The 56189-nt window shown below is 68.8% G+C and carries 58 protein-coding genes (1 of these 58 running past the window's edge); 37 read left to right on the top strand and 21 right to left on the bottom strand.

The window, feature by feature from the left end:
- From ACFV4K_RS06895 to ACFV4K_RS06885, 3 genes are all read right to left on the bottom strand, one after another.
- A protein-coding gene (locus tag ACFV4K_RS06895; protein ID WP_357098644.1) for an ATP-dependent DNA helicase crosses the window boundary here: on the bottom strand, positions 1-1059 show its 5' portion. It extends 987 nt beyond the left edge of the window; the window shows 1059 of its 2046 coding nt (coding positions 1-1059); it begins with the start codon at positions 1057-1059; the stop codon falls past the left edge of the window.
- A 90-nt stretch (positions 1060-1149) separates the two neighbouring features.
- Positions 1150-1716: an isochorismatase family protein gene (locus ACFV4K_RS06890; protein ID WP_379272703.1), complete on the bottom strand. Its 567-nt coding sequence runs from the start codon at positions 1714-1716 to the stop codon at positions 1150-1152.
- 69 nt (positions 1717-1785) lie between these two features.
- Positions 1786-3096, bottom strand: coding sequence for a nicotinate phosphoribosyltransferase (locus tag ACFV4K_RS06885; protein ID WP_379272710.1), 1311 nt, complete (start codon positions 3094-3096; stop codon positions 1786-1788).
- Positions 3097-3233: 137 nt separating this feature from the next.
- Between ACFV4K_RS06885 and clpS the strand changes: the two genes are divergently transcribed.
- The 10 genes from clpS to ACFV4K_RS06835 all read left to right on the top strand — a co-directional run bounded on the left by clpS (position 3234) and on the right by ACFV4K_RS06835 (position 10110).
- A complete protein-coding gene (gene clpS / locus ACFV4K_RS06880) occupies positions 3234-3590 on the top strand; it encodes an ATP-dependent Clp protease adapter ClpS (RefSeq protein WP_379272701.1) in 357 nt (118 codons plus the stop codon).
- A 22-nt stretch (positions 3591-3612) separates the two neighbouring features.
- On the top strand, positions 3613-4182 hold the full coding sequence (locus ACFV4K_RS06875; RefSeq protein ID WP_379272699.1) for a DUF2017 domain-containing protein: 570 nt from the start codon (positions 3613-3615) through the stop codon (positions 4180-4182).
- Positions 4183-4241: 59 nt separating this feature from the next.
- Positions 4242-5303 (top strand): P1 family peptidase, encoded by a 1062-nt coding sequence (locus ACFV4K_RS06870; RefSeq protein WP_379272697.1) that lies wholly within the window; start codon positions 4242-4244, stop codon positions 5301-5303.
- A 110-nt stretch (positions 5304-5413) separates the two neighbouring features.
- Complete coding sequence (locus ACFV4K_RS06865; RefSeq protein WP_379272695.1) at positions 5414-5833, top strand: Mov34/MPN/PAD-1 family protein; 420 nt, start codon at positions 5414-5416, stop codon at positions 5831-5833.
- Positions 5834-5863: 30 nt separating this feature from the next.
- Positions 5864-6142, top strand: coding sequence for a MoaD/ThiS family protein (locus ACFV4K_RS06860; RefSeq protein ID WP_379272693.1), 279 nt, complete (start codon positions 5864-5866; stop codon positions 6140-6142).
- A 2-nt stretch (positions 6143-6144) separates the two neighbouring features.
- Positions 6145-7107, top strand: coding sequence for a PLP-dependent cysteine synthase family protein (locus tag ACFV4K_RS06855; protein ID WP_379272691.1), 963 nt, complete (start codon positions 6145-6147; stop codon positions 7105-7107).
- Positions 7108-7146: 39 nt separating this feature from the next.
- Positions 7147-7875: a rhomboid family intramembrane serine protease gene (locus ACFV4K_RS06850; protein WP_379272689.1), complete on the top strand. Its 729-nt coding sequence runs from the start codon at positions 7147-7149 to the stop codon at positions 7873-7875.
- Positions 7876-7950: 75 nt separating this feature from the next.
- Positions 7951-8715 carry a cyclic nucleotide-degrading phosphodiesterase gene (locus tag ACFV4K_RS06845; RefSeq protein WP_379272688.1) on the top strand — a complete coding sequence of 255 codons (765 nt, stop codon included), beginning with the start codon at positions 7951-7953 and terminating at the stop codon, positions 8713-8715.
- A gap of 22 nt (positions 8716-8737) precedes the next feature.
- Positions 8738-9508 (top strand): ribonuclease PH, encoded by a 771-nt coding sequence (rph, locus tag ACFV4K_RS06840; protein WP_379272686.1) that lies wholly within the window; start codon positions 8738-8740, stop codon positions 9506-9508.
- The gene (locus ACFV4K_RS06835) at positions 9505-10110 is read left to right on the top strand and encodes a non-canonical purine NTP pyrophosphatase (RefSeq protein WP_379272685.1); all 606 of its coding nucleotides are present in this window, start codon (positions 9505-9507) and stop codon (positions 10108-10110) included. The genes rph and ACFV4K_RS06835 overlap by 4 nt, the downstream gene beginning before the upstream one ends.
- A gap of 191 nt (positions 10111-10301) precedes the next feature.
- Here ACFV4K_RS06835 and ACFV4K_RS06830 read toward each other — a convergent pair whose 3' ends face one another.
- From ACFV4K_RS06830 to ACFV4K_RS06820, 3 genes are read right to left on the bottom strand one after another with little or no spacing between them, the layout of a single operon-like run.
- Positions 10302-10718, bottom strand: coding sequence for a DUF3817 domain-containing protein (locus tag ACFV4K_RS06830; protein WP_379272684.1), 417 nt, complete (start codon positions 10716-10718; stop codon positions 10302-10304).
- Complete coding sequence (locus ACFV4K_RS06825; protein ID WP_379272682.1) at positions 10715-11173, bottom strand: transcriptional regulator; 459 nt, start codon at positions 11171-11173, stop codon at positions 10715-10717. Before ACFV4K_RS06825 ends, ACFV4K_RS06830 begins: the two co-directional genes overlap by 4 nt.
- 42 nt (positions 11174-11215) lie before the next feature.
- The gene (locus ACFV4K_RS06820; protein ID WP_379272680.1) at positions 11216-12091 is read right to left on the bottom strand and encodes an oxidoreductase; all 876 of its coding nucleotides are present in this window, start codon (positions 12089-12091) and stop codon (positions 11216-11218) included.
- Between the two features lie 172 nt (positions 12092-12263).
- Here ACFV4K_RS06820 and ACFV4K_RS06815 point away from each other — a divergent pair, with 172 nt between their 5' ends.
- Complete coding sequence (locus tag ACFV4K_RS06815) at positions 12264-14300, top strand: MDR family MFS transporter (RefSeq protein ID WP_379272678.1); 2037 nt, start codon at positions 12264-12266, stop codon at positions 14298-14300.
- 5 nt (positions 14301-14305) lie between these two features.
- On the opposite strand, the gene ACFV4K_RS06810 is transcribed toward ACFV4K_RS06815, so the two are convergent.
- The 3 genes from ACFV4K_RS06810 to ACFV4K_RS06800 all read right to left on the bottom strand — a co-directional run bounded on the left by ACFV4K_RS06810 (position 14306) and on the right by ACFV4K_RS06800 (position 17221).
- Complete coding sequence (locus ACFV4K_RS06810; protein WP_379272676.1) at positions 14306-15511, bottom strand: FAD-dependent oxidoreductase; 1206 nt, start codon at positions 15509-15511, stop codon at positions 14306-14308.
- A gap of 185 nt (positions 15512-15696) precedes the next feature.
- The gene (locus tag ACFV4K_RS06805; RefSeq protein ID WP_379272675.1) at positions 15697-16365 is read right to left on the bottom strand and encodes a PadR family transcriptional regulator; all 669 of its coding nucleotides are present in this window, start codon (positions 16363-16365) and stop codon (positions 15697-15699) included.
- Positions 16366-16423: 58 nt separating this feature from the next.
- Positions 16424-17221 (bottom strand): helix-turn-helix domain-containing protein, encoded by a 798-nt coding sequence (locus tag ACFV4K_RS06800; protein ID WP_379272673.1) that lies wholly within the window; start codon positions 17219-17221, stop codon positions 16424-16426.
- Positions 17222-17375: 154 nt separating this feature from the next.
- Between ACFV4K_RS06800 and ACFV4K_RS06795 the strand changes: the two genes are divergently transcribed.
- The 3 genes from ACFV4K_RS06795 (at position 17376) to ACFV4K_RS06785 (ending at position 19558) form a co-directional block, all read left to right on the top strand.
- Positions 17376-18398: an NAD(P)-dependent alcohol dehydrogenase gene (locus tag ACFV4K_RS06795; protein WP_379272671.1), complete on the top strand. Its 1023-nt coding sequence runs from the start codon at positions 17376-17378 to the stop codon at positions 18396-18398.
- A gap of 153 nt (positions 18399-18551) precedes the next feature.
- Positions 18552-19091 carry a hypothetical protein gene (locus ACFV4K_RS06790; protein ID WP_379272669.1) on the top strand — a complete coding sequence of 180 codons (540 nt, stop codon included), beginning with the start codon at positions 18552-18554 and terminating at the stop codon, positions 19089-19091.
- 32 nt (positions 19092-19123) lie between these two features.
- The gene (locus tag ACFV4K_RS06785; protein ID WP_379272667.1) at positions 19124-19558 is read left to right on the top strand and encodes a hypothetical protein; all 435 of its coding nucleotides are present in this window, start codon (positions 19124-19126) and stop codon (positions 19556-19558) included.
- A gap of 21 nt (positions 19559-19579) precedes the next feature.
- Here the strand turns inward: ACFV4K_RS06785 and ACFV4K_RS06780 are convergent, their stop codons facing one another.
- Entirely contained in the window at positions 19580-20311 is a 732-nt protein-coding gene (locus ACFV4K_RS06780) for a VIT family protein (protein WP_379272708.1), read from the bottom strand.
- Between the two features lie 115 nt (positions 20312-20426).
- Here ACFV4K_RS06780 and ACFV4K_RS06775 point away from each other — a divergent pair, with 115 nt between their 5' ends.
- Complete coding sequence (locus tag ACFV4K_RS06775; protein WP_379272665.1) at positions 20427-21515, top strand: calcium:proton antiporter; 1089 nt, start codon at positions 20427-20429, stop codon at positions 21513-21515.
- A 26-nt stretch (positions 21516-21541) separates the two neighbouring features.
- On the opposite strand, the gene ACFV4K_RS06770 is transcribed toward ACFV4K_RS06775, so the two are convergent.
- Entirely contained in the window at positions 21542-21757 is a 216-nt protein-coding gene (locus ACFV4K_RS06770; RefSeq protein WP_357095817.1) for a nuclear transport factor 2 family protein, read from the bottom strand.
- Between the two features lie 400 nt (positions 21758-22157).
- Here ACFV4K_RS06770 and ACFV4K_RS06765 point away from each other — a divergent pair, with 400 nt between their 5' ends.
- The 9 genes from ACFV4K_RS06765 to ACFV4K_RS06725 are packed head-to-tail and all read left to right on the top strand — an operon-like array spanning position 22158 to position 30687.
- Positions 22158-22994: an ABC transporter permease gene (locus tag ACFV4K_RS06765; protein WP_379272663.1), complete on the top strand. Its 837-nt coding sequence runs from the start codon at positions 22158-22160 to the stop codon at positions 22992-22994.
- A complete protein-coding gene (locus ACFV4K_RS06760) occupies positions 22994-23857 on the top strand; it encodes an ABC transporter permease (protein WP_379272661.1) in 864 nt (287 codons plus the stop codon). The genes ACFV4K_RS06765 and ACFV4K_RS06760 overlap by 1 nt, the downstream gene beginning before the upstream one ends.
- 3 nt (positions 23858-23860) lie before the next feature.
- A complete protein-coding gene (locus tag ACFV4K_RS06755; protein WP_379272659.1) occupies positions 23861-24883 on the top strand; it encodes an MlaD family protein in 1023 nt (340 codons plus the stop codon).
- The gene (locus tag ACFV4K_RS06750) at positions 24880-25878 is read left to right on the top strand and encodes an MlaD family protein (RefSeq protein ID WP_379272657.1); all 999 of its coding nucleotides are present in this window, start codon (positions 24880-24882) and stop codon (positions 25876-25878) included. Before ACFV4K_RS06755 ends, ACFV4K_RS06750 begins: the two co-directional genes overlap by 4 nt.
- On the top strand, positions 25866-26909 hold the full coding sequence (locus tag ACFV4K_RS06745) for an MlaD family protein (protein ID WP_379272656.1): 1044 nt from the start codon (positions 25866-25868) through the stop codon (positions 26907-26909). The genes ACFV4K_RS06750 and ACFV4K_RS06745 overlap by 13 nt, the downstream gene beginning before the upstream one ends.
- A complete protein-coding gene (locus ACFV4K_RS06740) occupies positions 26909-27991 on the top strand; it encodes an MlaD family protein (RefSeq protein ID WP_379272654.1) in 1083 nt (360 codons plus the stop codon). The genes ACFV4K_RS06745 and ACFV4K_RS06740 overlap by 1 nt, the downstream gene beginning before the upstream one ends.
- Positions 27988-29121 (top strand): MlaD family protein, encoded by a 1134-nt coding sequence (locus tag ACFV4K_RS06735; protein ID WP_379272652.1) that lies wholly within the window; start codon positions 27988-27990, stop codon positions 29119-29121. Before ACFV4K_RS06740 ends, ACFV4K_RS06735 begins: the two co-directional genes overlap by 4 nt.
- Positions 29118-30074 (top strand): MlaD family protein, encoded by a 957-nt coding sequence (locus ACFV4K_RS06730; RefSeq protein WP_379272650.1) that lies wholly within the window; start codon positions 29118-29120, stop codon positions 30072-30074. The genes ACFV4K_RS06735 and ACFV4K_RS06730 overlap by 4 nt, the downstream gene beginning before the upstream one ends.
- A 25-nt stretch (positions 30075-30099) precedes the next feature.
- Positions 30100-30687 carry a hypothetical protein gene (locus ACFV4K_RS06725; protein ID WP_379272648.1) on the top strand — a complete coding sequence of 196 codons (588 nt, stop codon included), beginning with the start codon at positions 30100-30102 and terminating at the stop codon, positions 30685-30687.
- Positions 30688-30706: 19 nt separating this feature from the next.
- Here ACFV4K_RS06725 and ACFV4K_RS06720 read toward each other — a convergent pair whose 3' ends face one another.
- Positions 30707-32299 carry a GMC oxidoreductase gene (locus ACFV4K_RS06720; RefSeq protein ID WP_379272647.1) on the bottom strand — a complete coding sequence of 531 codons (1593 nt, stop codon included), beginning with the start codon at positions 32297-32299 and terminating at the stop codon, positions 30707-30709.
- A 105-nt stretch (positions 32300-32404) separates the two neighbouring features.
- Positions 32405-32950: a YdcF family protein gene (locus tag ACFV4K_RS06715; protein WP_379272645.1), complete on the bottom strand. Its 546-nt coding sequence runs from the start codon at positions 32948-32950 to the stop codon at positions 32405-32407.
- A gap of 127 nt (positions 32951-33077) precedes the next feature.
- On the opposite strand from ACFV4K_RS06715, the gene ACFV4K_RS06710 reads away from it, so the two are divergent.
- Both ACFV4K_RS06710 and ACFV4K_RS06705 read left to right on the top strand, forming a co-directional pair.
- Positions 33078-33947: an LLM class F420-dependent oxidoreductase gene (locus ACFV4K_RS06710; RefSeq protein ID WP_379272644.1), complete on the top strand. Its 870-nt coding sequence runs from the start codon at positions 33078-33080 to the stop codon at positions 33945-33947.
- Positions 33948-34013: 66 nt separating this feature from the next.
- On the top strand, positions 34014-34820 hold the full coding sequence (locus tag ACFV4K_RS06705; RefSeq protein WP_379272643.1) for a nuclear transport factor 2 family protein: 807 nt from the start codon (positions 34014-34016) through the stop codon (positions 34818-34820).
- Positions 34821-34841: 21 nt separating this feature from the next.
- Here the strand turns inward: ACFV4K_RS06705 and ACFV4K_RS06700 are convergent, their stop codons facing one another.
- Both ACFV4K_RS06700 and ACFV4K_RS06695 read right to left on the bottom strand, forming a co-directional pair.
- Positions 34842-35069 carry a hypothetical protein gene (locus ACFV4K_RS06700; RefSeq protein ID WP_379272707.1) on the bottom strand — a complete coding sequence of 76 codons (228 nt, stop codon included), beginning with the start codon at positions 35067-35069 and terminating at the stop codon, positions 34842-34844.
- 113 nt (positions 35070-35182) lie between these two features.
- Entirely contained in the window at positions 35183-36193 is a 1011-nt protein-coding gene (locus ACFV4K_RS06695; protein ID WP_379272641.1) for an AraC family transcriptional regulator, read from the bottom strand.
- A gap of 70 nt (positions 36194-36263) precedes the next feature.
- Here ACFV4K_RS06695 and ACFV4K_RS06690 point away from each other — a divergent pair, with 70 nt between their 5' ends.
- The 4 genes from ACFV4K_RS06690 to ACFV4K_RS06675 all read left to right on the top strand — a co-directional run bounded on the left by ACFV4K_RS06690 (position 36264) and on the right by ACFV4K_RS06675 (position 39308).
- Positions 36264-37754 carry a flavin-containing monooxygenase gene (locus tag ACFV4K_RS06690; RefSeq protein WP_379272640.1) on the top strand — a complete coding sequence of 497 codons (1491 nt, stop codon included), beginning with the start codon at positions 36264-36266 and terminating at the stop codon, positions 37752-37754.
- A gap of 120 nt (positions 37755-37874) precedes the next feature.
- Positions 37875-38396 (top strand): Rv3235 family protein, encoded by a 522-nt coding sequence (locus ACFV4K_RS06685; protein ID WP_379272639.1) that lies wholly within the window; start codon positions 37875-37877, stop codon positions 38394-38396.
- Between the two features lie 134 nt (positions 38397-38530).
- Positions 38531-38872, top strand: coding sequence for an Lsr2 family protein (locus ACFV4K_RS06680; protein WP_213561466.1), 342 nt, complete (start codon positions 38531-38533; stop codon positions 38870-38872).
- 238 nt (positions 38873-39110) lie between these two features.
- Entirely contained in the window at positions 39111-39308 is a 198-nt protein-coding gene (locus tag ACFV4K_RS06675; RefSeq protein ID WP_357095852.1) for a hypothetical protein, read from the top strand.
- Positions 39309-39324: 16 nt separating this feature from the next.
- Here ACFV4K_RS06675 and ACFV4K_RS06670 read toward each other — a convergent pair whose 3' ends face one another.
- Positions 39325-39711, bottom strand: coding sequence for a hypothetical protein (locus tag ACFV4K_RS06670; protein ID WP_379272637.1), 387 nt, complete (start codon positions 39709-39711; stop codon positions 39325-39327).
- A gap of 126 nt (positions 39712-39837) precedes the next feature.
- Here ACFV4K_RS06670 and ACFV4K_RS06665 point away from each other — a divergent pair, with 126 nt between their 5' ends.
- Positions 39838-42417, top strand: a complete 2580-nt coding sequence (locus ACFV4K_RS06665) for an ATP-dependent Clp protease ATP-binding subunit (protein ID WP_379272636.1) — start codon at positions 39838-39840, stop codon at positions 42415-42417.
- A 47-nt stretch (positions 42418-42464) separates the two neighbouring features.
- A complete protein-coding gene (locus ACFV4K_RS06660) occupies positions 42465-42968 on the top strand; it encodes a PaaI family thioesterase (protein WP_379272634.1) in 504 nt (167 codons plus the stop codon).
- A gap of 14 nt (positions 42969-42982) precedes the next feature.
- Here ACFV4K_RS06660 and ACFV4K_RS06655 read toward each other — a convergent pair whose 3' ends face one another.
- From ACFV4K_RS06655 to glpK (ACFV4K_RS06640), 4 genes are all read right to left on the bottom strand, one after another.
- Positions 42983-44407 carry a WGR domain-containing protein gene (locus tag ACFV4K_RS06655; RefSeq protein WP_379272633.1) on the bottom strand — a complete coding sequence of 475 codons (1425 nt, stop codon included), beginning with the start codon at positions 44405-44407 and terminating at the stop codon, positions 42983-42985.
- 105 nt (positions 44408-44512) lie between these two features.
- Complete coding sequence (locus ACFV4K_RS06650; RefSeq protein WP_379272632.1) at positions 44513-44647, bottom strand: hypothetical protein; 135 nt, start codon at positions 44645-44647, stop codon at positions 44513-44515.
- 355 nt (positions 44648-45002) lie between these two features.
- Positions 45003-46679, bottom strand: a complete 1677-nt coding sequence (gene glpD, locus ACFV4K_RS06645) for a glycerol-3-phosphate dehydrogenase (RefSeq protein ID WP_379272630.1) — start codon at positions 46677-46679, stop codon at positions 45003-45005.
- Between the two features lie 54 nt (positions 46680-46733).
- Positions 46734-48260, bottom strand: a complete 1527-nt coding sequence (gene glpK / locus ACFV4K_RS06640; RefSeq protein WP_379272629.1) for a glycerol kinase GlpK — start codon at positions 48258-48260, stop codon at positions 46734-46736.
- Positions 48261-48433: 173 nt separating this feature from the next.
- Between glpK (ACFV4K_RS06640) and ACFV4K_RS06635 the strand changes: the two genes are divergently transcribed.
- From ACFV4K_RS06635 to ACFV4K_RS06625, 3 genes are read left to right on the top strand one after another with little or no spacing between them, the layout of a single operon-like run.
- Positions 48434-49198 (top strand): IclR family transcriptional regulator, encoded by a 765-nt coding sequence (locus tag ACFV4K_RS06635; protein ID WP_379272627.1) that lies wholly within the window; start codon positions 48434-48436, stop codon positions 49196-49198.
- 25 nt (positions 49199-49223) lie between these two features.
- Positions 49224-50738 carry a glycerol kinase GlpK gene (gene glpK, locus ACFV4K_RS06630; RefSeq protein ID WP_379272626.1) on the top strand — a complete coding sequence of 505 codons (1515 nt, stop codon included), beginning with the start codon at positions 49224-49226 and terminating at the stop codon, positions 50736-50738.
- A 10-nt stretch (positions 50739-50748) separates the two neighbouring features.
- A complete protein-coding gene (locus tag ACFV4K_RS06625) occupies positions 50749-51582 on the top strand; it encodes a DUF72 domain-containing protein (RefSeq protein ID WP_379272625.1) in 834 nt (277 codons plus the stop codon).
- A 44-nt stretch (positions 51583-51626) separates the two neighbouring features.
- On the opposite strand, the gene ACFV4K_RS06620 is transcribed toward ACFV4K_RS06625, so the two are convergent.
- On the bottom strand, positions 51627-52625 hold the full coding sequence (locus ACFV4K_RS06620) for an acyl-ACP desaturase (protein ID WP_379272623.1): 999 nt from the start codon (positions 52623-52625) through the stop codon (positions 51627-51629).
- A 292-nt stretch (positions 52626-52917) separates the two neighbouring features.
- Here ACFV4K_RS06620 and ACFV4K_RS06615 point away from each other — a divergent pair, with 292 nt between their 5' ends.
- Positions 52918-54162, top strand: a complete 1245-nt coding sequence (locus tag ACFV4K_RS06615) for a KasA/KasB family beta-ketoacyl-ACP synthase (protein WP_379272621.1) — start codon at positions 52918-52920, stop codon at positions 54160-54162.
- Positions 54163-54271: 109 nt separating this feature from the next.
- Entirely contained in the window at positions 54272-56152 is a 1881-nt protein-coding gene (gene fadD32 / locus ACFV4K_RS06610) for a long-chain-fatty-acid--AMP ligase FadD32 (protein ID WP_379272619.1), read from the top strand.
- The last annotated feature ends 37 nt before the right edge of the window (positions 56153-56189 follow it).

The raw sequence follows: 56189 nt of genomic DNA, 5'->3' as shown, positions 1-56189 counted from the left end.
CGCGGCGTCGTGCACCTCCTCCACCGCCGCCAGCGCCTGATTGCGGGCCGCCGCCGACTCGGGATCGGCGGCCTGGCCGCCCTGCGGGGCCAGCGCGGTGCGGGCGTTCCAGGCCGCGTCGCGGATCAGCGCCAGCACCGGGGCCGCGCCGTCGGGCATCCGGTCCCAGCGGCCGGGCTGCAGGTCGTCGAGCAGGCCGTGCCAGGCCTCGGCCGCGCCCTCGAGCCGGTCCACTTCCTGTTCGTCGATGAGCTTGGAGCAGCGTTTGGCGGCGGCGCTGATGCCGCCGGTGGACAGTTCGGCGGTGGCCACGCCGGTCACCCGGTCCACCAGTTCGTGCGCCTCGTCCACGACCACCACGTCGTGTTCGGGCAGCACCTGGATGCCGCTGATGGCGTCGATGGCCAGCAGCGCGTGATTGGTCACCACCACATCGGCCTGGGCGGATTCGGCGCGCGCCTTCTCCGCGAAGCAGTCCTGGCCGAACGCGCAGCGGGACTTGCCCACGCATTCGCGGGAGCTGACGCTCACCTGCCGCCACGCGCGATCGGTGACGCCGGGGGTGAGCTCGTCGCGGTCGCCGTTCTCGGTGTCGGAGACCCATTCGTTGAGGCGCTGGACCTCGCGCCCCAGCTTCGAGATGGCGAACGCGTCGAACAGTTCCTGTTCCGGCTCGTCCGGAATCGCACTGTTGATCTTGTTCAGGCACAGATAGTTGTTGCGCCCCTTGAGAATCGCGAACTGCGGCACGCGACCCAGATCCGACGCGAGTGCGTCGGCCAGGCGCGGGAGGTCGCGATCCACCAGCTGACGCTGCAGGGCGATGGTCGCCGTCGACACCACGACGGTCCGTCCCGTCCGCACCGCGTGGCGCAGACTCGGAACGAGATAGGCGAGGGACTTTCCGGTACCCGTCCCGGCCTGGACAGCCAGGTGTTCACCGGTGTCGATGGCATGCGCGACCGCCGCGGCCATGGTCTGCTGCCCCTTGCGTTCCTTACCCCCCAACGCCTGTACAGCGGTGGCCAGGAGCTTGGGAACGGCAGGCAGTTCGGGCACGCGACGAGATTACTGCGCCGCGCCGACAACCCTCGCGCAAACCTCGGCGGGCCGTCCGGCAGGACCGATTTCCGCCGACGACCAGGCGGGTTACTCCAACGTCCCGGCCAGTTCCACACCCGACTCGCGCAGGGTCTTCAACGCGGTGGACAGGGTGTCGGGGGAGACGGCGGCGGTGAGGCCGAGCAGGACCCGGGTGTCGAAGCCCGCCGCGCGGGCGTCCAAGGCCGTCGCACGGACACAGTGGTCGGTGGCGATGCCGCAGACGTCCACGGCGTCGATGCCGCGGTCGCGCAGCCAGGCGTCCAGGGCGGTGTCGCCGTCGGTGGCCGTGCCCTCGAATCCGGAGTAGGCGGCGGTGTAGGCGCCCTTGGAGAAGATCTCCTGGATCGCGGTGGTGTCGAAGGCGGGGTGGAAGTCCGCGCCGGGGGTGCCGACACGGCAGTGCGGCGGCCAGGTGTCGACGTAGTCGGGCTGCGCGGAGAAGTGCGCGCCCGGGTCGATGTGGAAGTCGCGGGTGGCGACGATCGCGGTGTAATCGGAGACGCCCAGATATTCGGTGATGCGTTCGGCCACGGCCGCGCCGCCCGCCACGGCCAGCGAGCCGCCCTCACAGAAGTCGTTCTGGACGTCGACGACGATCAGGGCTCGGCTCATGGACTGCCTCCCGGGGCCTGGGCGAACCACAGCGGTTCGGGTCTCGTACTGCATTGTGCCGCTCGGTGGTCAGCCCTGGAAGGTCGTCGGGATCGCCGGTTCGCCCGCCGAGAGCTTCAGGCCCTCCCACGGAAGACTGATCAGGCCCTTCGCGACCAGTTCGCGGCTCTGGGCCAGGGTCGGCAGGCCGGGGAGCGCCTCGCCGTCGCGGACCAGGGGGACCTGGAGGTCGCGGACCTCGAAGCGGTCGGACTCGGGGCGGTCCGAGACGGCCGGGTAGACGATCTCCTCGACCACGGTGCCGGTGTCGCGGGACAGGCGCACGGCGCGCTTGGTGCCGCCGCGAGACTCCTTGTGGGAGCTGCGTTTCGCGACCGGGACGCCCTCCACCTCGACCAGCTTGTAGACCATGCCCGCGGTGGGCGCGCCCGAGCCGGTGACCAGCGAGGTGCCGACGCCGTAGACGTCGACCGGTTCGGCGCGCAGCGCGGCGATGGCGTACTCGTCCAGGTCACCGGACACCACGATGCGGGTGCGGATGGCGCCCAGGGCGTCCAGCTGTTCGCGCACCTGCCGGGCGAGCACGCCCAGATCGCCGGAATCGATACGCACCCCGCCCAATTCGGGTCCCGCCACCTCGATGGCGGTGGCCACGCCGCGGGTGATGTCGAAGGTGTCCACCAGCAGCGTGGTGCCTACGCCCAGGGCCTCGACCTGACTGCGGAAGGCCGCCGCCTCGTGCGCGCCGTCGCGGCCGCTGTGCAGCAGGGTGAAGGCGTGCGCGCTGGTCCCGGCGCTGGGCACCCCGAAGCTGCGGGCCGCCTCCAGGTTGGAGGTGGCGTCGAAGCCGGCCAGGTAGGCGGCGCGGGCGCTGGCGGGGGCGGCGAGTTCGTGGGTTCGGCGCGAACCCATTTCGATCATGCGGCGGCCCCCGGCGGCGCTGACCATGCGGGCGGCCGCGGCGGCGATGGCGCTGTCGTGGTTGTAGATGGACAGGATCAGGGTTTCCAGCAGTACGCATTCGGCGAAGGTGCCGCGTACGGTGACGATGGGGGAGCCGGGGAAGAACAGCTCGCCCTCGCGATAACCGTCGATCCGGCCGCGGAAGCGGTAGTCGCGCAACCACTCCAGGGTTCGATCGTCGAGGAACTTGGCGGCGACCGCGAGTTCGGGCTCCCCGAAACGGAATTCGCCCAGGGCGGCCAGCAAACGCCCGGTCCCCGCGACCACGCCGTAACGACGACCGTTCGGCAATCTCCGAGCGAACACCTCGAAGGTGCACTGCCGCTGCGCCGAATCGTCGGCCAGCGCCGCCGCCAGCATGGTGAGCTCGTACTGGTCGGTCAGCAAGGCAGTACTGGTCAGTCCGTCAGCGATCATCACGATCCCCACTGTAGGCACACCCCGGCGCGCCTCCCGGACTCCGCGCCGCGCCGGGCTTTGATGCCACGCCCCGGCCGGGGCGGCGTGTCGGCTGGGCTGTTGTTTCGTTGCGGTCGAGTCGTACCCTGGTTGTTATGGGTCTGTGTGAAGAAGACGTTGTCGAGATGACCGCCGGTTCGGTGGGCGTCGGCGCGACACTGTCGTCGGCACAGGCGACACCGGAGGCCATTGAACATTCCGAGATTCTGGAAGCAGAGGATCGGCCCTGGGTCACCGTCGTATGGGACGATCCGGTCAATCTCATGCACTACGTGACCTACATTTTCCAGAAGCTCTTCGGCTACAGCAAAGGTAAGGCAACCGAGCTGATGCTGAAGGTCCACAACGATGGCAAGGCCGTGGTGTCCGCCGGTTCGCGCGACAAGATGGAGCACGACGTCCAACGGCTGCACGCCGCCGGGCTGTGGGCGACCATGCAACGTGACGAGTGAACAAGGCGACTACGGTGAACCCGTGCGGAAGTGGAGCAGAAAGAACTCCCTGGGCGGGCTGAAGCTGCGTTCGGAAATGGACGCCCACGAGGCGGACGTCCTGCGTTCCCTGGTCGGCGCGGTCACCGGACTGCTGGTCGACCGGGCCGAATCGGCCCCCGAGGACGATCTCGCGGCGCTGACCGGGCTACAGCTGGGCAACTCGACTCCGCCCGCCGACCCGCGGCTGGCGCGGCTGCTGCCGGACTTCCACCGCCCCGAGCCCGGTTCCCCCGACGCCGAGCGCGCCGACCTGAACAGCGCCCTGCGCAGCCTCCACGAGCCGGAGATCATCGAATCCAAAGTGGCCGCGGGCCGGGTCGTCCTGGACACGCTGCCCCCGCAGGGCGGCCGCATAGTCATCAACCCCGAGCAGGCCGACGCCTGGCTCACCGCCCTCAACGACGTCCGCCTGGCCCTGGGCACGGCCCTCGACATCGACGCCGACACGCCCGAGCATTTCCCGGATGACGACCCCCGCGGCCCGAGCCTCGAGGTCTACCACTGGCTCACCTGGATGCAGGACTCGCTGATCCAGGCGCTGGCCCCGTAGCGCGCCCGCCGACGCTAGCGTGGGCACCGAGCCGGACCCGGTCACCGAGGAGGAGCGCCGTGAACAGTGTTGCGGGACCACGTAATTCGATCACCGACGTCGGCGGGGTGCTGGTCGGGCACCACAGCCTCCTGGATCCGAACGCCACTCTCGGCGAGGGCGCGGCCACCGGCTGCACGGTGGTGCGCGTGCCGGGCGGCGCGGTCGCCGCGGTGGACGTGCGCGGCGGCGGTCCCGGCACCCGCGAGACCGATCTGCTGGATCCGGGAAACACTGTGCGGCAGGCGAATGCGATCCTGCTCGCCGGCGGCAGCGCCTACGGCCTGGCCGCGGCCGACGGGGTGATGCGCTGGCTGGAGGAGCATCGGGAGGGCATTCCGATGGATCCCACCGATCCCTCGCGTGTGGTGCCGATCGTGCCCGGGGCGGTCATCTTCGATCTGCCGGTGGGCGCGTGGAACACCCGGCCCGACGCCGACGCCGGGTTCCTCGCCGCCGACGCCGCGGGGGAAGAGTTCGCGCGTGGTACGGCCGGTGCGGGCGTGGGCGCGCGGGCGGGGTCGATCAAGGGCGGAATCGGCACGGCCAGTGTGCGTTTCGCGGAAGGCCCGGCCGCGGGGATCACCGTGGGCGCGGTGATCGTGGCCAATCCGGTCGGCTCGGTGTTCGATCCGCGCACCGGGTTCCCGTGGGGTGCGGGCACCGACGGTCCCGAGTTCTTCGGGCTGCGCGCGCCCACTGCCGCGCAGCTGACCGCCGCGAACGCGCTGGCGGTGAAGGGCACCGTGCTCAACACCACGATCGGCGTGGTCGCCACCGACGCGGCGCTGGATCCGGCGGCCTGCCGCCGTCTGGCCACCACCGCGCACGACGGTCTGGCCCGGGCCATCCGGCCCGCGCATTCCCCGCTGGACGGCGACACCCTGTTCGCGCTGGCCACCGGGACCGCCGAGCAGCAGCCGAATTTCCCACTGCCCCCGGCCTTTCCCGCGGATCTGCTGATCCTGGACCAGCTGTGCACGGCGGCCGCGGTGTGCGTGGAGCGGGCGATCGTGGACGCGATCCTGTCCGCGACGGCGGTGGCGGGCATCCCGACCTACCGCGACCTGTTCGGCGATTGAGACAACCCGGGCGCGAGGGTGACCGGCCGCCCCGGGAATACCGGCATATTCTCACCTGTTGACGGGAGCGTTTCGGCCGTTCGGCCGGGTGCGAACGGAAGGATGCGACGGTGCTGGTGATCAGGGCGGACCTGGTGGAGGCGATGGTCGCGCACGCGCGCGCCGACCACCCCGACGAGGCCTGCGGCATCCTGGCCGGTCCCGAGGGCTCCGATCGTCCCGAGCGGTTCGTGCCGATGATCAATGCCGCCCGCTCGCCCACCTTCTACGAGTTCGATTCCGACGAGCACCTGCGCCTGTGGCGGGAGCTGGACGCCGCCGAGGAGGAGCCGGTGGTGATCTACCACTCGCACACCGCGACCGAGGCCTACCCGAGCCGCACCGACGTGTCCTTCGCCTCCGAACCCCATGCCCACTACGTGCTGGTCTCCACCCGGGATCCGCACGAGCACGAGCTGCGCAGCTACCGGATCCTCGACGGTGTCGTCACCGAGGAACCGGTCGAGATCGTCGCCGCCTACCCCGCCTAGCGTCCACCCAGAAACAGAGGAGTCCCCCCGATGCCGGTCACCGTGTCCATCCCGACCATCATGCGCCCGATCACCAAGGGCGAGAAGCGAGTTCAGGCGCAGGGCGCGACCCTGGCCGCCGTCATCGCCGACCTGGAGGCCAACTACCCGGGCCTGGCGGCGAAGCTGCTGGAGGACGGCAGGCTCAAGCGCTACGTCAATGTCTACGTCGACGACGAGGACGTGCGTTTCACCGGCGGCCTGGACGCCGAGGTGCCCGAGGGCGGCTCGGTGACCATCCTGCCCGCGGTCGCCGGCGGGGCGCGCTGACCGTGGCCCGCTACGAGTCGCTGATCGCGACCCTCGGCAACACTCCGCTGGTGGGTCTCAAGAACCTGTCCCCGCGCTGGGACGGTGACGAGCACGTGCGCCTGTGGGCCAAGCTCGAGGACCGCAATCCGACCGGTTCCATCAAGGACCGTCCGGCGTTGCGCATGATCGAGGCGGCCGAGGCCGACGGGCGGCTCACGCCCGGCTGCACGATCCTGGAGCCGACCAGCGGCAATACCGGCATCTCGCTGGCCATGGCGGCCAAGCTCAAGGGGTACCGGCTGGTGTGCGTGATGCCGGAGAACACCTCGGTGGAGCGGCGGCAGCTGCTCACCATGTTCGGCGCGGAGATCATCGACTCCCCGGCCGCGGGTGGCTCCAATCAGGCCGTGGCGCTGGCCAAGCAGATCGCGGCCGAGAATCCGGACTGGGTGATGCTCTACCAGTACGGCAATCCGGCCAACGCGCTCGCGCACTACGAGACCACCGGCCCGGAGATCCTGGCCGATCTGCCCGAGATCACGCATTTCGTGGCCGGTCTCGGCACCACCGGCACGCTCATGGGCACCGGTCGCTTCCTGCGCGAGAAGGTGTCGGGCATCGATATCGTCGCCGCCGAGCCCCGCTACGGCGAACTGGTCTACGGCCTGCGCAATCTCGACGAGGGCTTCGTCCCGGAGCTCTACGACGAGTCGGTGCTGACCTCCCGATTCTCGGTCGGCCCCTACGACGCGATCCGCCGCACCCGTGAATTGGTGCAGGAAGAGGGCATTTTCGCGGGCATCTCGACGGGTGCGATCCTGCACGCCGCGCTCGGGGTGGCCAAGAAGGCCGAGAAGGCCGGGCGGCGTGCCGATATCGCGTTCGTGGTCGCCGACGGCGGCTGGAAGTATCTGTCCACCGGCGCCTACGACGGCACGCTGGAGGAGGCGGAGGAGAGGCTCGACGGCCAGCTCTGGGCCTGATCCGGCGGTACGCTCGGGGCAGGGCTAGGAGGTCTTGCCATGAGCGGTGGCAGCGGCATGGGCGCGTCGTTCGATCCGGAGCGGATCGCGCGGCTGCGCAGGGAATTGGCCGACCCGGGGGCGGGACGCACGCCCGTCCCGACCGGCGACACCGGTCCGTCCGGCCCGGGGGCCCTGAAATCGCTGTGGCAGCGCGCCATTGCGCTGACACTGAGCTTCACCGCGCTGCTGTACGGCGTGGAAGCCGTCGACAGCCTGTCCGGCGGCAGCCTCGAACAGAACGGGGTGCGGCCGCGTTCCGGCGAGGGCCTGACCGGCATCCTGTTCGCGCCTGTCCTGCATGCCAATTGGGGGCACCTGCTGGCGAACACGCTGCCGGTGCTGGTGCTCGGCCTGCTCACGCTGCTGACCGGGATCGGGCGCGGGCTGGCGGCGACCGCCATGATCTGGGTGATCGCCGGTGCCGGGGTGTGGCTGACGGCCATGCCGCACACCGTGTCGGTGGGGGCCTCGGGACTGGTGTTCGGCTGGCTCACATATCTGATCTGCTGGGGCTGGTTCTCGCGGAATGTGGTGCAGATCGCGGTCGGATTGGGGGTGCTGGCCGTCTACGGGTCGATCCTGTGGGGCGTGCTGCCGAGCAACCCGGAAATCTCTTGGCAAGGACATCTTTTCGGGGCGGTGGGTGGAGTGGTTGCCGGATGGGTACTCTCTGCTCATGAACGTCGTCATCGTCGCGGGGCTGACGCCGGCCGTCTCACGTCGTAGGGGTGACGCTGGTCGCGGTCGGCGATTTGGGGGATCCCTCCGTTGAGTGAGAATGCAGCGTGGCAGCATGGGGGAATGCGCCTCACCGTCCTCGGGTGCTCGGGCAGCGTGTCCGGCCCGGATTCCCCGGCGTCGGGTTACCTGCTGACCGGCCCGGATATGACACCGACCGTCATCGATTTCGGCCCCGGCGTGCTCGGCGCGTTGCAGCGTCACCTGGATCCGGGCGAGGTCGACATCTTCCTCACCCACCTGCACGCCGATCACTGCCTGGATTTGCCGGGCCTGCTGGTGTGGCGTCGCTACCACCCGAACCCGCCGACCGGTAAGGCCGTCGTCTACGGCCCGGCCGACACCTCGCTGCGGATCGGCAACGCCTCCGCGGAGATCGGCGGCGAGACCGACGACTGGTCCGACGTCATCGACATGCGGCCCTGGCAGGCGGGCGTCCCGGTCCCGTTCGGCACCAGCCACACCGTCGAGGCGCGGCGCATGTTCCACCCGCCGGAGTCCTACGGCCTGCGCATCACCACCGCGGCGGGCCGCACCCTGGTCTACACCGGCGACACCGCCCTGTGCGACGAGGTCTTCGAGTTGGCCAGCGGCGCAGACGTTCTGCTGGCGGAGGCGTCGTGGACCCACGACCCGGCCAACCGCCCGCCCGGCATCCACCTCTCCGGCCACGAGGCGGGCCTGATCGCGGCCCGCGCGGGCGTCGGCGAGCTGCTGCTCACCCACATTCCGCCGTGGACCTCCCGCGAGGACGTCATCGCCGAGGCGAAGGCCGTGTTCAGCGGTCCCGTACACGCCGTGTCCCCGGGCGAGGTCTTCGACATCTGATCGTCCCGTTACGCTGAGCGTCGTGTCGAAACGAGCCGATGGCAGGGCGGATGACCAACTCCGCGACGTAAAGATCACTCGGGGTTTCACTTCGCACCCGGCCGGGTCGGTGCTGGTGGAGTTCGGGCAGACGCGGGTGATGTGCACCGCCAGCGTGACCGACGGCGTCCCGCCGTGGCGGCGTGATTCCGGATTGGGCTGGCTGACCGCCGAATACGCCATGCTGCCCGCCGCCACCCACACCCGCTCGGGCCGAGAGTCGGTGAAGGGCAAGGTCGGTGGCCGCACCCAGGAGATCTCCCGGCTGATCGGCCGTTCGCTGCGCGCCTGCATCGACCTGGCCGCGATCGGCGAGAACACCATCGCCCTGGACTGCGACGTGCTGCAGGCCGACGGCGGCACCCGCACCGCCGCCATCACCGGCGCGTACGTGGCGCTCTCGGACGCCATCACCTACCTGGGCGCGGCCGGGAAACTGGCCGACCCGCAACCGATCTCCTGCGCCATCGCCGCGGTGAGCGTCGGCGTGGTGGACGGCCGGGTGCGCCTGGACCTGCCCTACGAGGAGGACTCGCGCGCCGAGGTCGACATGAACGTGGTCGCCACCGACACCGGCACCCTGGTCGAGATCCAGGGCACCGGCGAAGGCGCCACCTTCCCGCGCTCCACCCTGGACAAGCTGCTCGATTCCGCGCTGGCGGGTTGTGAGCAGCTGTTCGTGGTGCAGAAGGAAGCCCTCGCGCTGCCGTACCCGGGCGTGCTGCCCGAGCCCGAGGAGTCCAAGAAGCGATGACCCGCGTCCTGGTCGCCAGCCGCAATGCCAAGAAGCTCACCGAGCTGCGCCGCATCCTGGACGAGGCCGGCGTCGCGGGCATCGAGCTCGTCGGCCTGAACGATGTCGAGCCCTACGACGAGGCCCCCGAAACCGAACCGACCTTCGAGGGCAATGCCCTGCTGAAGGCGCGCGACGGTTTCGCTGCCACCGGATTGCCCTGTGTCGCAGACGATTCCGGCCTCGAGGTGGATGCCCTCAACGGCATGCCGGGCGTGCTCTCGGCCCGCTGGTCGGGCGCACACGGCAATGACGAGGCCAATAACACCCTGCTGCTGGCCCAGCTCGGCGATGTCCCCGACGAGCGTCGCGGGGCCCGTTTCGTCTCGGCCTGCGCGTTGGTCGGCGACGGTGTCGAGGAGGTCGTGCGCGGTGAATGGCCGGGCGTCATCGGCCGGAAGCCGGTGGGCGACGGCGGTTTCGGCTACGACCCGCTGTTCATCCCGGACGGCGGCGAACGCTCCTCCGCCCAGCTCACCCCGGCCGAGAAGGACGCCGCCTCGCACCGCGGCCGCGCCCTGCGCCGGCTGCTGCCCGCGCTGGCGGCGCTCGCCGGCAACTGAGAACCCGCGGACGAGAAAGGGGTTCGGAGATTGAGTCTCCGAACCCCTTTCTGCTGTTCGCGTGTCGTTCGATCGAGAAAGCGGCGACTGATCTCGTGCCGACCGGGGTAACTCCCCGGGTACGCCCGAGATTGTTTCGGCACCCGACCGCCGGTACGGGTGCACGGTGGTCGGCTCTCCTCAGCCGCCCGCTAAAGTCCCGGGGAGGCGGTAATGGCCTTCACTTCGCGGGTGCGGTTGTGCTCGAAGACGAAGGACAGGAACGGAATCGTGCCCGCCAGGCAGGTCAGGAAGGTGGTCATGGGCTGCCACCGCGCCTTGATGCCCAGGTCGATGGTGAAGACCAGGTACAGCATGTAGAACAGCCCGTGCACCTGGCCGATGTAGAACAGCCAGTGCGGGGCGGTGCTGCTGTCGTCGAGGAGCAGGTACTTGTAGACCATCTCGCCGCACAGCACCAGCAGCCAGACGCCGGTGATGTAGGCGAGCACGCGGTAGCGGGTCAGCGCGCCGCGGATCTTCTCGGGCGCGGCCGAACCGAGCGGGCGGGCGGGCGCGGTGGTCTCGGTGGCGACGGGGGACGGCGCGGAATTGTCGCTGGCGTTCAACCGGCGCTCCTCTCGGTGTGCTGCAGTCCGGCGTCACGGACCTGGTCGTCCATGTCGCGGGCGTGCAGGTCGGCCAGATACCTGTTGTATTCGGCGAGCTCTGGATCCTCGTCCCGGGCGGCCTTGGGGCGCTCCGGCAGCAGGCCCGCGGGAATCTCACGCGGTGCGGCCGGCTTCGGGCGACGGGGGCGGGCGGTGGCCTCGGTGCCGGGCTCGACGGGCGGGGCTTCGTCCTCCCCGGCTTCCTTCTCGAGCCGCACGAAGCGGACATAGGCCCAGATCACGAATCCGGCGAAGAGTGGCCACTGCAGCGCGTAGCCGAGATTCTGATAGGTGCCGCCGCCCGATTCGAACCGGGTCCACTGCCAGTAGCCCAGACCCAGGCACGCCGTGAACGCCACGACCACGAACACGATCAGGGTCGGGCGGCGTTGGGGAGCGGACACGCACTCCACGGTACCTGCCTACTACGGGTCCCGTAGTAGGCAGGTTGCCGATCAGAACTTGAATGTGACCCCGGTCAAACGCTCGGATTCTTCCCAGAGCCGGCGCAGCAGTTCCGGATCCCGGGAGATCTTGCTGGAGGGCGAGGCCTCGACCGGGCCCTGGCTGCCGAAGAAGCGGGTCGGACCCCAGTAGGTGTTCGGGTCGGCGTCGGTCTCGGTGGCCGCGAACAGCGAGGAGTACGCCGCGTGGAAGGGCGACTGGCCGATGATCCGGATGAACGGCTTGGAGATCTTGTCCATGGGGGTTTCGGTCCGGGCGAACAGGTCGGTGGCCGAGACGCCCGGGTGCACGGCGTAGGAGCGCTTGGCCGAGCCCGCCGCGGCGAGCCGGTTCTGCAGTTCCCGCGCGAACATCAGGTTGGACAGCTTGGCCTGCGCGTAGGCGAGGTTGCGCTGGTAGCGGCGGTGCTCGTAGTTGAGGTCGTCGATCCACAGCTTGGGGGTCTGCTTGTGGGCGATCGAGGCCAGTGTGACCACCCGGTCGCCGATCTTGTCGAGCAGCAGCCCGGTCAGCGCGAAGTGGCCGAGATGGTTGACGCCCCACTGGGTCTCGAAGCCGTCCTGGGTTCGCGAGAACGGGATGTTCATCAGGCCCGCGTTATTGATCAGGACGTCGAATTCGCCGGTGCTCTCGGCGAACCGCCGGACCGAGTCCAGGCTGGCCAGGTCCAGGCTCGCCACCCGCACGTCGCCGTCGATGCGGTCGGCGACCTGCTGGGCCTTGGCGGCATTGCGGCAGGCCATGATCACGGTCGCGCCCTTGCCCGCGAGTACCTTGGTGGTCTGCTCGCCGATGCCGCCATTGGCTCCGGTGATCACGACCGTGCGCCCGGTCTGGTCGGGGATATCGCTGGGCTTCCATGCCATGGCTGTTGACCTCGCAGGTTCGGCGTTCGCAGTGCGGCTCCGCACTCGGATGCCCCGACCTTACTCCAGGGTAAGTTCCAGTGGTAGGCCGAACTCGCCGAATGTCTCCCGCAATGCCCGGTTTGCCGTGTCGTTGCCGCATCTTCGCTGGTGAGCGCCACATACTGGGCCGATGACCGGTGCCAGCGTCACCGCCGCCAAGCCCGTCCCGCAGCCGCTGAGCCGCGGCCGAAGGAACGTCGTCTTCGGAACCGTCGCGCTCGGCATGCTCATGGCCGCGCTGGACTCCACGATCGTCTCCACCGCGCTGCCCACCATCGTGGCGGATCTCGGCGGGGCCGGGCACATGGCCTGGGTGGTCACCTCCTACCTGGTGGCCGAGGCCATCGCCACCGCCCTGTCCGGCAAGTTCGGTGACCTGTTCGGCCGCAAACTCGTCTTCCAGATCAGCGGGGCCGTGTTCATCGTCGGCTCGATGATCGCCGGGCTCGCACACGACATGACACTGCTCATCGCGGCCCGCGCCATTCAGGGCCTGGGCGCGGGCGGGCTCATGGTCACCTCCATGGCGCTCATCGCCGACGTCATCCCGCTGCGCGAACGCGGCAAGTACCAGGGCGCGCTCGGCGCGGTGTTCGGCATCACCACCGTCCTCGGACCCACCCTGGGCGGACTGTTCACCGACCACCTGAGCTGGCGGTGGTGCTTCTACGTGAACGTCCCGCTCGCCGTCGTCATGATCGCGGCCGCGGCGCGCACCATCCCTGTGACCCGGGCCGTGGTGAAACCGATCGTGGACTACCTGGGCATCGCGCTGGTCGCGGTCGGCGTCACCTGCCTGATCCTCGGATTGGAATGGGGCGGACAGGAATACGCGTGGACCTCGCCCACCATCATCGGCCTGTTCGCGGCGGCCGCGGCGTTGCTGGCCACCTTCGTGGCCGCGGAGTTCCGGGCTCGCGAACCCATGCTGCCCATGCACCTGTTCCGCAGCAATGTTTTCACCGTCTGCTCGATCCTGAGCTTCATCGTCGGCTTCGCGCTACTGGGGGCCATGACCTACCTGCCCGCGTATCTGCAGTACGTGGAAGGCGTGTCGGCCACCGCGTCCGGGCTGCGCACCCTGCCGCTGGTGGTCGGGTTGTTCTTCACCTCCATCCTGTCCGGCAATATCGTCGGGAAGACGGGGCACTACAAGGCGTTTCCGATCATCGGGTGCGCGGTGATGGCGGTGGGTCTCTACCTCATGTCGACCATGGGGCCGGGCACCAGCACCTGGTTGATGTCGCTGTACATGCTGATCCTGGGCCTGGGCGTCGGTCTGGCCATGCAGGTGCTGACCATCGCCGTGCAGAACAGCGTCCCGTACTCGGATCTGGGGACCGCCACCTCCGGGGTGACCTTCTTCCGGACCATCGGCAGCGCTTTCGGGACCACCGTGTTCGGCACGCTGTACTCGAATCGGCTGCGGCCGAATCTGGAAGCGGCGCTGATCGAATCGCGGGTGCCGCCGCAGGTCGCGCAGAATCCGGCGCTGCTGCGGGAGCTGCCGTCAGAGCAGGCCGCGCCGATCGTTCACGCCTACGCCGACTCCATCGACTTCGTGTTCCGCTGGGTGGTGCCGGTGGCGGTGCTCGGCTTCGTCGTGGCGTTTTTCCTGAAGCAGGTCACGCTGCGGGACAGCGCTCGCGCGGAGGCCACCGACGTGGGGGAGCAGTTCTCCATGCCGGACTCGGGCGACCGGCTGGTGCAGCTGGAGCGGTGCGTGGCGGGAGTGCTGCGCAAGCTGCGGGAGAACACGGTGCCGGATCCGGGAATCCTTGCGGCGGCGGGCAGTTCGCTCGGGCGCGACGAGGCGTGGGCATTGGGTCAGGTGCGCATGTACAACCGGTTGCGCGGCGCCGCCACCCTCGAGGACATCGCCCGAACCCATTGGATCCCTGCGGAATTGATCGATCCGGTGTACGTGAAAGCGGAGCGGGAGGGGTTGTTGCGCCGCGACGGCGGCGAACTCGTCCTCACCGCCAAGGGCGAGCAGGAGGTCGACCGGGTGCGGGGTGCGTGGAAGCGCTGGCTCGAAAGTCAGCTCACCGATTGGGATTCCGCCGATCCGAGGGATCGAGCGCTGCTGGATCAGGCGATCGACAATATCGCCACCAAACTGCTGGACGAGGCCGACCGGCCCGACGTGCTGCCGGTCGGCCACTAGTCCGATCAGGCGTTGACGGCGGCGGGCCGCACGGTGGCGTCCCAGTCGATCCGGAACCGCTGCTCGCCGCCGAGCATCTTCTCCGGATTCATCCGCTTGAACATGATCGGCATCATCAACCGCATGGCCATCCGGGCGACCGGTCCGGCCGCCTTGGTCTGGTTCATCCGCGCCACCCGGGCCGCGACCCCCTCCACCCGCGGCCGCCGCAGCGCCTCGTAGGTGGCGAAAGCCATTGCCGGATCGTCGATGTCGCGCAGGCAGCGGGCCAGCTCGATGCCGCTCTCGATGGCCAGTGACGCCCCCTGACCGGAGGTGTTGCTGGGCGCGTGGATGGCGTCGCCGGTGAGCACCATGCGCCCCCGGTGCCAGTGCGGCACCGGCGGCATGATCTGCAGCGCGCCGATCACCTGCAGCTGGGCGGCGGTGGTGGCCTCGGCCAGCTGCCGGCCGGGCAGGTCATCGGCATAGGTCTCGCGCAGGGTGCGCAGCCACTGCTCGGAGGAGACGGCGCGGGCCTCGGTGAGCGAGTAGTGCTGCTCGGCAGGGAGATTCGCGCCCCACGCGACCCGGCCGTCGGGCATGGCCCAGTACAGGTAGTAGGCCCGCTTCCCGAAGGCGAAGGTCATGGTCTCCGGCTCCAGGTCGAGGGGTACCTCGGTGTACGCGCCGAAGCCGAGCATGCGCAGGTAGGTGGGTCCGGGCGCGTTCGGGTCGACCAGGGTGCGCACGGTGGAGCGGATGCCGTCCGCGCCGATCAGCACATCCGCGGTGGCGCTGCTGCCGTCGGCGAAGAGGGCGGTGACGCCGCGCGTGTGCTCCTCCACCTCGACCAGCCGCTTGTCGTATTCGAAGCGCACTCCGGACGCGACGGCGGTGTCGTGCAGGATTTCGTGCAGATCGGAGCGGTCGACCACGCGCAGCGGCTCGATGTCGACCAGTCCGGGCAGCGGGAACTGCTTGCTGTTGACCGACATCGTGGAGCGGCTGACGGGTACGGCCTTGGCGCGCACCGGATCTCCGGCCCCGACCAGATCGAGGGCGGCGACGCCATTGGGCGCGAGGGCGAGGTTCGCGCCGACCCCGTAGGCGGGGCCCGGGTAGGCCTCGAAGACGGTGGCGTCGATACCGGCCCGGCGCAGGGCGGTGGCGGTGACGGGGCCGGAGATGCCGCCGCCGATGATGATCGCGGAACGAGTGGATTTTGACATGGGTCTCTCCCGAGAAGTGTTCGAAGGCTTGCCGAAAACCCCGAACCGTCCCGCGCGTGGAGAACCCAGTTATCCTGTAGTTGCCAAACTCGGTGCCGGGTTCGCCTGCACGGACGCGGTTCGAGACGGTGTGTTCCGGGCTTCGGCGGCGGTGTTGCAGCACCCTCGCCGGGGCCCGGTTCCGTTCATGAGTCGTGCTGAGTGTGCGGTGTGTTCGGGCCCCCTTCCACAGCCAGCTCTGCCAGGTCGGGGGGTATGACGCCGTCGCGATGCCAGGCCCGCCAGCCCTCGGTGTCCGGGAAGCTGCCGTCGGCGAGCGCGTCGCGCAGGCCGCGGGCCCAGTCGGCCTCGGCCGTCAGCATGGTCAGCTCGTAATCTTCTTCGACCAGGAACAGGCGCGGCAGTGAGCCTTCCACGGCGGCCAGTTGGGCGCGGGTGTCGGCGATGATGCTGTCCAGCTTGGTGATTCGCCGGGTGAGCAGGTCGACGACTTCGTCCGGGGGCAGCACCGAGAGCACGGAGAGCCCGGCCATGAAGCGGCGCTTCTCGGGTTCCGGTTCGGCGATGAGCTCGCGGGTCCAGTCCAGCAGTTCGGCGCGGCCCGCGTCGGTGATGCGGTAGATGGTGCGTTCGGGGCGCGCGCCGTCGCGTTCGCTGCCGGTGATCTCCAGGAAGCCGTGCTTGGTGAGGTTGTCCACGACGGTATAGAGCGAGCCCCATTTGATGCCCATGTCGTTGTCCTTGCCCCAGGACCGCAACCTCGCGGCGATCTCGTACCGGTGCATGGGCTGGAGCACGACGGCGGACAGCACCGCCAGCCCCATCAGATTGGCGACCTTGCGCTTGCGGGCCATGGGGCACCTCCTTACTCGTCTACGAATATACGTCTACGAGTAAAGAGGTCGCAAGCACTTACTCGGCGGCGAAGCGCGCCCGCAGCAGATCGGAGGTGGCCTGGTCGGCGGGCAGGAACGCCTCCAGGTGCAGCTCCGACAGGGTGATGTCGGTGGCCGTCGCGAACGAGGTGAGGGTGGTGATGAGCCGCAGCTCACCGGCGTCGGAGCGGAGTCGCAGCGGCACCGCGAAACCCAGATGCCCGGGCCCGGGATCCACCGGCGGCAGATAGCCCTCGAGCTCCGCGATGAGCGCGTCCAGCGCCGGATCGGGGCTGCGGCCCGCCCGATTGCGCAGGCTGTCGGTGATATGGCGGCCCCACTCCGGCAGGTTCACCACCCGCCGCGCCAGCCCGTCCGGATGCAGGGCCAGGCGCAGCACATTGACCGGCGACTCCAGCAGCTCCGGCGCGCAGCCCTCGGTCAGCAGCTCGAAGGCCGGATTCGCCGCCACCAGCACCCCGAACGGGCGGGTCACCACCGCCGGATACGGCAGGTGTCCCTGCAGGATGGTGTCGAGCGCGTACCGGACCGCGCCGAGTTCCGGTGCGTCCAACGATGATTCGGGAAACACCGGGGCGTACCCGGCCGCCAGCAGCATCGCGTTGCGTTCGCGCAGGGACAGCCCGAGCACCTCGGCCAGCCGCACCACCATGGTCCGCCCGGGATGCGAGCGGCCCTGTTCCAGGAAGCTCAGATACCGCTGGCTGGTCTCGGCCGCGATGGCGAGATCGAGCTGGCTGAGCCGTCGCCGGGTGCGCCAGCCGCGCAGTTCCTGGGCGAAGGGTGTCGTCGTCGCCACGGCCATGGTCGTCATACCTCCACTGTGCGGATGGGGATGCGGTCGCGCGATTCCCTCCAGGGAATGACGTGGACGGCCATCCGATCATTCCCTGCGGGGAATCGCGTGGATTCGCCGGACCGCACAGACTCGCTTCTCGACAACCGGACTCGAACCCACGGAGAAGAACATGAACGGCATTGCCTACCAACTGGAATCGCAGCGCGGCCTCGCCGGGCTGACCACCCGTGTGCAGGAGATCCCGGTGCCGGGCCCGCGCCAGGTCGTGGTGCGGGTGCACGCCACCGCCCTCAACCGCCGCGACATCATGCTGCTGGAGGGCAGCTATGTGCTGCCCGCCCGTCCCGGCGTCGTGCCGCTGGTCGACGGCGTCGGTGACGTGATCGCGAAGGGCGATCAGGTGACCCGAGCCGCGATCGGCGACCGGGTGGCCGGCACCTACTTCGTCTGCTGGAACGACGGCCCGCAGTTGCAGGCGGCGTCCGCCCAGCAGTACGGCGCGAACCACGACGGCTGGCTCGCCACCTACATACTGCTGGAGGAGGATTCGGTGGTCCACGTGCCCGCGCATCTCACCGATGCCGAGGCGGCGTCGCTGACCTGCGCGGGGCTGGTCGCCTGGGCCGCGCTGACCAAGCCGATCCCGGCGGGGCCGGGGGAGACCGTGCTGACCACCGGCTCCGGCACAGTGGCGCTGGCGGCGGTGCAGCACGCCAAAATGCTGGGGGCGCGGGTCATTTCGATCACGTCCTCGGCCGAGAAGGCGGAGCGGTTGCGGAAACTGGGCGCCGACGAGGTGATCGATCGGGTTCAGGTGCCGGAGTGGGAGCGGGCGGTGCTCGAACTCACCGGCGGCGAGGGCGTCCAGCACGCGGTGGAGGCCGTCGGCATGCCCACGCTGCCGAAATCCGTTGCCTCCGCGGCGTACAACGCGCAGGTGACCTTGATCGGGGCGTTCCCACCGGCGCCGGGACAGCCGCAGCCGCCCAGCCTGTTCGGGGGCAAGTTCGTGTCGATCCGCCGCATCGCGGTGGGCAGCCGGGCGGATTTCGAGGCGATGAACGCCGCGCTGGCCGAGCACGAGGTCCGGCCGGTGATCGACCGGGTGTACCCGTTCGAGGAGTCGGTCGAGGCGTACCGCTACTTCATGGAGGGTGACCCGTTCGGCAAGGTGGTGATCGCCATGGAGTGACCGCTATCTGTTGGCAATCAGTTGGAAAAGATACCCACCTGGAACGATTTCCTTATCAAGTGGAAGGTTCTGCAATTCGGCAAATCTGTGTAGCGTGCTCGAAGGAGTGGCTTTTCGGATCACGGCTATCGCTTCGACCGAAGGAGTTCCCGGGTGACGGTGGGTGCGGTGCACGAGAGACCCGAGGAGGCGGACGAAGCGTCCGCCTCAGGCACCCCGGGTCTGAGCGCACCGGGGGCGATGTCGCCGAAGATGCTCGCCGGACTCGTGGTGTTGTCGCTGAGCATGGTGATCGCGCTGATCGGCGGCGCCCTGCGGGAGGGCTGGAACAGCCGCGGCGGACCCGAAGCCCCGGCCGGCCCGGCGCCCACCACCTCGCAGCAGCCGGTCGACGCCACCACATCACCGGTCCCGGCCCCCGCCTCGGCCCCGCCGCCCGGCCCCACCCCGGCCCCCGGTCCTGCCGCGCCGCCGCCTCCACCGCCCGCCCCGGTGGCGCAGAATCCCGCTCCCGCACCGCAAACCGAGCATTACGTCCCGCCGCCGCCCCCGGTCGAGGTCGCGCCGGCTCCGGCGCCCGCCCCGGAACCCGCGCCCGCCCCGGCTCCGCCGCCTCCGCCGCCCGCACTGCCCGACATTCTCGCCCCGATCCTGCCGTTCCTGGTGCCCCCGCCCCCGCCGCCCGCGCCCTAGCCGCGCGACGCGGAATCCGAAGGAGGACAGCCATGCTCGGAACCGCCGACGAAATCCGGCGCGACACCGGTGATCTCGATCCGCGTCGCCTGGGGCAGGTCCTGCTCGCGGCCGTGCTGATGACGGCGGGTGTCGGGGTGGGCGTGCTGATCACGTCCTCGGCGGAGAGTCCGGTCGCCGACACCTCGGTGGTGAATGTGCCGCGGCTGCGCCACGATCCGCACGCTCCGGCCCAGCATCCGCCGACTATCGCTCCGGCGGTTCAGGTTCCGTTCGCGCCGGGCGTGAATCCCGCGGCGCCGAATCCGGTGCCGCCCGTCCCACTTCCGGCCCCGGCGGCCGTGCGTCCGGCCCCGCTGCCGCCCGGGCCGCCGCGTCCGGTGGACGTGCCGGTGGTCATCGTCGGCGAGGCCGGTCCGGTGCAGCTGCCTCCGCCGCCCGTCGAACCGGGGCCACCCGCGGAGTGACCCGAATCTCCGGTCGGCCCACTAGATTCCGGCGACGCCCGCGAGCTGTCCGATTCCGTAGGTGACGGCCATGGCGATCGCGCCGCCCAGCACCACGCGCAGCACCGCGCGGCGCGGGTTGGCGCCGCCCATTCGGGCGCTGACCGATCCGGTGATGGCCAGCGCCACCAGCACCGCGGCGAAACAGACGGGGATGCGCCACTGGACCGGCGGCACCAGGATGGCGATCAGCGGCAGCAGCGCGCCGATGGTGAAGGAGACGGCCGAGGAAAACGCGGCGTGCCACGGATTGGTGAGTTCGTGTGGGTTCAAACCCAATTCGGCCTCGGCGTGCGCGGCGAAGGCATCGTGCGCGGTGAGTTCCGCGGCCACCTGGCGCGCGGTTTCCTCGCTCAGACCCTTGGCTCGGTAGATGCCGGTGAGTTCGGTCAGTTCGTACTCGGGTTCTTCGGCCAGTTCGCGTTTCTCCTTGGACAGCAGGGCGCGTTCGGTGTCGCGCTGGGTGCTGACCGAGACGTATTCGCCGACCGCCATGGAGATCGCGCCCGCGGCGAGTCCGGCGACGCCCGCGGTGAGAATGGCGTCGGAGTCGGTGGAGGCGGCCGCGACGCCGACCACCAGACCGGCGGTCGAGACGATGCCGTCATTGGCGCCGAGCACGCCCGCGCGCAGCCAGTTCAGTTTGGCCGAGAGACCGGTGTCGTGCGGCTCGTGCGGGTGCGGCGTAGTGGTGTCGGCGGTTCCGGCTCCGATGTCGTCCACCTCATCAGCGTAATTCATGGTTCACGACTCATGCGGGAGCGCGATCGGGCGAGGCATGGCTCCCACTTCCGGGGGAAGCGGACGGTTTGCTGGAACTATGGGGGCCATGGTGGGTTTCTGCAAGCGGTATTGGTCGGTCATCCTTCCGCTGGCGGCGGCACTGATATTGACGGTGACCTGGGGCCGGGAGCTGAACTCCACGCTGGCGGTTCTGGTCGGGGTCTGGCTGATCGGCGCGGTGCTGTCCTCGGTGCATCACGCGGAGACGGTGGCGCACCGGGTGGGGGAGCCGTTCGGGTCACTGATCCTGGCGGTCGCGGTGACCGTCATCGAGGTCGGCCTCATCGTCACGCTCATGGTGTCCAGCGGTGAGAAGGCCGCCTCGCTGGCCCGCGACACCGTCTTCGCTGCCGTGATGATCACGTGCAATGGCATTTTCGGGCTGTCCCTGCTGGTAGGAGCCTTGCGGCGGCGGGTGGCCGTCTTCAATGCCGAGGGCACGGGCGGGGCGCTGGCCACGGTCGCGACACTGGCCACGCTGAGTCTGGTGCTGCCGACCTTCACCACCAGTGAGCCGGGTCCGGTCTTCTCGGCCTCGCAGCTGATCTTCGCCGCGGTGGCCTCGCTGGTGCTCTACGGAGTGTTCGTGATGGTGCAGACGGTCCGGCACCCGGACGACTTCCTGCCCGTCGAGGGTTCGGCCGCGGCGGGCGAGGACGAGCACGACGAACCGCCGACCCGTCGGGAGTCGCTGCGCAGCCTGGGTTTGCTGCTGGTTGCCCTGATCGGAGTGGTCGGTTTGGCGAAGGTGGAATCGCCCAATATCGAACACGGGATCGCGGCCCTCGGGCTGCCGCCGTCCGCGGTCGGTGTGGTGATCGCGATGCTGGTCCTGCTGCCCGAGACCATCGCGGCCGTGCGGACCGCGCGCCGGGACCGGGTGCAGATCTCGCTGAATCTGGCGCTGGGTTCGGCCATGGCGAGTATCGGCCTGACCATCCCCGCCATCGCGCTGGCCTCGATCTGGATCTCGGGCCCGCTCATGCTCGGCCTGGGCGCGACCCAGATGGTGCTGCTGGCCCTGACCGTGGTGGTCGGCGCGCTGACCGTGGTGCCCGGTCGCGCGACCCTGCTCCAGGGTTGTGTGCACCTGGTGTTGTTCTCCGCCTTCGTCTTTCTCGCGGTCAGCCCGTAGGCGGGGTCACGAGGTCCGGAGACGGGTCACGAGGTCCAGCGGTAGATCTGGCCGTCGCGTAGTTCGACGGACGTCGCCGGCGCGGTGGCGTGGTGCCGGGACAGCAGTGCCATCACCCGGGTGCGCCCGCGCGTGGTGACGCCGTCCTCGGTCCAGTGCACGTAGGGGTGCACCAGTTTCGCGAATTCCGCCCAGTCGCCGGCCTCGATCGTGCGCAGGACCGCCGACACCGTGTTGTCCACACGCGACAGTGAACACGCAGTGTCCGGGTTGCGCGCGGGTTCGCCGGGAAATCGAGGGTTGCTGAGGGATCACCCGATGCGGCTTCGGGTATGGCCGAGGGCTTCGAAACCCTCTTTCGGGTGGTCCGCTCGGAGGGTGCCGCGGATCATGGTTATAGCCGTTCCGCTCTGATAACACGTTCTAGAATCCCAGGTCACATGGGTCTTCGTCCCGCTGACCGGGACCGACGAGCCTGGTACCCATCGGTAACTTGGAGGCTCCGGTCACACTCGAGTCCGATTTGTTGTAACTCCGGGTAACCATTAGCTTTGATGGCAGGCAGTGTTGCCGATCACGGAGAAGAAATTTGAAGCTCGTCACCCCGCGTCGGTTCCGGCGTCTCGAAGAAGTAGTCCCACGATGACCCGGGCCGTCCAGAGCCGGTCCGCCGTGCGCATCGTGCGGGACAACTTCTCCAGCACCTCGGTGGCGTCGCTGCGCACCTTCGGCCGCGCGGTCGGCATCGCCGAGGAGGCGGTGGTCGGGACCTTCACCGATATCGCGCGTCGCCAGTTCCAGTGGAAAGAGGCGATCCTGCAGGCGTGGCGGCTGATCACGGTCACCGCGATCCCGGCCATCCTCATCGCGATTCCGTTCGGCGTCATCGTCTCGGTCCAGGTGGGCAATCTGATCCACACGCTGGGCGCGGATTCGCTGCTCGGCGCGACCGGCGGTCTGGGCGTCATCAAGCAGGGCGCGCCGCTGGCCACCGGCTTCCTGCTGGGCGGCGCGGGCGCGGCGGCGCTGGCCGCGGATCTGGGCGCGCGCACCATCCGCGAGGAGATCGACGCGCTGAACACCATGGGCATCAGCCCGATTCACCGCCTGGTGATCCCGCGGCTGGTGGCGATGGTCTTCGTGGCGCCGCTGCTGAACGTGCTCATCATCTTCGTCGGCGTGCTCGCCGGGTACGGCGTCGCCATCGGCGGGCAGGGCGTGACGCCGGGCTCGTACTGGTCCACCTTCGGGTCCTTCACCACCACCGCCGATGTGTGGGTGTCGCTGTCGAAGGCCGTCGTCTTCGGATTCCTCGTGGTGATCATCGCCTGCCAGCGCGGGCTCGAGGCGAAGGGCGGCCCGCGGGGTGTCGCCGACGCCGTGAACGCCGCGGTGGTGCTGTCGGTGGTGTCGATCGTGACGGTCAATCTGGTCGCCACCCAGATCACCGATCTGTTCCTGCCGACCAGGCTGGCCTGATGTCGGCCACCTACGTGCCCAAGGGGCTGGGCCCGTTCGCGCGCGCCTATCGCAAGCGGGGCCTGATCCTGCGCCGGGTGGAGAACCTCGGTTTCACGCTGGCCTTCGTCTGGCAGGTGCTGTCGTCGATTCCGTTGACGCTGAAGCGGTATCGCGCGGAGACCATGCGCGCCATCAGCGATATGACCTGGGGCCGCGGCTCGGTCATCGTGGGCGGCGGCACGGTTCCGATGATGATCGTGCTGGGTCTGGTCATGGGCGCGTCGGTGGCGGTGGAGTCCTTCACCACGCTCGACATGCTGGGCATGGGCCCGGTGTCGGGTCTGGTGTCGGCGTACGCCACCACGCGTGAGCTGGCTCCGATCGTGGCGGCCATCGGTTTCGCGGCGCAGGCGGGCTGCCGCATGACCGCGGAGATCGGTTCCATGCGCATCTCCGAGGAGATCGATGCCATCGAATCCCTCGGTCTGCGTTCGGTTCCCTTCGTGGTGACCACTCGCGTGCTGGCGGGCGCGGTGGCCATCGTGCCGACCTTCCTGATCGCGCTGATCCTGTCCTATGCGGCCTGCCGCGGGCTGATCACGCTGGTGCACGGGGCCTCGGCCGGTGTGTACGACCACTATTTCTTCCAGTTCGTCTCCGGCTTCGACGTGATCGCGGCGGTGGTGAAGGTGGCCGTGTTCGCGGTGGTGGTGATCCTGATCCACTGCTACTTCGGCTTCTTCGCGACCGGTGGTCCGGAGGGCGTGGGCATCGCCTCGGGTAAGGCGGTCCGCGCGTCGTCGGTGGCCATCGTGGCCATGGACATGGTGATGTCGCTGGCCCTGTGGGGCTTCAACTCGGCGATTACGTTCACGGGGTAGGGGATGCCGAATTACGGAATGCCGGGTGTGGCCGTCGATCGCAAGCGCGCGATGACGGTCGGCACGGTGGCGCTGGCGCTGGTGGTGACGGTGGTCGCCGGATGGGCGCTGTACCGGTCACAGCAGGACGAGCCGGGGATGCCGATCTCGTTGCGCACCGAGCAGATCGGTGACGGCGTGCTGGTCGGCACGGATGTGCGCGCCGATGGCGTGGTGGTCGGCAAGGTCACCGAGATCGCGCCGGACGAGCACGGTACCCAGCAGATCTCGCTGCGCCTGGACGATTCGAGGCTGTTCGGCCTCGACGACAGCCTGCGGGTGGATTACGCGCCCGCCAACCTGTTCGGCATCAGCGAGATCGAATTGCGCCGGGGCGCGGGCGGTTCCCCGCTGCGGCCGGGCACGGTGCTGGACTTCACCGGCCGCCGCGCGAGCGAGGTCTACGACGCCACCATGGGCTCGATCCTGCGCAGCGCCGCACAGGTGGGCGGTTCGGTGCTGACGCCGCAGATGGCCTCGGTCATCGCGCAGGCCGCGGCCGACACCCAGGCGTTCACGCCGCTGGCGCAGGCGCTGATCACCGCGCAGCGCACCATCACCGACAACCAGAAGATGCCGATGTCGCAGCTGTTCGGCGAGCTCGGCCCGGCCTTCGACGGCGGCGGCCAGTTCGCGGGCGCGACGGTGCAGGTGGTGGATCTGATCCGCAGCATGCAGCGTCTGCAGACCGACCGCGCCACCTATGACAAGGGCGTCGCGACCGTCACCGGTCAGCTGCTGCCCGCCTTGGCGGTCACGTTCTCGCAGGCCGGAACTCAGCTCTCCGGCAGCACCGACATGCTGGTGCCGGTGCTGACCGCGCTCGCGCAGATGGTGCCGCAGCAGTCCTCGGCCGAATTGCGCCTGCTGCTGGAGCGGCTGCGCGCCGCCATGCCCGACAACGGGCAGGGGCCGGTGCTGAACGTGCAGGTCGAATTGAAGGGCATGCCCGGTATCGCGGTGCCGCTGCTGGGAGGTGCGCGATGAATGTGAAGCAGGCGGGCTGGCGGCTGGCCCTGTTCGCGGGCGTGATCGGGGTGGTGCTCCTGTTGGTGCTCACCGCGATTCAGCGTCCGGTGTCCGGGCGGACCGAGACCCACGACGCTATCTTCACCGATGCCAACGGCCTCGAGGTCGGCGATGACGTGCGCATGTTCGGTGTGCAGGTCGGCAAGGTGAAGCAGATCGGCCTGGAGGGTTCGAAGGCGCGGGTGCAAGTATCGGTCAAGACCGATTCGCCGGTGTACGACAACTCGAAACTGGCTATCCGCTACCAGAATCTGACCGGGCAGCGGTACATCGACCTGCAGCAGCAGCCGCAGCCGGGCACTCGCATCGCCGCGGGCGCGCGCATCGGCGAGGACCACACGGTGCCGTCGTTCGATGTGACGCAGCTGTTCAACGGCCTGAAGCCGGTGTTGCAGACCATCTCTCCGGAGGCGATCAACCAGTTCAGCGCGAGCATGGTGGCGTTGATCGAGGGCGACGGCGGCGGGCTGGGCCCGGCCATGGACGCGATCGGGAAACTGGCGTCGTACGTGGACAACCGGCAGCAGGTGATCTCGACGCTGATCCGCAATATGTCGGACCTGTCGGACCGGCTCGGCGGGCGCGTGCACTACCTGGTGCCGCTGCTGAAGCAGCTCTCCGATATCTTCGAGGCATTGCAGCAGAACATCGGCGGGCTGGCGCAATTCGCGGTGACCGCGCCGTCGGTGCTGCGGCCGATCGACAACCTGCTGCGCACGCTGGGGATCAACAGCGGCTCCGACGTGGACGCGCTGATCCGGCAGATCTTCCCCGACGCCAAGGAGGCGGTGGCGGTCCTCGGCCGCCTGCCCGCCGTGCTGAGCGCCGCCGACGCGGCCCTCCCCGCCAGCCCGAGCGGCTGGAAGCCGGTGTGCAGCAAGGGAACCGCGGAACTGCCGGCGGTGGTCAAGGTGCTCGTGTCGGGACAGCAGGTGGCGATATGCAACGGATGAGATTGCCGCGCGCTCTTCAGGGAATCAGCTGGAAGCGTGACGACCGCGTCGTCGATGACGCGACCAAGCAGAAGCGGCATCTGCGGCAGGGCATCATCGGCGCGATCGTGGTCGTGCTCGGCCTGACCGCCGCCGGCGCGCTGTACGTGATCCCGTTCGGCAAACACACCTACACCGCGGAACTGTCCGAGGCGCAGTCGGTGCAGGCGGGCGACGACGTGCGCGTGGCCGGTATCTCGGTCGGCGAGGTCAAGTCCCTGGAACTGAAGCCGGACAAGGTCGTCATGCGCTTCACGGTGAAATCCGATGTGTTCCTGGGGGATCAGACCTCCCTCGACATCCGCATGCTCACCATCGTCGGCGGCCACTACGTGGCGGTGTTCCCGGCGGGCAGCAAGCCGCTCGGTTCGGCGGCCATTCCCGCGGACCGGGTGCGCCTGCCGTACAGCCTGATCGAGACCTTCCAGGACGCGGCCACCCCGCTGGCCAAGATCGACGGCTCCACGCTGAACCAGAACCTGGCGGCCTTGGGCAATTCGATCGACGGTGCGCCCAACACCCTGCGCACCACGCTGCGCACGGTCGGCACCTACGTGGACGCGCTGGAGAAGCAGCGCGGCCAGGTGTCGAACGCGGTGTCGGTGGCCGACGAGTACGTGCGCATGTACGACGGCGCGAAGCAGGACCTGGGCCGACTGATGGACAATGCCAACCTGCTGGTCACCGTGCTCGACGACAAGCATTCGGAGATGGCGGAGGCGATCCGCCTGCTCAGTGACGTGCTCGGCCGCCTCGGCGGCTTGCAGCCGACCTGGTCGGATCTGAAGCCGCAGCTGACCGATGCCATCACCCGGCTCGAGCAGCTCGGCCAGAAGTTCGCGCCGATGCTCAACGCCGCGCAGGACTTGCAGAAGAAGCTGTCGGACTTGGTGATTCCGGACGGCGGCATCACCGTCGACCACTCGCGGCAGACGGTGACTCTCCCCACGCAGCCGCAGGTGTGCGTTCCGGTGCCCGGGAAGGACTGCTGATGTTCAAGCGGATGCTCGGCTCGCAGGCGTTCATGTCGGTCGCGGGCGCGATGGTCGTGGTGCTGCTGGCTGTGGTCGGCTACTTCGTCTGGTTCGACCCGATGAAGAAGACGGTGGCCTACTGCGCCGTCATGCCCGACGCGGTCGGCCTGTACGCGGGCAACAAGGTGACCATGCGCGGAATCCCGGTCGGCACGGTCGATTCCGTCGACTCCGACGGCACCAAGGTGAAGGTGAAGTTCTCCGTCGACGCGAGGTACCCGGTGTACGCCGATGCCGCGGCCACCACGGTCTCGGATTCCATTGTGGCCGACCGCAATCTGGCGGTGCTCAATGGCGGCAAGAACCTGGCGCACTGGGATTCTTCGAAGTGCATCACCAAATCCTTGACGCCCAAGAGCATTACGGAGACCCTGACCGCGCTGGCCGACCTGTCCTCGCAGTTGCAGCAGGCGCAGGCCCCGGACGCGCTGGCGCACGGCCTGTCCGGGCTGGACGCGGCCACTCAGGGCGCGGGACCCCAGATCAACGAGATCGTCAAGAAGCTGGGTTCGGCGCTGGCGCAACCGGATGCCGACATCGGCCATCTGGCGGGCATCTTCGACGCCTTCGCCTCGGTGGGCGAGAAGGTCGAGCAGCACTGGGGTGATCTGCGCTCCATGCTGCTGCGCCTGGGCCCGGCGCTGAACAATGCGAGCACCGAATTGCTCGGTCCCGGTGCGCAGCTCATCGATCGACTGGGTGAGCTGCTGCCCATGCTGAACGACCTGGCCACCATTGCCGGTGACCCGATCATGCGCGCCCTCGACGACACGCTGCCGCTGGCGCGCCTGCTGCGCGCCAATGTCGGCTCGCTCTCGGAGGTGGTGCGCAAGATGCCGGTGCTGACCAATGCCGCCCAGAACGTGATGGGCAACGGCGTCACCTACGGTTCGCCGCGGGCGGCGCTCCCGGCCCCCCAGTCCGAGCAGGTCTGCGCCGCCCTCAACGCGGTCACCCCCGGCAGCTGCACCGACGCCGCCAACGGCATGGTCAATGTCCCGCTGGTGCCCCTGGTGCTCGGAATGGCAGGTGCGCGATGAGAATCGGACGCTGGAACTTCCAGCTCGACACCGCGGCCGCCGGTCGCCTCGGGACCGTGGTGGGGACGGCCCCGGCACGGCGTCGGTTCGAGCGCGTCGGCGCGGCCGTCCTGGCGGCGGGGCTGCTGGCCGGGGTGGGCGGCTGCGCCTTCGACCCGGCGGCGGTGCCGGTGCCGGGGACCGGCGTCTCGGGTTCGACCTATCGCGTCCACATCGAGTTCGGCAATGTCCTGAACCTGCCCGCCAAGGCGAAGGTCATCGCCAATGGCGCGCAGGTCGGCACGGTCGACGGTGTGCGCGTGGTGGATTCGGCGCACGCGGGCGGGCGCGGCGGCTACGTCGTGGTCGACGCCGAGATCTCCTCGAAGGTCCAGTTGCCGACGACCACGGTGGCCGAGCTGCGGCAGAACACCGTGCTCGGCGACATCCACCTGGCCCTGAGCACGCCGCCGGACGGCTTCGGCGCGCTGCTGAAGGACGGCGGCACCATCACCCAGGACCACACCCGGCCGCCGGTGCAGCTCGAGGACACCATGGCCGCGCTGGCCGCCTTCACCCAGGGCGGGGCGGTGAACCAGTTGCAGGACATCATCGATCACTTCAATGCCGTGCTGCCGCAGGATCCGAACGAGACCAAGCGGATCGCGCAGAACGCCGCCGGCAACGCGGTGGATCTGGCCGCGAACCTGGATCAGGTCGACAAGCTGCTCAACGGTCTGGGCGTCAACGCCCAGGTGCTGCACGATCGCGCCGACTTCCTGGACCACCAGCTGAGCCAGGAGTCGGTGGACGCCATGACCGGTGTCACCAACTCCATCAAGGGCGTCACCCAGATCTTCGCGGTGCTCGGGCAACTCGGGCAGTCGCTGGTGTGGCTGGCCCCGCTGGCCACCGCGCTGGATCCGGTGACGCGGTCCTTCGCGCCGCTGGCGCTGTCGGGCAAGCCGCTGGATCTGTCGGTGCCCTCGAACCTGTCGCTGCTGGTATCGCTGTTGCGCGACAAGCTGATTCCCTTCGTCGAGAACGGCCCGAAGGTGAATGTGACCGGCGTCCACGCGGATTCGGTGTCCCGCGACGATCAGGTCACCACCATGCTGGCCGGGCTGCGCATGATCGGAGCGGTGCGATGAAGTGGGGTTCGGTGGCGTCGCTGGGCGGCATCGCGGTGGTCACCGTGGTGGGCGCGAGCTATCTGACCTTCGGGGTGGTGCGGGCGGATCCGTTCGCGCACCACACCGACGCGTCGCTGGTGATGGCGAATTCCGGTGGCCTGAGCGTGGGTTCGCCGATCCTGCTCACCGGCATGCGGGTCGGGAAGATCACCTCGGTGGACTCCACCGCGCGCGGCGTGGAGGTGGGTTTCCGCATCGACGGCGACCGGAGACTGCCGACCGACTCCGACATCACCATCGAGCAGCTCTCCGCGCTGGGCGAGCCGTTCGTGGAGTTCCGGCCCCGCACCGCGGGCGGCCCGTATATCGAGGACGGCCAGCGGCTCGACGCCGCGGCGGTGAAGTCGCCGTTGTCGATTCCCGAGGTGTCGCGACTGGTCAACAAGGTCATGAACCAGCTCGATCCCACGGTGGCCGCCTCGCTGGCGAGCACGCTGAGCGCGGCCTTCCACGACACCGATTCGGCCATGCCGAATCTGACCCGCGCGGGCGACCTGCTGGCCGCGGCCATTCTGAGCCGCGAGCCCAAAATTGCCCAGCTACTCAACAGCTTCCAGGTTGCGGCCTCGAATATGGAAGGCATGGGTGCGGCGACCGCGGCTGCCGCACCGGCATTCGTGCAGTTCGAGCAGTCGCTCGAGCAGCTCATCAATGCGGTCGGTGGACTCGTCGAGCGTGCCCCCGGTCCCCAGGCATATGTGGATGGCAACGGACTGGCACCCTTCCTGGCCGGGCTGACCGAATGGTTGCGGCAGGCCGGGCCCGAATTGAAGACCCTCGCACCCCAATTGCAGCCGCTCGCCGACGCGGCGCGCACGGCGGGGCCGCAAATCAATATCAGCAGCTTGATCTCGCAGGCGCTCGCGTCCACCGGTGACGGTGCCGTGCGTGTGCAGGTCGAGGTGAAGTAGCAGTTCCAGCAAGGAGAAGACCCCCATGTCCCAGGACGCCGATACGAAGACTCCGGTCGAGCCGGACACCACGCCTGTGGCGCCGGCCGCCGGTAAGACGGTGTCGCTGAAGGTCTCGACGCTGGTGACCGCGGTCGCGGCGGCGGTGCTGATCGCCGCCCTGGTGACCGTCACGGTGCTGTGGCAGTCCGCCCGCGGCGACGTGCGCTCGCACGACACCCGCGCGGCCGACGACCAGCACGCCGCGGCAGTCGCCTCCGAGTACGCCATGGGCGCGGCCAACCTCAACTACGCCGACTTCAATGCCTGGACCGCGCGGCTCAAGGCCAACACCACCCCGGCGCTGGCGGGCAAGTTCGACGCCACCTCCTCCAAGCTGCAGGAGATCCTGGTCCCGCTGAAGTGGACCTCGAGCCCGACCCTGCTGAGCTCGCAGGTGATCAACCGCGACAACGGCCTGTACAAGGTCAACGTCTATCTGAACGTGAACTCCACCAACGCCCAGAACCCCGACGGCGTGCTGACCACCGTGTACTACACGGTTGCCGTCGACCCGAGCGACTGGAAGGTCACCGAGGTCGGCGGCATCGATCTGCCGCTGCCCAAGCAGTAGCCGTCCGCCGCGCGAGCGGTCACGCGGTCCGGCGTAGCTCGTCCGCCAGCCGGACCGCCAGCGCCACGATGGTCAGCGTCGGATTGGCGTGGCCGTTGGTCGGGAACACCGAACTGCCGGCGATGTACAGGTTCTCCATGCCGTGCACCCGGCAGTCGCCGTCCACTACGCCGGTGCGCGGGTCGGCGGACATACGGGTGGCGCCGGTCGGGTGCGCCCAGTCGGTGAGCCGGGCCGGGAGCGGACTGGCCTCGCGCACCCATTCGTCCAGCGCGGGCGGGGTGTAGCCGAGCCGGGCGAACTCCCCGGCCACCAGGGCGGCGGCGCGGCGCACGGTGACGTCCTCCTGGGCGCTGGTCTTCCAGTCGATGCGCGGATGCGGCAGCCCGAGCGCATCGACGGTGTCGCTCAGGCTGATCCGGCTGTCCGGGTCGGGCCGCTGCTCGACCATGCAGCGCAGCTCCACCTGTTCGAGCTTGTGCGGCAGGCCGGTGTGGTCGATCAGCCGGCGTTTGGCCCCCGACAGCAGCAGGCCGGGATTGCTGGCGACGGTGCGCGCGTCGTGCAGGTTCATGTGGCCGCGCAGCAGGTTCTTCACCGACTCCCAGGGGTCGTCCTCGGCGGGCACCTCCTGAATCCACAAGGCGCAGTTGAGGAGTCCCTCGTCGGCCTGGATCTCGGGGGAGAGCGCCAGCCCGTGCAGGAACGTGTTTTTGCCGCCGCGCGTTTTCACGACGTATTTGCCGAACCGATCCCGCGCGGCCGCCGAGGTGTGCGGGTCGAGCATGCCGACCACGCCGCAGCGATGGTCCAGCAGGTACCGCCCGACGACATCGTGTCGATTACCGATTCCGTTGGGGACGACGCGATTCGAGGCGAGCAGCAGACGCGCGTTCTCGATTCCGCCGGTGGCGAGCACGATGCGGGTGGCGTGCACACTGCGTTCGTGCCCGGCCGAATCCGCGACGCGCAATCCCAGTACTCGCGTGCCCTCGGGATCGGTATCGATATGGGTCACCGTGGCATTCAACAGAATTCGACTATTGCTCGCGGTGATCTCCGCGGCGTGCGGCCCGAATCGCTTGGAGTCGAACGGATCCGCGGGGTCCTTGCTGATCTGCCAGAAGTAGGGCCGCAGCCAGCGCCGGTCCACCTCCTGGTGCGGCGGATGCCGATCGGCGAGTTCCCAGAACCGGTCGCCGGTGAAGCCGGCCCCGGAGCCCAGGCCCAGATGCGCGGCCGCCCGGTCCAGATACGGTTCCACCTCGGACAATCCGATCGGCCAGCCGGAGAACGGGACCCAGGGCCGGGCCGCGAAATCGAGGTCGTCGAGTGGAGCGCAGCGTCCGCTCCAGGTGTGTGAACTGCCGCCGAGAATGCGATTGCGCGCATTCCGATACGGCTGGGCCCGCGCCGCTCCGACATTCTCCATGTCATTGAGCGCATCGCGTTCGGGGGTGAGTTCGAGGCCGCCGCTTTCGAGTACCAGGACCCGCAGCGAACTTCCCGCGAGTTCGGCGGCCAGAGTCAGACCGGCTGGTCCGGAGCCGATGATGCACAGGTCGGCCGCCAGCTCGCTGTCCCGTACGGCACTGAGGTCGTCGATATGCACCGGAAATCCTCCCGCACCCGCATCCACCCCCGAGAGGACGCGCTTCCCTTTGCCCGGACCTCATCGTAACCGCTCAATTGCGTGGCCGGGGCGCATCTTTCGGGGTCAGCATCCGCGCTGCAGAAATGCGCGCACATAACCGGCGGACTGCCGTACATACATCCACGACCAGAACAACAGACCCGAATCGCTCGGGCTGGCAACCATGGTGATCTGTCCGGAAAAGCACTTTTCGACGATGTAGCGCGCCCGCGACACGTGCGGGGTGTAGGTCACCACGATGATGTGCTGCCAGCGCCCCGCCTGGGCGCGCCGCCGGATCTCGCGCGCCTCGCCCTGGGTGGTCCACGGGTCCGGCACGAAGCACGACACCCGGAAGGTGAATCCGCCGTCGCAGTAGCGGTCCATCACCGTGTCGTTCTGTCCGGTGGACCGCGAGATCAGCAGTTCCGGCGCGTACCCCTGCCGCGCGAGTTCCAGCCCCAGGTCGTAGCGCGCGTACGCGGTCCCGCCCAGCACCACGATGGCGTCGGCCGGACGCAGCGGATCGACCTGCGGGTGCACGAACACCGGCAGTCCCGCGAACGCGAGACCGGTGATCAGCGCCGCCACCAGGGCGACGGACAGGGCGACCCTCCGGAGACCAGTCACGCCCTCGACGGTACCGATCGCCGGCCTCCCCGCCCGGAACGCCCCGATCGTGCAGACTGGGGGCAGTCACGTGAACGGATCACCCAGGCACACAACGTGTGTCATCCGCGAACGAGAGGAGTCCGGCATGGATCTGGGCCTGCACTACTGGAACTTTTCGACCCCCGCCGAGCCCGCGCTGATCGCGCCCACCCTGGCGCGCACCGCACGCATCGCCGACGAAGCCGGGTTCGCGCAGTTCTCGGTCATGGACCACTACTTCCAGATGGAGTACACCGCCGCCCACGACGAACCGATGCTGGAGGGCTACACCACCCTCGGCTACGTGGCCGCGGTGACCGAGCGGATGCGGCTGGGCGTCCTGGTGACCGGCGTGATGTACCGGTATCCGGGGCTGCTGGCCAAGATCGTCACCACCCTGGACGTGCTCTCCGGCGGCCGGGCCGAACTCGGCATCGGCGCGTCCTGGTACGAGCGCGAGCAGCGCGCCCTCGGCGTGCCGGTGGTCCCGGTCGGCGAGCGGTTCGAACGGCTCGAGGAGACGCTGCGCATCTGCCTGCAGATGTGGGGTCCCGACAACGGGCCGTTCAAGGGCGAGCACTACGAGCTGGCCGAGACCGTCTGCGTGCCCGCACCGCTGTCGCGGCCGCATCCGCCGATCCTCATCGGCGGCGGTGGCGAGAAGAAGACGCTGCTGCTGGTCGCCCGCTACGCCGACGCCTGCAACCTGTTCGCGAGTTCGGTCGAGGACGTCGCGCACAAACTGGAGGTGCTGCGCGGGCACTGCGCCGCCGAGGGCCGCGATTACGACGCGATCCGCAAGACCGCGCTCTATGTCGCCCCGATCGCGCTCACCGATCCCGATCAGGTGCTGCGCGACGCCGAACAGCTGGCCGGGCTGGGCATCACCCAGCTGGATTTCATGCCCGACCGCGAGCCCGTCGCCTACGCCACCGAGTTCGCCGAGCGGCTGCTGCCGCGGCTGTCCGCCATCTGATTCCGGATTACCCGCCGGGGGTTCGGTATCATCGCGCGCGCTTGGCTTTACCACTTGGAGGACACCGTGCCCGCGAACCCCACCGCCGCCGAACTGCTGGCGACCGTCGAAGCCTCACCGCAGGCGGTCGGCGCGCACGACAAGGCCGCCTGGGTGGGCCTTTTCGCCGACGACGGCAGCGTCGAGGACCCGGTCGGCTCGCGCCCGCACGTGGGCCGCGCCGCCATCGAGCGCTTCTACGACACCTTCATCGGACCCAACGGCATCGCCTTCGACGTCACCAATGACGTGGTGTGCGGCATGACGGTCTTCCGCGATCTGAGCATCGCCACCACCATGTCGACCGGGGTCACCCTGCACGTGCCCATGCACCTGCGTTACGACCTGGCGGAGGTGGACGGCGCGCTGAAAATCCGTCGCCTGCGCGCACATTGGGAACTGGCGGGCATGATCGGCCAGCTCATGGGATCGGGCACCAAGGGTCTGCTGGCCGGGGCCAAACTGGGCCCGCAGCTGCTGGGGAACCAGGGCCTGGGCGGCGCGGTGGGCTTCATGTCCGGGCTGCGCGGCGTGGGCGCGCCGGGCAAGCAGGCGGCCGAGCGGCTGCTGGACGCGATCTCGCGTGGCGATTCGGCCAGCGCCCGTGCGGTTCTGGCCCCGGTGCCGCGCCTGGAGTGGGGTGTCGACGGCGCGATGTCGCTGGAGGACTTCGCCACCCGGGTCAAGGGCGTGCGCTGGGACAAGGCCCTCGCCGCCGGTCATTCGGTGACGGTGTCGGTGGACACCCGCGAGGGCCGCGGCATCGCCGAATTCGACTTCGCCGAGCGCGGCCTGCGCATCGAGTCCGCGCGAATCTTCGTGTCGGCGGCCTGATTCCGGCCCCTCCGGGACGGGTCAGTCCCGGAGTCCGGCGATCTCGGCCAGGGGGTTCTTCCCGCTGAACGTGGTGCCGCCGGCCGCGCCGACCACCTTCCCGTGGACGCTGATCAACCACTGTCCGCACACGCAACGGTGGTACTGCACACCGCGGTGGGAGGAGACGGCGGCGGGCGAGGGCCAAGCGCAGGACGGGCATTCGGCGATCATCTGCACATCCTGCGCGTGCGAGCGGCACATGACCATGATCGACACGCGCTAATCCGGCAAATCGATGGCGTTTCTTGCACGACTCGCCGTGCATGATTTGCTAATGGGCGCATCGCAACTCGAGCCGGGCTGTCTGACAAGCCCTGTGGTCAGACCGTTTTGCCCTTGCGCACCGCGGTGGGCGTTGCCCCCCACCAGCGCTGACAGCAGCGGGTGAACACCGACTGCTCGGCCAGCCCCAGCAGCGAGGCCACCTGGCTCATCGGCATATCGGTGGTGGTCAGGTAGCGCCGGGCCTCGGCGCACCGCACCTCGTCCAGGATCGTCGTGAAGCTGGTGCCCTCGGCGGTGAGCCGCCGCTGCAGCGTGCGCGGGTGGACGGTGAGCAGCTGTGCCACGGTGTCGATCTCGGGCGTGGCCGTGCCGAGCAGCTTCTGCAGCGCGGTGCGAACCCGCGGCGCGATGGCGGCCGCCTCATCGCCGGACTGCTGGGCCAGGAAGGCCAGGGCCAGCCGGTGCAGGTTCTCGTCGCCGCCGGTGAGCACCCGATCGGCCAGGCCGACCGGGACCCGCAGCAGCGCGGCCGGGCGCTCGATGCGCACCGGCGCGCCGAAGAAGTCCTCGTACGCCTGGATCGGGGCGGCGGGCCGGTAGGGCAGTTCCACCGAGCGCAGCCCGTAGCGGTCCTCGACGAGCCGCTGAATCGTCCTGTGCACGAACGTCAATCCGAGATCGCAGCCCTGCACCGGCACCGGCAGGCCGGGCGCGCTGACGCCGTAGCGCAGGGCGATGACGCCGCGGTCGCCGTACGGGTCGGGTTCCATGGTCAGGCTCAGCGAGCGGGCGTGCACGAACAGGTAGCGCGAGGTGCACTCCAGCACCGCGGCCAGGGTGGTGGCATTGCGGATGGCCAGGGCGAGCGGGCCCAGCATGTCCAGGTCCTGCCGCCGGGCCATGCGCAGACCCAGATCCGGGCAGTCCAGCTGATGGGCGGCGAGCTCGAGCACCGCGGCCACGGCCTGGTCGGGGACCAGTAGATCGTCGGTGTCGAGGGCGGCGACCGGAAGGCCGCAGGCGAGCGCCAGCTCCTCGGCGTTCCCGCCCAGCTCGGCCACGGTGGCGCGGAATCCGCGCAGGCCCGCGGATCTGATCACCGACATGTCGTCCAGAATCAAATAGTTGTCGCGTAGTGTCAAGAAACCGAATCCCGAGCCCAACAGACTGGAAGTCATGAACGCCGCGCAGACCCCCGCTGAACACCTCGACGTCGTCATCGTCGGAGCCGGGCTTTCCGGCATCGGCGCGGCGTACCGGCTCCAGACCGAGCAGCCCGGCCGCAGCTACGCCGTCCTCGAGGCGCGCGACGCGCTCGGCGGCACCTGGGACCTGTTCCGCTACCCGGGCATCCGCTCCGACAGCGACATGTTCACCCTCGGCTACCCGTTCAAGCCCTGGCGCGACGCCCAGTCCATCGCCGACGGGCCGTCGATCCTGCGCTACATCACCGAGACCGCGGCCGAGAACGGCATCGACCGGCACATCCGGTTCGGCACCAAAGTCGTTGCCGCCGAATGGAACAGCGGCGAGTCCCGCTGGACCCTGACACTGGAGCAGCGCACCGGCGACCAGGTGGAGCGCCGCACCCTCACCTGCGGCTTCCTGTACTCCTGCTCCGGCTACTACGACTACGACCAGGGTCACAACCCGGTGTTCCCCGGCATCGACGACTTCACCGGCACCGTGGTGCACCCCCAGTTCTGGCCTGAGGACCTGGATTACGTGGGTAAGCGCGTGGTGGTCATCGGCAGTGGCGCGACCGCGGTCACCCTGGTCCCGGCCATGGCCGAGCAGGCCGAACTGGTGACCATGCTGCAGCGCAGCCCCACCTGGATCTCCGCGGTCCCCGGCCGCGACAAGGTGGCCGACCGGATCCGCGAACTGCTGCCCGCCGATCTGGCCCACCGGCTCATCCGCACCAAGAACATTCTGTTCAACATCGGCTTCTACCAGTACTGCCGCCGCCGGCCCGAGGCCGCGAAGAAGCTGCTCACCGGGCTCACCACCCGGATCCTGAAGGACGAGGCCCTGGTCGCCGAGCACTTCACCCCCGACTACGACCCGTGGGACCAGCGCCTGTGCGCGGTGCCCAACGCCGACTTCTTCAAGGCCATGCGCAAGGGTCAGGCCGAGGTCGTCACCGATCACATCGAAACCTTTGTGCCCGGGGGCATCCGGCTGAAGTCCGGCAAGGTGATCGAGGCCGATGTGGTGGTCACGGCCACCGGCCTGCAGCTGCTCGCCTTCGGCGGCATCGACCTGGTGGTCGACGGGACCCCGGTCGCGCTGTCGGAGCAGTTCGTCTGGCAGGGCACCATGCTCACCGGGGTGCCCAACTTCGCGGTCTGCATCGGCTACACCAACGCCTCCTGGACGCTGCGCGCCGACCTCACCTCGCGCCTGGTGTGCAAGGTGCTCGGCTACATGGAACGCAACGGCTACACCGCGGTGGTCCCGGAGCCGGACCGCGCGCTGCGCGAACGGCCGCTGCTGGATCTGGCATCCGGTTACGTCCAGCGATCGATCGGCGATTTCCCGCGCCAGGGCGACCGCAATCCGTGGACGGTCCGTCAGAACTATCTGCTCGACACCGCGACCGTCATGCGCACGGATCTGAGCAAAACCCTGCGTCCGGTGGCCGCCAAGGAGTTGCAGCGGGTGTGACGCTGGTCTCACCGGCATCGCCGGGTGCGAAGTTCGCGTCCGGCCGGTGGGCTACCCCTGCCCCGTGCGATTCTGTGTGGCATCCGAACGCGGGGTAGGGGAATTCGAGGGGGAGCAGCGATGGGTACGGTAAGCGGATTTCTGCTGCCCGCACCGGGATTCGAGCCGCCGTTGCCGTCGTCGCGGCGGCCGGGGGGTGGGGCGCCGGGGTGCCGGGCGCGGGTGGGCTCCGAATCGGCTGCGCGGGCTTCGCGCCCGGCCGGCCTGCAACGGGTTTTGCGGTCTTCGCACCCTGCGAATTCCGGGCGGAGTGACGAACGCAACACCGGCGCAGGGCAATTCGCCCGAACGGCCCTGCGATCGGCGCTCGAGGTGTTGGATGGTCGGCGGCCGCCGGGGCAGTTGGCCCCGCTCGCGGAACCCGCGGTCGTGGCCGCGGTGCGCACTCTCGCGGGCGGGCGCGGACTACCCGGGCGCGAGCTCGGGACCGCTACCCTCACCAGGGTCGATGTGATCATGACCGGGACCGCCGGCGGCGAGGTTTGCGCGGCCTACGATCGGGGCGGGCGGCATTTCGCGCTCGCGGCACGCATTGTCCGCGGTCGTTCCGGGTGGCGCTTGGCCGCATTCCGGGTGTGCTGAAGACCGGAGGGTCTCAGCGGTAATAGCTGAATTGTCTGGCGGCACCGAATTGGATTCGCGCCTGGTTTGAATCCTGCATCCCGCGGGATTAGCATTTCGGCGAATAGCGGCACCTACACGTGGAAGGGCAGTCCATGGCGAAGAAAGTCACCGTAACTCTGGTTGACGACTACGACGGCGAATCGAAGGCCGACGAGACCGTCTTTTTCTCGATCGACGGCAACGACTTCGAGATCGATCTGTCGAACAAGAACGCCGGTAAGCTGCGGGAAGCCCTGGAGCCCTGGTCGGAGAAGGCCCGCAAGGTGGGTCGTTCCAAGCGCAAGGTGGCCGCCGGCGGCCGTACCCGTCCGGCGGTGGACCGCGAGGAGAGCACCGCGATCCGGGAATGGGCGCGGGCGCAGGGTCATCAGGTTTCCTCGCGCGGTCGTATCCCGGCCGAGATCGTCGAGGCTTACCAGCGCGCCAAGAATTAGCCAGCGCAAATCCGAGCGCGGGAAATTCGGCGGGCTGTCGGGGTCGGTGGCAGCGGCTTCTGACATATCGGGCCAAAACTGACAAATCAGGCCATTAGCTCTCCTGGATTTCTCGCGACAATCGGCGCTGTCGCTTTGCGCGGCGACCGCACGGCCACCACCCCGGTCGAAAGTGAACAACAGGTGTCGGGGAGAATGTTTCCGAACAGAAGCAACCTGAGTTCTAGGGGTGATCGTTGTGGGCGAGACCGGTATCGAGCCCGAAAGCACCGGCATGTACGTCGATCGGGACGGTGACATGTGGGAAAAGCGGGATGACGGCTGGCATCTGATGCTGCAGCGCGGGGTGGCGGTGGACCCGGCCTCGTTCTGGGACTGGACCGAGGGCCACGTCCGCGACTACGCCCCGTTCCTCCAGGTACTCGCTGCCCGTTGAGGGCCTTCCTCGCACGCTAGCCCGGCGCCAACGCGCCGCTGAGATGGTCGTAGCCCACCTGCGCGTGCAATCGCACTCCGGTGACGAGCGTCTGGTCGACCACGTGCGAGGCGAGCGGCACGCCGCACAGATCGGGTACCGGCAGCGCGTCGACGTCCGCGCGCAACGCGACCACCCGGTCCCCGGGCAGCCCGCCGCGCAGCATCCCGACCACGCCGTGTCCGGCGACGTCGGTGCGAATGTCGTCCAGGCCCAGTGACTTCGGATGGGTGGTGATCAGCGCCGCGTTCTCGGTCTCGCGATCGGACAGTTCCGGGTGCTCGTGAAGGTATTGCCTCCATCGCACCACCTGTGCGGCCACCGCGGCCGCGCGCGTATCGAGATCGCCGTAGAGGTCGCTCATCGGGGCCGAGGCTATTACTGTGGTCACCGAGTTCGCCATCCGTTAGCTGACGCGTCGGCAGGCTCGTTGCCATTCCGAGTCCTCCCGGGTCTGCCGGGGCGTCACCCGAAGCCGCGAGGTGACCGCATGACGCAGGGCTGGCCCAGTTCGATGGATTCCTTCGACGATATCTTCGACCGCTTCTTCGGATCCGGAATGTCGCGCCGGCCACCGGTGCAGCGCATCGACCTGACCCGATTGCTGAGCGAGAGCGCCAAACAGGTCGTCGACACCGCGCGCCAGGCCGCCCACGACTGGGGCAGCACCGAGATCACCCCCGAGCACCTGCTCTACGCGGCCGCGGCCGTCGAGCCGGCGCGCAGCATCATCGCCGAGATCGGCCGCGACCCCGAACTGCTGCGCGAGCACATGCGCACCGCGGCGGGCGGCGGCGCCGGCGCGCACGGCGACGACCACGCCTTGGCCCTGAGCCCGGCCGCCAAACTGGCCCTGCGCAATTCGCAGCGCGGCGCCGCCGAGGCGGGCAGCAGCTACATCGGACCCGAGCACATCCTGCTGGGCATCGCGGGCCTGCCCGACAGCGCGGCCGCCCAGGCGCTGGCGGGCGCGAAGATGCCCGCGGCCACCGGGGGCCCGACGGCCAAGGAGCCCTCCGACACTCCGACGCTGGACGAGTACGGCCGCGACCTCACCGCGGAGGCCCGTGCGGGCCAGGTCGACCCGGTGGTCGGCCGCGCCGAGGAGATCGAGCAGACCGTCGAGATCCTGTCGCGGCGGCGCAAGAACAATCCGGTGCTGATCGGCGATCCGGGCGTCGGCAAGACCGCCATCGTGGAGGGCTTGGCCCAGCGCATCGTCAACGGCGACGTGCCCGCCACGCTGGCCGACCGCCGCGTCGTCGCCCTCGACGTGAGCTCCATGGTGGCGGGCAGCAAATACCGCGGGGAATTCGAGGAACGGCTCACCAAGGTGCTCGACGAGGTGCGCGCGCACTCCGACGAATTGGTGGTGTTCATCGACGAACTGCACACCATCGTGGGCGCGGGCGGCGGTGGCGAGGGTTCCATGGACGCGGGCAATATGCTCAAGCCCGCCCTGGCCCGCGGCGAATTGCACGCCATCGGCGCGACCACCATCGACGAGTACCGCAAATACATCGAGAAGGACGCGGCGCTGGAACGCCGCTTCCAGCCGGTCATGGTGTCCGAGCCGTCGGTGGCCGACACCATCGAGATCCTGCGCGGCCTCGCCGACGTGTACGAGGAGCACCACCAGGTCCGCTATCTGGACGAGGCGCTGATCGCGGCCGCCGAACTGTCCGACCGCTACCTGACCGACCGGTTCATGCCGGACAAGGCCATCGACCTGATCGACCAGGCGGGCGCGCGCGTCCGACTGCGCACGCGCACACCGGATCCCAAGGTGCGCGAGCTGGAAGAGAAACTGGCGCACCTGAATCGGGAGAAGGACGCCGCGGTCAAGGGTGAGGACTACGAGAAGGCGAACAAGATCAAGGCCGAGATCGCGAAGCTGGAACCGAAGATCGCCGACGAGGTGGACCGCACCGAGATCCCGACGGTCATGATCACCGATATCGCCGAGGTGATCTCGCGCCGCACCGGTATCCCGGTCGCCGACCTCACCACCGAGGAGCGCGCGAAACTGCTGAAGCTGGAACAGGATCTGCACCAGCGGGTGGTCGGCCAGGAGGAGGCCATCGTCGCGGTGGCCGAGGCGGTGCGCCGCGCCCGCGCCGGGCTCGAGGACCCCAACCGGCCGATCGGCTCATTTCTGTTCCTGGGCCCCACCGGCGTCGGCAAGACCGAACTCGCGAAGGCCCTGGCGGCCGCGGTGTTCGGCGACGAGGACCGGCTCATCCGCTTCGACATGAGCGAGTTCCAGGAGAAGCACACGGTGTCCCGGCTGGTCGGCGCCCCGCCCGGATACGTCGGCTACGACGACGCCGCCCAGCTCACCGACAAGGTCCGCCGTCAGCCCTATTCGGTGATCCTGTTCGACGAGGTAGAGAAGGCGCACCCGGATGTGTTCAATGTGCTGCTGCAGCTGCTCGACGACGGTCGGGTCACCGATTCCAAGGGCCGCACCGTCGATTTCAAGAACACCATCGTCATCCTGACCAGCAATATCGGATCCGATCTCATCCTGTCCACCAAGGACGGTGACCTGGATTCGATCAAGCCGCAGCTGGAGGAGCGACTACGCAAGCAGTTCCGCCCGGAGTTCCTCAACCGGCTCGACGAGCAGATCATCTTCCACCGCCTCGACAAGGACCAGCTGCGCACCATCGTCGGCCTGGTGCTCGACGGCACCCGCCGCCGGCTGCACGCCCAGGACATCGCCCTGGACGTGTCCGACGAGGCCATGGATTGGCTGGCGGACAACGGGTATCAGCCCGAGTTCGGCGCCCGCCCGCTGCGTCGCACGGTGCAGAAGCAGCTGGACAACGCCCTGGCCAAGAAGCTCCTGGAAGGCGCCCTGGCTCCCGGTGACACCGTGCGCATCGACGCCGACGACAACGGGTTGAACATCGAGGCATTGCACCACAGCGGCGGCAAGAAGACCGACGCCGAGATCACCGAGGAGTCCATCCTGAGCGTCGGCAAGAGCGGCAAGAAGAGCGGCGACGGTCACGGCAAGAACGGGGTGAAGCCGTCGCGCGGGAAGTCGGCGTCGGGCAAGAGCTGACCCCGGGGGCTTGCGCGTCTGACGTGAACCTGCGTTAACTTTCAGGTATGGAGAACGATCGCGACGCCGCGCCGTTGCCCCTCGGCGACCTGTTCGCCGAGGGGCCCTTCCCGCCCCATCACCCTGGCTGCTTCGGCTGCGGCCCGGCCAATCCGGCCTCCCCGACCATGGCCTTCGAACGCCACGGTGACCTGGTCCGCAGTACTTTCGTGCTGGATGAGCGGCATCAGGGTGCGCCCGGCGTGGCGCACGGGGGCATTGTCTCCGCCGCCCTGGACGAGGCCTCCGGTTCGGTGCTGATGCCGCTGCGGCTGCCCGCCGTGACCGTGAAACTCGAGGTCGACTTCAAGGTCCCCGTCCAGCTGCACCGAGAATTGACGGTCACCGGGAAGCTGGTCGCCCGCGAGGGTCGCAAGCTGTTCATCCACACCGAGCTGACCGACGGCGACACCGTGGTCGCCATCGGCCGCGCGATCTTCGTCGAGGTGACCCCCGCCCACTTCCACCGTTTCGGTGCGACGCCGGGTGAATTGTCCAGCGTCGGAGTTTGATTCGTGATCCGGGCTCAGCGCAGCCGGCGGATGTCGCCGCGCACCCGGTAGAATCCGCCGCGCGCCGACTCGGTGACCGCGTCGACCACGTACCGCGCCCCGGCTTCGCGAATCTCCCTGGGGAACTGCACATTCCAGCCGCGCTGGTACCCGGCCGAGAGCACGTGCACGCGCAGGTTGCCGTTCTCCTGGACGCATTCGACCACGATGCCGTCCCCGGCGTCGGCGATCACCTCCACCGTGGAGCTGGGCATCACCGCGGAGATCTCCGGGGCCTTGATCGACAGAGTCTGCGGCAGCACGCCCTGCTCGGCGTTCCGGATCGCGGATTCGCTGACATCCAGGCAGGCCAGGGTGCCGTTGGTGGTGACCAGGTAGAGCTTCTCGTCGTGGTACTGCATGGAATACGCCGAACCGCACCCGGTGCCCAGCTTCCACAGCCGGTTGCCCGCGGCGTCGAAGCAGTACACCGACGAGAAGTTGTCGCCCGCGAACACGAAGCGTCCGTCCGGTGAAGTGGCGCAGGAGAATACGGAGGCGTCGCACTGGTAGGTGCGTTCGGCCTGTCCGTCCTTGGCCACCATGCGGACCTGCCGGGTGGCGGTGCCCGCGTACACGGCGTCGTTCTCCTGCCAGCCGAACAGCACCGAGCCGCCGGTGCCGACCTGCCAGTCCTTATTACCTGTCTCCAGGTCGTATCTGGTGACGCCGTTCGAATGCCCGTGGTACACACCGGATTCGTCGATGCGCACCATCCAGCCGGAGTCGCCGGTGCTACGCCGCGTCCACAGCGATTCCTCCTCGTGGTCGATGACGGTGAGCCCGCCCTGCCGGTCGGAGACGCCGAGAATGCCGTCATGGATGTCGAGCCAGTAGATGTCGACATTGGCGGCGATGTCGTAGGCCGCGCGCGGCACCTTGCCGGTCAGGTCGTAGACGCGCCCGTCGTCGCAGCCCGCGTAGATCCAGAAGTCGTCGGCGACAATGCATTTCACCGCATCGGGCAGTCGGAACCGCCCGGTCACCATGCCGTCGGGGGTGAGGGTGAAGACGTCGCCGTGCTCATTGCCGACCCAGCAGCGCTCGTCGTCGACGAAGATCCCGAACGCCGCCGCACCGGAGTCGAAGCTCCACAGCACCGGCGCCTTCTTGGCGGTGGACCGCTGACTGACGATGGCCCGTCGGCTGACCGGTCGCGCCGCGCGGCCGCCCATCACCGCGGGCGCGTACCCCTTGCGCACCTTCTCACCGACCTTCTTGGCCGCCGCCGCCCGCGCCTTCTCCGCTGTCGGGAACGAACTCACCTGCCGCTGCCCGGCATCCCCGATCCGCCCATACCGGATCGTCACCTGCGTCCCGGTCACGACGACCTCGTAGAACTTGTGTGCCGTACCGCTGTCCTGGGACAGTTCCAGGTACGTGGTCTCCCCGCCGCTCATGTCTTGCTCCAAGATTCACGTTCAACTCGATGTGCGGCGGAAAACTAACAAGGCCCACCGACATTCGGCGTTCGCCGAGGTCGATGGGCCCGCGCGGCGTTCGGGCTACAGGTACAGCTGGGCGACGAGGCCCGCGAGCGCGCCGCCCACGAGGGGGCCGAGGACCGGCACCCACGCGTAGCTCCAGTCGGCGCTCTTGACGCTCGAGGTGACCGTGTCGCCGGGGCTCTCCTCGACCACGCTCCGGGCCGCGCCGCTCACGCCGACCCCGGCCGGAATCCGTTCCGGGACAGCGTGTGCCGAGTGGCGGGTGAGCAGCAGCGCGTAGGCGATGCGGGGGTTGAGGTGCCCGCCGGTCTTGTAGGCGACGCAACTCTGGACCGACTCTACGGTCTCCAGTTCAGCAAACCTCTAGAAACACGCTGGAGGGGTGAGCCCGGCACGGACAAGGGCGAACGTCCTGTGGATCGGTGAATCGAAATACACAGCGCCGCGCCGAAAACTGTTCCGGTACGGCGCTTTTCGTGAAGAGGAATGCGATCCTTCGCCGCGCGGGAGGACTCCCCGCGCGGCGTCGGAACCATCGGATCCGTCGTCAGCCGACGGCGATCATGCGCGCGGCGTTGGCCGCCTCGTCGTCCTTCTCCTCGTTCGCGGCCAGCTCGGCGTGCACGCGGTCGAAGTAGCGGTTGATCTCGGCGTTGGTGCGTTCGTCGTCCCAGCCCAGGTGGGGGGCGATGAGGCGGGCGATCTCGGGGGCCGCCCGCAGGCCGCGGTCGGGCACCTCGATGGAGATGCGGGTACGGCGGGTGAGCAGGTCGTCCAGGTGCAGCGCGCCCTCGTGGGTGGCGGCGTAGACGGCTTCCGCCCCCAGGTAGTCCTCCGCGCCCGGAATCGGTTCGGCCAGTGCGGGAACCGCGGCGATGAGGTCGAAGATCTCGTCGGTGAGCGAGCCGTAGCGGCCCAGCAGGTGGGTGACGGTCTGCTCCGGCAGGCCGGCGGCCGCGGCCACTTCGGACACCCGGTCGAGCAGTTCCTGGTAGCCGACGGCGCCCAGGATGGGCAGGTTGGCGGTCACCGAGGGCGCGACATCGCCGCCCAGGCGTTCGGCGGCGGCGTCGACCACGTCGGCGGCCATCACCCGGTAGGTGGTGTACTTGCCGCCCGCGATGACGAACAGGCCCGGGGCCGGCTCGGCCACCGCGTGTTCGCGCGAGAGCTTCGAGGTCTCCTTGGACGCGCCGGTCATGAGCGGCCGCAGGCCCGCGTAGGTGCCGACGATGTCGGCGCGGGTGAGCGGTTCGCGCAGCAGCGAATTGACATGGTCGAGGATGTACTGGACGTCCCCGGCGGTGGCGGTCGGGTGGTTCTTGTCCAGCGACCAGTCGGTGTCGGTGGTGCCGATGATCCAGTGCTCGGCCCACGGGATGACGAACAGCACCGACTTCTCGGTCTTCATGGCGATGCCGGTGCCCAGGTCCAGCTTCTCGCGCGGCACCATGATGTGCACGCCCTTGGACATGCGCACGTGGAACGGGAACTCCACGCCGGTCATCTTGATCATGTCGTCGGTCCACACGCCGGTCGCCGAGATCACGGTGCGGGCCCGGATGCTGTGCTCCAGGCCGGTTTCCAGATCCACGACCTTCGCGCCGGCGATCCGCTCACCGTCGCGCAGCAGGCCGGTGACCTTGGTGCGGGTCAGCACGGTCGCGCCGTGCTGGGCCGCGGTGCGCGCGATCATCATGGTGTGGCGAGCGTCGTCGACCTGCGCGTCGTAGTAGCGGATGGCGCCGGTCATGGCGTCTTCCTTGAGCGCGGGCGCCAATTCCAGTGCGCGGGAACGGCTCAGGTGCTTGTGCATCGGCACCGAGCGCGCGCCGCCCATGGTGTCGTAGAGGGCGATGCCCGCGCCGATGTAGAAGCGCTCGTAGTGCTTCTGCAGCGGGAACAGGAACGACACCGGGTGCACCAGGTGCGGGGCCAGCTTGTTGAGCAGCAGGCCGCGTTCCTTCAAAGCCTCACGGACCAGGGCGAAGTCGTACTGCTCGAGGTACCGCAGGCCGCCGTGGATGAGCTTGGACGACCGGCTCGAGGTGCCGGCGGCGAAGTCGCGCGCCTCGACCAGGGTGACGGACAGCCCGCGCGAGGCGGCGTCGAGGGCGGCGCCCGCTCCGGTCACGCCACCACCGATCACGAGCACGTCGATTTCGGTGTCGCCGAGCGAATCAATCGCCCGGGCGCGGTAGGCGGGATCCAGTTGTGCGGACACGAAACGCTCCTTGCTATCGGTAATTTCAGGCTTGTGATGGGGGCCGGTCACCGCTCAGTCCTCGTCGTCGAGGTCGACCCAGTCGAGGGTGCGGGACACGGCTTTGACCCAGCGCGCGTAACCCCGCTGCCGCTGCTCCTCGGTCATGGTGGGTCGCCAGTTCTTGTCCTCGTGCCAGTTGGCGACGAGTTCGTCCGTGTTGCTCCAGAATCCGACCGCGAGCCCGGCGGCGTAGGCCGCGCCGAGCGCGGTGGTCTCCGAGACCACCGGCCGCGAGACCGGGACGCCGAGGAAGTCGGCCTGGATCTGCATGGCGAGTTCGTTGGCGGTGACGCCGCCGTCCACGCGCAGCGTGTCGAGGGTGACGCCGGAGTCCCGCTGCATGGCCTCGACCACGTCGCGGGTCTGGTAGCAGATGGATTCCAGTGTGGCCCTGGCGATGTGGGCATTATTGCTGTAGCGCGACAGACCCACGATGACGCCACGGGCGTCCGCGCGCCAGTAGGGCGCGAACAGGCCGGAGAAGGCGGGCACGAAGTACACGCCGCCGTTGTCGGAGACCTGCCGGGCCAGCGCCTCGACCCGCTCCGCACCGGAGATGACGCCGAGCTGATCGCGCAGCCATTGCACGGCCGAGCCGGTGACGGCGATCGAGCCCTCCAGCGCGTACACCGGCTTGTCGTCACCGAACTGGTAGGCGACGGTGGTGAGCAGCCCGTGCTTGGAGCGCACGATCTCGGGACCGGTGTTCAGCATGAGGAAATTGCCGGTGCCGTAGGTGTTCTTGGCCTCGCCGGGGCGGAAGCAGACCTGGCCGACGGTGGCGGCCTGCTGATCGCCGAGCACGCCCGCGATCCGCACCTCGCCCTTGAACGGGCCGTTGGGGTTGGTGGTGCCGAAGCTCTCGGGATCGGCCGAGGGCGCGATACGCGGCAGCATGCTCCGCGGCACGTCGAACACCGCCAGCAATTCCTCGTCCCAGTCCAGGGTTTCGAGATCCATGAGCATGGTGCGCGAGGCGTTGGTGGGGTCGGTGATGTGGACACCGCCCTGGACGCCGCCGGTGAGGTTCCAGATGATCCAGGTGTCGGGCGTGCCGAAGAGCGCGTCCCCGGCCTCCGCGTCCTCGCGTACACCGGGCACATTGTCGAGGATCCACTTCAGCTTGCCGCCGGAGAAGTACGGCGCGGGCGGCAGACCGGCGCGTTCGCGGATCAGATCGCCCTTGCCCGCCTTCTCGACCTCGGCCACGATGCGGTCGGTGCGGGTGTCCTGCCAGACGATGGCGTTGTAGTACGGGCGTCCGGTGCGGCGGTTCCACACGATGGTGGTCTCGCGCTGATTGGTGACGCCGACGGCGGCCAGGTCGCTCGCGGTGAGACCGGCGGCGGCCAGGGCGCTCTTGATGACGGTGCGGGCGCGCTCCCAGATCTCGTCGGGATTGTGTTCCACCCAACCGGCCTGCGGGAGGATCTGCTCATGTTCGAGCTGATGGCGGGCAACCGCATTGCCGCCGTGGTCGAACACCATGAAGCGCGTGGAGGTCGTGCCTTGATCGATGGCTCCGACATACTGCGTCATCGCGGTCCTTTCGGGAAGCTCGCCATCGAGTCCGATGTCCCTGGTGGAGAGGGTGGAACCGGTGCGTACCGGGCCTGATGTCAACGCTACGAAGTGGAACGTCGTCCGCACAGAGGGCGCGTTCGACAATGCCGAACGGTTAGCCGGCGGGTTACGGCTGATAGGTTTCAAGCGTGCCGGGACCGATTCAGTCGATCGAGCGCGCCGCGGCCATTCTGCGGCTGCTGGCCCGCGGTTCCGGGCGGATGGCGGTCGGCGAGATCGCCGCGGCGCTCGGCCTGGCCAAGCCCACCGCGCACGGCATCCTCCGGACCCTGCAGGGCGTCGGATTCGTCGATCAGGACCCGGTCAGCGGCAAATACCTGCTGAGTCCGGCGCTGCAGGACCTCGGGGCCGGGCATCTGGACGCCAACGAACTCCGCTCCCGCGCGATCAACCGAGCCGACGCCCTGGCCGCGCGCAGCGGTGAATCGGTGCGCATCGCCGCGCCCGTGGAGGGCGGCGTGGTGGTGGTCCACCACGTCTTCCGGCCCGACAACACCGAACAGGAACTCGCGGTCGGCGAGGAACTGCCGCCGCACGCGACCGCACTGGGCAAGGTGTTGCTGGCCTACGACGGCGACCTCGCCGACGGAATGCGCGACGGTGCGTTGCCCGCCCTCACGCATCGCACCATCACCGATCCGGCGGCGTTGCGGCGGGCGATCACCGAGGTCCGGCGCGCCGGATGGGCGGGCGATATCGGCGAATACCGTTCCGGCGAGGCCAGTGTCGCCGCGCCGATTCGCTCCCGGGGTGGTTTGGTGGTCGGAGCCATCGGCATCACCGGGCCGATCGACCGGCTCTGCGACGGACAGCTGCGCATCCGGTCCGCGCCGGTCGCCCAGGTCCGCGACGCGGCGGCCGCGGTCTCCCGGGATCTCGGTGGCGCGCAATGACTTTCCCGGACAGGAGCAGTCACGCATGACGCAGCGGTTCGTGCTCGCCATCGACCAGGGCACCACCTCGACCCGGGCCATCCTCTTCGATCAGCGCGCCCGGCTGAGCGGCGTGGCGCAGCGCGAACACCGCCAGTACTACCCGCGCCCGGGCTGGATGGAGCAGGACGCGGTGCAGATCTGGCGCAATGTGGAGCGCATCGTGCCGGCGGCCCTGCGGGATTCGGGCATCACCGCCGATCAGGTGGCGGCGGTGGGCATCGCGAACCAGCGCGAGACCACCGTGGTGTGGGACCGCGCCACCGGCGTGCCGGTCGCCCGCGCCATCGTGTGGCAGGACGTGCGCACCGAGGAACTGGTCGAGCGCATGCGGGAAACCACTGGGGCGGAACGTATCCGGGAACTCTGCGGCCTGCCGCTGGCCACTTACTTCGCCGCGCCCCGGCTGCGCTGGCTGCTGGACCGCACACCGGGTCTGCGGGATCGGGCCGAACGCGGCGAGGTGCTGTTCGGGACCATGGAGACCTGGCTGATCTGGAACCTCACCGGGGGACCGGACGGGGGCGTGCACGTCACCGACGTCACCAATGCCGGGCGCACTCTGCTGATGAATCTGGCCACGCTGCAATGGGATTCGGAACTGTTGCGTTTCTTCGACATTCCGCGGGCCATGCTGCCGGTCATCCAGCCGTCCACCGGTGACTTCGGGTCCGCAGCGAAGGTGCTGCCCGGCGTGCGCATCGCGGCGGCGCTCGGGGATCAGCACGCGGCGCTGTTCGGCCAGACCTGTTTCGCGCCCGGCGAGACCGAATGTACTTACGGCACCGGCGGATTCCTCTTGATGAACACCGGCAAGGAGCTGGTGCGGTCCGAACACGGGCTGCTCACCACCATCGGCTACCAGGTGGGGCCGGAGCCGGTGTACGCCCTGGAGGGCCCGATCGCGGTGACCGGCTCGCTGGTGCAATGGCTGCGCGACAATATCGGCCTGATCGCGAGCGCTCCCGAGATCGAAACCCTCGCGGGCACAGTGCAAGACAATGGCGGCTGCTACCTGGTGCCCGCCTTCTCCGGCCTGTACGCGCCGCACTGGCGCAGCGACGCGCGCGGGCTGCTCATCGGGCTCACCTCGTATATCACCAAGGGGCACATCGCGCGGGCCGTGCTGGAGGCGACGGCGTGGCAGACCCGCGATGTGCTCGAGGCCATGAACGCCGACTCCGGGCTACGGGCCGCATCGCTGCGGGTGGCGGGCGGCATGACCTCGGACAACCTGCTCATGCAGATCGTCGCGGACGTCCTCGACATCCCGGTGCTGCGGCCGATCGTGGCGGAGACGGTGTCGCTGGGCGCGGCCTACGCGGCGGGCCTGGCGGTCGGTTTCTGGCCGGATCTCGAGGGCCTGCGCCACAATTGGCGCGTCGCGGCCCAATGGCTGCCGCGCATGGAACCCGCCCTGCGCGCCGAGGAGTACGACAACTGGCGGCGGGCGGTGGAGCTTACCTTCGGTTGGCTGCGGCCCAAGAAGCCCTTGACCTAACGTGGCAGGTATGCGGCTCTACGTCGGTTGCGCAATGTGGACACACCCGGACTGGCAGGAGAAGCCGATACCCCCGGCCGAACGCCTGCGCACCTACTCCTCCTGGTGCAACGCGGTGGAGGGCAACACCACCTTCTACGCGGTCCCGCAGCGTCGGACCGTCCAGTCCTGGGCCCGGCAAACCGATCCCGATTTCCGGTTCGTCATGAAGCTGCCCCGCACCATCACCCACGACCGCCGCCTCACCGGCGTGGACGACGAGATGTCGGGCTTCCTCGACGCCATCGAACCGCTCGGCCGCCGCCTGCACGCGCTGTGGATCCAGCTCCCGGGCTCGTTCACCAACCTGACCGCGCTGGCCGATCTGCTCCAGGCCATCCCGTCCCACTACCGCTGCGCCGTAGAGGTGCGCCACCCTGCCTTCTTCGAGAACCCGCGCGCCACAGCGCAACTCGAAGCGGTGCTGAACGCGGCCGGGGCCGAGTGGATACCTTTCGACACCACCGTCCTGTTCGCCGCCCCGCCCACCAGCGCCGCCGAGTACGAGGCGTCGTCGAAGAAGCCCAACAACCCGCGCCGCACCCGCGCGCTCACCGAGTTCCCGATCGTCCGCTATCACGGCCGCGACGATGCCGCCGCCACCGTGGCGGGCTGGCAGCCGTGGATCGACACCACGGTCGACTGGCTGCGGGAAGGCCGTTCCCCCACGGTGTTCATCCACACGCCGGACAACGCGGCCTCCCGGACCCTGGCCCGCCGCTTCCACGCCGAGGTGGCCGCGCGTGTGCCCGATCTGGAGCCCCTGCCCACCCCCGAACCCACCGATCCGATGACGCTGTTCTGACGCGCCGGCGGCACACGGCGGATGACCGTGTGCCGCCGGGTGATTCAGCCGATCAGCAGCGGCGGGTTGCCGGTGCGCCGGGCCTCGCGGGCCAGGGACTTGTCCCGCTGTTCCTCGAATCGGACGACGTCCTTCCGGAGCTTGTCCAGGTACACCCCGACCTCGTTGCGGCGGCGGTCGCCCTCGGGCCCGAAGTCGTTGCGCTCGAAGATGCTCCACTTCTTGAGGTTGGGCAGCAGCACCTCCTCCAGGTGCTGGCGCAGATCGTAGATGCCGTGCTTGGCCATCAGCACGCCGTTGCGGCGGAAGTTGGGCATCCCCAGGCCGGGCATCTGGAAGCGGAGCACGACATTGGCGATGGCCTCCATGGCCTGGTCCGGCGAGAGGTCCAGGGCCGCGCCGCACATGTTGCGGTAGAAGATCATGTGCAGGTTCTCGTCGGCGGCGATGCGTTGCAGCATGCGGTCCGCGATGGGGTCGTCGCACGCTTTGCCGGTATTGCGGTGCGACACGCGCGTCGCCAATTCCTGGAACGTCACATAGGCGACGGAATGCATGAAACCGGCATCGGCGGGCACGTAGTCGGTCCCGGCGTGTTTCTTGATCAGCTGGGCGGCGTTGTAGCCGCTCGTCATGTGCGTCATCCGCGCCTGCTCCAGCGCCACCGGATCCACGCCCCGGGTGACCACCAGGTAGTCCCGGATCACGATGCCGTGCCGGTTCTCCTCGGCGGTCCAGCGGCCCACCCAGGTGCCCCAGGGGCCGTCCTGAGAGAAGTTCTCGGCGATTTCCCGATGATAGCTGGGCAGATTGTCCTCGGTGAGAAGATTGGTGATCATTGCCGCCTTGGCGACTTCACTGAGAGTCGACTGTTCCGGCTTCCAGTCCGTGCCATCCATAGCTGCGAAGTTGCGACCCTGGTCCCACGGGACGTAGTCGTGGGGGTGCCAGTCCTTGGCCATCGATAGATGGCGGTTCACGTTCTGCTCGGCAATCGGCTCCAGCTCGAGGAGCAGCTCCAACTGCGTGAGACTCCTGGCCACGATCGTATGCCCTCCCTTGAAATGGCTCGGCACTGCGGGAATGATGCTCGGGAGATCCGGCGATCGGCCGCCGTGTCGAGAAGGACTCTGGGATTGAAAAGGGATGCCCGCGTGTCGCTTAATGGGACTGGTCGGCTTCGCCTCGGATAATCTAGCCCAGTTCGCCGAATATTGTCTTCATCACCCGCCGGAGTCTCTACAGCCGGGCCCGCTCGTCAGTTTCCACCTGCCCTTGACAGCCCACGCGGATCGAGAGCCGATTCGCCGAAGCATTGCTACGGAGAGTGTGAACATGCAGACGCCCAACCGCCGGAAATACCCCAGTGTCGTCGTCACCTCCCTGGCGGCGACCACCTCGATCGCGGGAGACGTCGACTCGACGTGGAAGGGTCTACTCAACGGCGAGAGCGGGATCGACGTCCTCGAGGACAGCTTCCTCGACGACTTCGGCCTCCCCGTCCGGATCGGCGGGCACCTCAAGGTGTCGCCCACCGACCAGTTGTCCAAGGCGGAGGCCAGGCGCCTGTCCTACGTCGAGCAGATGGCCGTGGTGCTGGGCCGCGAGGTCTGGGCCAACGCCGGATCCCCGCAGGTGGACAAGGATCGCCTCGCCGTTTCCATCGGCACCGGTCTCGGCGGTGCGGAGATGCTCATCACCACCCGCGACAAGCTGATCAACGGCGGCTACCGGAAGGTGTTGCCGCACACTGTGCAAGCCGTCATGCCGAACGGCGCGGCCGCCTGCGTGGGTGTCGAATTGGGTGCGAGGGCCGGTGTGTCGACGCCCGTTTCGGCGTGTTCATCCGGTTCCGAGGCGATCGCGAACGCCTGGCGCACGGTCGTCATGGGCGATGCCGACATGGTGGTCACCGGCGGCGTGGAAGGTTCCATCCAGGCGCTGCCCATCGCGGGCTTCTCCATGATGCGCGCCATGAGCACCCGCAACCATGACCCCAAGGGCGCCTCCCGCCCCTTCGACATGGAACGCGACGGGTTCGTCTTCGGTGAGGCCGGGGCGCTCATGGTGATCGAGACCGAGGACCACGCCAAGGCGCGCGGGGCCACCATCCACGCCCGCATCATGGGCGCGGGCATCACCTCCGACGGGTTCCACCTGGTCGCCCCCGATCCCGAGGGCACCGGCGCGGCCCGCGCCATGAGCCGCGCCATGGAGTTCGCGGGGCTGGCCAAATCCGATGTCACGCATATCAATGCGCACGCCACCGCCACCCCGATCGGGGATACCGCGGAGGCCAACGCGATTCGGCAAGCGGTCGGCAATCATGCCGCGGTGTACGCGCCCAAGTCCGCGCTCGGACATTCCATCGGCGCGGTCGGTGCGCTGGAGTCGGTCATCACCGTGCTCAGCGTGCGGGACGGAATCATTCCTCCCACACTGAATCTGGAGAACCAGGACCCGGAGATCGACCTCGACGTGGTGAAGGGCCAGACCCGGTCGGGACGCTACGAGTACGCGCTCAACAACTCGTTCGGCTTCGGCGGGCACAACGTCGCCATCGCTTTCGGCAGGTACTGACCCTCTGCTAGAGTCCCGAAGCCCCCAGCTACATTCGGGCTTTCGTGTCGATCTTTGTTCGGTGTCACTGCGCGGTTCTGACGGACCGCGAGCTGAAAAAGGATAGGGAATGATCGGCGAGACCTTCGATGACTATCTGGACGAGCACGGCCACATCAAGATCCCTGACAACCAGACCATGGTCGACCTGGTCGACAAGCATGCCGCGGCCAACGGGGACGAGCTCGCCTACCGCTATATCGACTATTCACGCGAACGCGACGGGGAGTACCACGACATCACGTGGAACCGCTTCGGCGTCCGGCTGCGCGCGGTAGCAGCCCGGCTGCAGCAGGTCACGCAGCCGGGGGACCGCGTCGCCATCCTGGCGCCCCAGGGCCTGGACTACATCGTGGCCATGTACGCCTCGGTGTACGCGGGCAATATCGCGGTGCCGCTGTTCGATCCGGACGAGCAGGGCCACACCGACCGGCTCTACGCGGTGCTCGAGGACTGCAAGCCCACGGCCATCCTGACCGTCGGCTCGGCCGCCGCCGGGGTGCGCGAGATCTTCAAACACCTGCCCGCGCCGCAGCGTCCGCGCATCATCGCGGTCGAGGCCATCCCGGACGGGGTGGGGGAGAGCTGGGTGCGCCCGCACCTGCAGATGGACGACGTCGCCTACCTGCAGTACACCTCCGGATCGACCCGCATCCCCGCCGGTGTCGAGATCACCCACCGGGCGGTCGGCACCAACCTGCTGCAGATGATCGACGCCATCGGCATCACCGAGAAGGCGCGCGGCGTCACCTGGCTGCCGCTGTTCCACGACATGGGGCTGCTGACGGTCATCCTGCCCACCCTGGGCGGCAAGTACATCACCATCATGTCGCCCAGCGCCTTCGTGCGCCGGCCGTACCGCTGGATCAAGGAACTGGCCGCCCAGGAGGACGGCGCCGAGATCTTCGCCGCCGCACCCAATTTCGCCTTCGAACACGCGGCAGCGCGCGGATTGCCCAAGCCCGGTGAGGAATTGGACCTGTCCAATGTCATCGGCCTGATCAATGGCAGCGAGCCGGTGTCGGTGACCTCCATGCGGAAGTTCAACGACGCCTTCGCCCCCTACGGCCTGCCCAAGACCGCCATCAAGCCCTGCTATGGCATGGCCGAAGCCACCCTGTTCGTCTCCGCCACCAAACGCGAGGACGAGGCCCGCACGGTCTGGGTGGACCGCACCAAGCTCAATGCCGGGCGCATGGTGGAGGTCGACGAGCACGCGGACAACGCTGTGTCCCAGGTGTCCTGCGGGTACGTGGCGCTATCGCAGTGGGCGACCATCGTGGATCCGGAGACCGGCGTGGAGAAGCCCGACGGCGAGGTCGGCGAGATCTGGCTGCACGGCGCCAACATCGGCCGTGGCTACTGGGGCCGTCCCCAGGAGAGCGAGGCCACCTTCCACAACCGGATCGTCGCCCGCCAGCCCCAGAGCCACGCCGAAGGCACCGAGCCGGAGGCGAACTGGATGCGCACCGGCGACTTCGGCGCGTACTACGACGGCGAGCTGTTCATCACCGGCCGGGTCAAGGACCTGGTCATCGTGGACGGGCGCAATCACTACCCGCAGGATCTGGAGTACTCCGCCCAGGAGTCCAGCACCGCGCTACGGCCCGGTTTCGTGGCCGCCTTCTCGGTCGCGGGCGACCAGCTGCCCGGCGAGGTGGTCACGGTCAACGGTTCGGGTCCGGCCACCGGCGCCGAGCAACTGGTGATCGTGGCCGAACGCGGAACCGGCGCGGCCAAACTCGATCCGGAGCCGATCACCGAGACCGTGCGGGCGGCCATCGCCAAGCGGCACGGCGTGACCGTCCGAGACCTGCTGCTGGTGCCCGCGGGGTCCATTCCCCGCACCTCCAGCGGCAAGATCGCGCGCCGGGCGTGCAAGGCGGCCTATCTGGAGGGCACCCTCCGGGGCGGCCATCGCCAGCAGGCCTTCCCCGATCACGTCGACTGATTCCGGCGCGCGTCGCCGAGGGGCACACCGGTGGTGG

Origin of the sequence: Nocardia sp. NPDC059764 (genome assembly GCF_042732555.1) — a bacterium.
GTDB lineage: Bacteria > Actinomycetota > Actinomycetes > Mycobacteriales > Mycobacteriaceae > Nocardia.
The sequence above is the reverse complement of the archived record's forward strand: the minus strand, read 5'-3'. Positions and strand labels throughout refer to the sequence as shown.

Coding starts and splice junctions, on each gene's coding strand:
- ACFV4K_RS06890 (WP_379272703.1), bottom strand. CDS start 1,716: ATGAGCCGAGCCCTGATCGTCGTCGACGTCCAGAACGACTTCTGTGAG.
- ACFV4K_RS06885 (WP_379272710.1), bottom strand. CDS start 3,096: ATGATCGCTGACGGACTGACCAGTACTGCCTTGCTGACCGACCAGTAC.
- clpS (WP_379272701.1), top strand. CDS start 3,234: ATGGGTCTGTGTGAAGAAGACGTTGTCGAGATGACCGCCGGTTCGGTG.
- ACFV4K_RS06860 (WP_379272693.1), top strand. CDS start 5,864: ATGCCGGTCACCGTGTCCATCCCGACCATCATGCGCCCGATCACCAAG.
- ACFV4K_RS06850 (WP_379272689.1), top strand. CDS start 7,147: ATGAGCGGTGGCAGCGGCATGGGCGCGTCGTTCGATCCGGAGCGGATC.
- ACFV4K_RS06845 (WP_379272688.1), top strand. CDS start 7,951: ATGCGCCTCACCGTCCTCGGGTGCTCGGGCAGCGTGTCCGGCCCGGAT.
- ACFV4K_RS06835 (WP_379272685.1), top strand. CDS start 9,505: ATGACCCGCGTCCTGGTCGCCAGCCGCAATGCCAAGAAGCTCACCGAG.
- ACFV4K_RS06820 (WP_379272680.1), bottom strand. CDS start 12,091: ATGGCATGGAAGCCCAGCGATATCCCCGACCAGACCGGGCGCACGGTC.
- ACFV4K_RS06815 (WP_379272678.1), top strand. CDS start 12,264: ATGACCGGTGCCAGCGTCACCGCCGCCAAGCCCGTCCCGCAGCCGCTG.
- ACFV4K_RS06810 (WP_379272676.1), bottom strand. CDS start 15,511: ATGTCAAAATCCACTCGTTCCGCGATCATCATCGGCGGCGGCATCTCC.
- ACFV4K_RS06805 (WP_379272675.1), bottom strand. CDS start 16,365: ATGGCCCGCAAGCGCAAGGTCGCCAATCTGATGGGGCTGGCGGTGCTG.
- ACFV4K_RS06800 (WP_379272673.1), bottom strand. CDS start 17,221: ATGACGACCATGGCCGTGGCGACGACGACACCCTTCGCCCAGGAACTG.
- ACFV4K_RS06795 (WP_379272671.1), top strand. CDS start 17,376: ATGAACGGCATTGCCTACCAACTGGAATCGCAGCGCGGCCTCGCCGGG.
- ACFV4K_RS06785 (WP_379272667.1), top strand. CDS start 19,124: ATGCTCGGAACCGCCGACGAAATCCGGCGCGACACCGGTGATCTCGAT.
- ACFV4K_RS06775 (WP_379272665.1), top strand. CDS start 20,427: ATGGTGGGTTTCTGCAAGCGGTATTGGTCGGTCATCCTTCCGCTGGCG.
- ACFV4K_RS06765 (WP_379272663.1), top strand. CDS start 22,158: ATGACCCGGGCCGTCCAGAGCCGGTCCGCCGTGCGCATCGTGCGGGAC.
- ACFV4K_RS06760 (WP_379272661.1), top strand. CDS start 22,994: ATGTCGGCCACCTACGTGCCCAAGGGGCTGGGCCCGTTCGCGCGCGCC.
- ACFV4K_RS06755 (WP_379272659.1), top strand. CDS start 23,861: ATGCCGAATTACGGAATGCCGGGTGTGGCCGTCGATCGCAAGCGCGCG.
- ACFV4K_RS06750 (WP_379272657.1), top strand. CDS start 24,880: ATGAATGTGAAGCAGGCGGGCTGGCGGCTGGCCCTGTTCGCGGGCGTG.
- ACFV4K_RS06745 (WP_379272656.1), top strand. CDS start 25,866: ATGCAACGGATGAGATTGCCGCGCGCTCTTCAGGGAATCAGCTGGAAG.
- ACFV4K_RS06740 (WP_379272654.1), top strand. CDS start 26,909: ATGTTCAAGCGGATGCTCGGCTCGCAGGCGTTCATGTCGGTCGCGGGC.
- ACFV4K_RS06735 (WP_379272652.1), top strand. CDS start 27,988: ATGAGAATCGGACGCTGGAACTTCCAGCTCGACACCGCGGCCGCCGGT.
- ACFV4K_RS06730 (WP_379272650.1), top strand. CDS start 29,118: ATGAAGTGGGGTTCGGTGGCGTCGCTGGGCGGCATCGCGGTGGTCACC.
- ACFV4K_RS06725 (WP_379272648.1), top strand. CDS start 30,100: ATGTCCCAGGACGCCGATACGAAGACTCCGGTCGAGCCGGACACCACG.
- ACFV4K_RS06710 (WP_379272644.1), top strand. CDS start 33,078: ATGGATCTGGGCCTGCACTACTGGAACTTTTCGACCCCCGCCGAGCCC.
- ACFV4K_RS06700 (WP_379272707.1), bottom strand. CDS start 35,069: ATGGTCATGTGCCGCTCGCACGCGCAGGATGTGCAGATGATCGCCGAA.
- ACFV4K_RS06695 (WP_379272641.1), bottom strand. CDS start 36,193: ATGTCGGTGATCAGATCCGCGGGCCTGCGCGGATTCCGCGCCACCGTG.
- ACFV4K_RS06690 (WP_379272640.1), top strand. CDS start 36,264: ATGAACGCCGCGCAGACCCCCGCTGAACACCTCGACGTCGTCATCGTC.
- ACFV4K_RS06685 (WP_379272639.1), top strand. CDS start 37,875: ATGGGTACGGTAAGCGGATTTCTGCTGCCCGCACCGGGATTCGAGCCG.
- ACFV4K_RS06680 (WP_213561466.1), top strand. CDS start 38,531: ATGGCGAAGAAAGTCACCGTAACTCTGGTTGACGACTACGACGGCGAA.
- ACFV4K_RS06670 (WP_379272637.1), bottom strand. CDS start 39,711: ATGAGCGACCTCTACGGCGATCTCGATACGCGCGCGGCCGCGGTGGCC.
- ACFV4K_RS06665 (WP_379272636.1), top strand. CDS start 39,838: ATGACGCAGGGCTGGCCCAGTTCGATGGATTCCTTCGACGATATCTTC.
- ACFV4K_RS06660 (WP_379272634.1), top strand. CDS start 42,465: ATGGAGAACGATCGCGACGCCGCGCCGTTGCCCCTCGGCGACCTGTTC.
- ACFV4K_RS06655 (WP_379272633.1), bottom strand. CDS start 44,407: ATGAGCGGCGGGGAGACCACGTACCTGGAACTGTCCCAGGACAGCGGT.
- glpK (WP_379272629.1), bottom strand. CDS start 48,260: ATGACGCAGTATGTCGGAGCCATCGATCAAGGCACGACCTCCACGCGC.
- glpK (WP_379272626.1), top strand. CDS start 49,224: ATGACGCAGCGGTTCGTGCTCGCCATCGACCAGGGCACCACCTCGACC.
- ACFV4K_RS06625 (WP_379272625.1), top strand. CDS start 50,749: ATGCGGCTCTACGTCGGTTGCGCAATGTGGACACACCCGGACTGGCAG.
- ACFV4K_RS06615 (WP_379272621.1), top strand. CDS start 52,918: ATGCAGACGCCCAACCGCCGGAAATACCCCAGTGTCGTCGTCACCTCC.
- fadD32 (WP_379272619.1), top strand. CDS start 54,272: ATGATCGGCGAGACCTTCGATGACTATCTGGACGAGCACGGCCACATC.